The 57671-nt window shown below is 41.7% G+C and carries 54 protein-coding genes and 1 tRNA gene (2 of these 55 cut by a window edge); 4 read left to right on the top strand and 51 right to left on the bottom strand.

Annotation, left to right across the window (positions count from 1 at the left end):
- The 24 genes from C4S54_RS10935 to C4S54_RS10820 all read right to left on the bottom strand — a co-directional run.
- On the bottom strand, window positions 1–250 hold the start of the coding sequence (locus tag C4S54_RS10935; protein WP_160110751.1) for a DUF3048 domain-containing protein. Its footprint begins 926 nt before the window's first position; the window shows 250 of its 1176 coding nt (coding positions 1–250); the start codon lies at window positions 248–250; its stop codon lies beyond the left edge, outside the window.
- A 57-nt stretch (window positions 251–307) separates the two neighbouring features.
- Complete coding sequence (locus C4S54_RS10930; RefSeq protein ID WP_022772638.1) at window positions 308–571, bottom strand: HPr family phosphocarrier protein; 264 nt, start codon at window positions 569–571, stop codon at window positions 308–310.
- A 1-nt stretch (window position 572) separates the two neighbouring features.
- On the bottom strand, window positions 573–1922 hold the full coding sequence (gene glmM, locus C4S54_RS10925; RefSeq protein ID WP_103869556.1) for a phosphoglucosamine mutase: 1350 nt from the start codon (window positions 1920–1922) through the stop codon (window positions 573–575).
- Between the two features lie 13 nt (window positions 1923–1935).
- Window positions 1936–3213, bottom strand: coding sequence for a CdaR family protein (locus C4S54_RS10920; protein WP_103869555.1), 1278 nt, complete (start codon window positions 3211–3213; stop codon window positions 1936–1938).
- Window positions 3210–4076: a diadenylate cyclase CdaA gene (gene cdaA, locus C4S54_RS10915; protein WP_200821066.1), complete on the bottom strand. Its 867-nt coding sequence runs from the start codon at window positions 4074–4076 to the stop codon at window positions 3210–3212. Before cdaA ends, C4S54_RS10920 begins: the two co-directional genes overlap by 4 nt.
- A gap of 16 nt (window positions 4077–4092) precedes the next feature.
- A complete protein-coding gene (locus C4S54_RS10910; RefSeq protein ID WP_103869554.1) occupies window positions 4093–5034 on the bottom strand; it encodes a hypothetical protein in 942 nt (313 codons plus the stop codon).
- A gap of 4 nt (window positions 5035–5038) precedes the next feature.
- On the bottom strand, window positions 5039–5434 hold the full coding sequence (locus tag C4S54_RS10905) for a hypothetical protein (RefSeq protein ID WP_103869553.1): 396 nt from the start codon (window positions 5432–5434) through the stop codon (window positions 5039–5041).
- Between the two features lie 9 nt (window positions 5435–5443).
- On the bottom strand, window positions 5444–5851 hold the full coding sequence (locus tag C4S54_RS10900; RefSeq protein WP_103869552.1) for a flagellar protein: 408 nt from the start codon (window positions 5849–5851) through the stop codon (window positions 5444–5446).
- Between the two features lie 20 nt (window positions 5852–5871).
- On the bottom strand, window positions 5872–6591 hold the full coding sequence (locus tag C4S54_RS10895) for a ComF family protein (RefSeq protein ID WP_103869551.1): 720 nt from the start codon (window positions 6589–6591) through the stop codon (window positions 5872–5874).
- Window positions 6578–8836, bottom strand: a complete 2259-nt coding sequence (recD2, locus tag C4S54_RS10890; protein WP_103869550.1) for an SF1B family DNA helicase RecD2 — start codon at window positions 8834–8836, stop codon at window positions 6578–6580. Before recD2 ends, C4S54_RS10895 begins: the two co-directional genes overlap by 14 nt.
- A gap of 83 nt (window positions 8837–8919) precedes the next feature.
- Window positions 8920–9306, bottom strand: a complete 387-nt coding sequence (locus C4S54_RS10885; RefSeq protein ID WP_022775426.1) for a hypothetical protein — start codon at window positions 9304–9306, stop codon at window positions 8920–8922.
- 22 nt (window positions 9307–9328) lie between these two features.
- The gene (locus C4S54_RS10880; protein ID WP_103869549.1) at window positions 9329–10153 is read right to left on the bottom strand and encodes a flagellar hook-basal body protein; all 825 of its coding nucleotides are present in this window, start codon (window positions 10151–10153) and stop codon (window positions 9329–9331) included.
- 117 nt (window positions 10154–10270) lie between these two features.
- The gene (locus C4S54_RS10875; protein ID WP_103869548.1) at window positions 10271–11101 is read right to left on the bottom strand and encodes a flagellar hook-basal body protein; all 831 of its coding nucleotides are present in this window, start codon (window positions 11099–11101) and stop codon (window positions 10271–10273) included.
- A 62-nt stretch (window positions 11102–11163) separates the two neighbouring features.
- A complete protein-coding gene (locus C4S54_RS10870) occupies window positions 11164–12156 on the bottom strand; it encodes a rod shape-determining protein (RefSeq protein WP_022775430.1) in 993 nt (330 codons plus the stop codon).
- A 223-nt stretch (window positions 12157–12379) separates the two neighbouring features.
- The gene (gene uvrA / locus C4S54_RS10865) at window positions 12380–15256 is read right to left on the bottom strand and encodes an excinuclease ABC subunit UvrA (protein ID WP_103869598.1); all 2877 of its coding nucleotides are present in this window, start codon (window positions 15254–15256) and stop codon (window positions 12380–12382) included.
- A 47-nt stretch (window positions 15257–15303) separates the two neighbouring features.
- The gene (gene uvrB / locus C4S54_RS10860; RefSeq protein WP_103869547.1) at window positions 15304–17298 is read right to left on the bottom strand and encodes an excinuclease ABC subunit UvrB; all 1995 of its coding nucleotides are present in this window, start codon (window positions 17296–17298) and stop codon (window positions 15304–15306) included.
- 97 nt (window positions 17299–17395) lie between these two features.
- Complete coding sequence (locus C4S54_RS10855; RefSeq protein ID WP_103869546.1) at window positions 17396–17638, bottom strand: hypothetical protein; 243 nt, start codon at window positions 17636–17638, stop codon at window positions 17396–17398.
- Window positions 17635–18645, bottom strand: a complete 1011-nt coding sequence (locus C4S54_RS10850) for a serine/threonine protein kinase (RefSeq protein WP_103869545.1) — start codon at window positions 18643–18645, stop codon at window positions 17635–17637. Before C4S54_RS10850 ends, C4S54_RS10855 begins: the two co-directional genes overlap by 4 nt.
- Window positions 18646–18647: 2 nt before the next feature.
- A complete protein-coding gene (locus C4S54_RS10845; RefSeq protein WP_103869544.1) occupies window positions 18648–19430 on the bottom strand; it encodes a PP2C family protein-serine/threonine phosphatase in 783 nt (260 codons plus the stop codon).
- A 136-nt stretch (window positions 19431–19566) separates the two neighbouring features.
- Window positions 19567–20838: a S41 family peptidase gene (locus tag C4S54_RS10840; RefSeq protein ID WP_103869543.1), complete on the bottom strand. Its 1272-nt coding sequence runs from the start codon at window positions 20836–20838 to the stop codon at window positions 19567–19569.
- A 24-nt stretch (window positions 20839–20862) separates the two neighbouring features.
- Entirely contained in the window at window positions 20863–22086 is a 1224-nt protein-coding gene (locus tag C4S54_RS10835; protein ID WP_103869542.1) for a murein hydrolase activator EnvC family protein, read from the bottom strand.
- Between the two features lie 23 nt (window positions 22087–22109).
- On the bottom strand, window positions 22110–23006 hold the full coding sequence (gene ftsX / locus C4S54_RS10830) for a permease-like cell division protein FtsX (RefSeq protein WP_103869541.1): 897 nt from the start codon (window positions 23004–23006) through the stop codon (window positions 22110–22112).
- Window positions 22996–23736: a cell division ATP-binding protein FtsE gene (gene ftsE, locus C4S54_RS10825; RefSeq protein ID WP_022775443.1), complete on the bottom strand. Its 741-nt coding sequence runs from the start codon at window positions 23734–23736 to the stop codon at window positions 22996–22998. The genes ftsX and ftsE overlap by 11 nt, the downstream gene beginning before the upstream one ends.
- Before the next feature lie 49 nt (window positions 23737–23785).
- Complete coding sequence (locus tag C4S54_RS10820; protein WP_103869540.1) at window positions 23786–24868, bottom strand: PucR family transcriptional regulator; 1083 nt, start codon at window positions 24866–24868, stop codon at window positions 23786–23788.
- 253 nt (window positions 24869–25121) lie between these two features.
- Between C4S54_RS10820 and C4S54_RS10815 the strand changes: the two genes are divergently transcribed.
- Window positions 25122–25310, top strand: a complete 189-nt coding sequence (locus C4S54_RS10815) for a YjfB family protein (RefSeq protein ID WP_022775446.1) — start codon at window positions 25122–25124, stop codon at window positions 25308–25310.
- 73 nt (window positions 25311–25383) lie between these two features.
- Here C4S54_RS10815 and C4S54_RS10810 read toward each other — a convergent pair whose 3' ends face one another.
- From C4S54_RS10810 to mtaB, 13 genes are all read right to left on the bottom strand, one after another.
- Entirely contained in the window at window positions 25384–26301 is a 918-nt protein-coding gene (locus tag C4S54_RS10810) for a CPBP family intramembrane glutamic endopeptidase (RefSeq protein WP_103869539.1), read from the bottom strand.
- A gap of 12 nt (window positions 26302–26313) precedes the next feature.
- Entirely contained in the window at window positions 26314–27147 is an 834-nt protein-coding gene (locus tag C4S54_RS10805; RefSeq protein WP_103869538.1) for a CvfB family protein, read from the bottom strand.
- Between the two features lie 23 nt (window positions 27148–27170).
- Window positions 27171–27899, bottom strand: a complete 729-nt coding sequence (locus C4S54_RS10800; protein ID WP_103869537.1) for an acyl-[acyl-carrier-protein] thioesterase — start codon at window positions 27897–27899, stop codon at window positions 27171–27173.
- A 76-nt stretch (window positions 27900–27975) separates the two neighbouring features.
- A tRNA-Gln gene (locus C4S54_RS10795) sits at window positions 27976–28048 on the bottom strand.
- A gap of 163 nt (window positions 28049–28211) precedes the next feature.
- On the bottom strand, window positions 28212–30323 hold the full coding sequence (locus C4S54_RS10790) for a glutamine synthetase III family protein (protein ID WP_103869536.1): 2112 nt from the start codon (window positions 30321–30323) through the stop codon (window positions 28212–28214).
- A gap of 129 nt (window positions 30324–30452) precedes the next feature.
- The gene (locus C4S54_RS10785) at window positions 30453–31679 is read right to left on the bottom strand and encodes a peptidase U32 family protein (RefSeq protein WP_103869535.1); all 1227 of its coding nucleotides are present in this window, start codon (window positions 31677–31679) and stop codon (window positions 30453–30455) included.
- A 45-nt stretch (window positions 31680–31724) separates the two neighbouring features.
- Complete coding sequence (locus C4S54_RS10780; RefSeq protein ID WP_022775454.1) at window positions 31725–32366, bottom strand: O-methyltransferase; 642 nt, start codon at window positions 32364–32366, stop codon at window positions 31725–31727.
- Window positions 32359–32823, bottom strand: coding sequence for an endolytic transglycosylase MltG (locus C4S54_RS10775; protein ID WP_160110750.1), 465 nt, complete (start codon window positions 32821–32823; stop codon window positions 32359–32361). Before C4S54_RS10775 ends, C4S54_RS10780 begins: the two co-directional genes overlap by 8 nt.
- A 25-nt stretch (window positions 32824–32848) precedes the next feature.
- Complete coding sequence (locus C4S54_RS10770) at window positions 32849–34480, bottom strand: ribonuclease J (protein WP_051142995.1); 1632 nt, start codon at window positions 34478–34480, stop codon at window positions 32849–32851.
- Window positions 34481–34587: 107 nt separating this feature from the next.
- Window positions 34588–34851, bottom strand: a complete 264-nt coding sequence (locus C4S54_RS10765) for a DUF1292 domain-containing protein (RefSeq protein WP_022775458.1) — start codon at window positions 34849–34851, stop codon at window positions 34588–34590.
- Between the two features lie 2 nt (window positions 34852–34853).
- Entirely contained in the window at window positions 34854–35285 is a 432-nt protein-coding gene (gene ruvX / locus C4S54_RS10760) for a Holliday junction resolvase RuvX (protein WP_022775460.1), read from the bottom strand.
- A gap of 19 nt (window positions 35286–35304) precedes the next feature.
- Window positions 35305–35580, bottom strand: coding sequence for an IreB family regulatory phosphoprotein (locus C4S54_RS10755; RefSeq protein WP_022775461.1), 276 nt, complete (start codon window positions 35578–35580; stop codon window positions 35305–35307).
- Between the two features lie 102 nt (window positions 35581–35682).
- On the bottom strand, window positions 35683–37035 hold the full coding sequence (gene mtaB / locus C4S54_RS10750; protein WP_103869533.1) for a tRNA (N(6)-L-threonylcarbamoyladenosine(37)-C(2))-methylthiotransferase MtaB: 1353 nt from the start codon (window positions 37033–37035) through the stop codon (window positions 35683–35685).
- A gap of 92 nt (window positions 37036–37127) precedes the next feature.
- Between mtaB and C4S54_RS10745 the strand changes: the two genes are divergently transcribed.
- On the top strand, window positions 37128–37358 hold the full coding sequence (locus C4S54_RS10745) for an HPr family phosphocarrier protein (protein ID WP_022775464.1): 231 nt from the start codon (window positions 37128–37130) through the stop codon (window positions 37356–37358).
- 161 nt (window positions 37359–37519) lie between these two features.
- On the opposite strand, the gene thiI is transcribed toward C4S54_RS10745, so the two are convergent.
- The 10 genes from thiI to C4S54_RS10695 form a co-directional block, all read right to left on the bottom strand.
- Entirely contained in the window at window positions 37520–38722 is a 1203-nt protein-coding gene (thiI, locus tag C4S54_RS10740; protein ID WP_103869532.1) for a tRNA uracil 4-sulfurtransferase ThiI, read from the bottom strand.
- A 15-nt stretch (window positions 38723–38737) separates the two neighbouring features.
- Window positions 38738–39895: a cysteine desulfurase family protein gene (locus tag C4S54_RS10735; RefSeq protein WP_103869531.1), complete on the bottom strand. Its 1158-nt coding sequence runs from the start codon at window positions 39893–39895 to the stop codon at window positions 38738–38740.
- Window positions 39896–39910: 15 nt separating this feature from the next.
- A complete protein-coding gene (locus C4S54_RS10730; RefSeq protein ID WP_103869530.1) occupies window positions 39911–40663 on the bottom strand; it encodes an RsmE family RNA methyltransferase in 753 nt (250 codons plus the stop codon).
- Window positions 40663–41700, bottom strand: a complete 1038-nt coding sequence (prmA, locus tag C4S54_RS10725) for a 50S ribosomal protein L11 methyltransferase (RefSeq protein WP_103869529.1) — start codon at window positions 41698–41700, stop codon at window positions 40663–40665. The genes C4S54_RS10730 and prmA overlap by 1 nt, the downstream gene beginning before the upstream one ends.
- Window positions 41701–41802: 102 nt before the next feature.
- Window positions 41803–42984, bottom strand: a complete 1182-nt coding sequence (gene dnaJ, locus C4S54_RS10720) for a molecular chaperone DnaJ (RefSeq protein ID WP_103869528.1) — start codon at window positions 42982–42984, stop codon at window positions 41803–41805.
- A gap of 87 nt (window positions 42985–43071) precedes the next feature.
- On the bottom strand, window positions 43072–44955 hold the full coding sequence (dnaK, locus tag C4S54_RS10715; protein WP_103869527.1) for a molecular chaperone DnaK: 1884 nt from the start codon (window positions 44953–44955) through the stop codon (window positions 43072–43074).
- 79 nt (window positions 44956–45034) lie between these two features.
- Complete coding sequence (grpE, locus tag C4S54_RS10710; RefSeq protein WP_103869597.1) at window positions 45035–45598, bottom strand: nucleotide exchange factor GrpE; 564 nt, start codon at window positions 45596–45598, stop codon at window positions 45035–45037.
- Between the two features lie 93 nt (window positions 45599–45691).
- Entirely contained in the window at window positions 45692–46723 is a 1032-nt protein-coding gene (gene hrcA / locus C4S54_RS10705) for a heat-inducible transcriptional repressor HrcA (RefSeq protein WP_103869526.1), read from the bottom strand.
- Between the two features lie 198 nt (window positions 46724–46921).
- A complete protein-coding gene (locus C4S54_RS16115; protein WP_200821065.1) occupies window positions 46922–47458 on the bottom strand; it encodes a DUF6465 family protein in 537 nt (178 codons plus the stop codon).
- A 137-nt stretch (window positions 47459–47595) separates the two neighbouring features.
- On the bottom strand, window positions 47596–48786 hold the full coding sequence (locus tag C4S54_RS10695) for a pyridoxal phosphate-dependent aminotransferase (protein ID WP_103869525.1): 1191 nt from the start codon (window positions 48784–48786) through the stop codon (window positions 47596–47598).
- 149 nt (window positions 48787–48935) lie between these two features.
- Here C4S54_RS10695 and C4S54_RS10690 point away from each other — a divergent pair, with 149 nt between their 5' ends.
- Window positions 48936–50669, top strand: a complete 1734-nt coding sequence (locus C4S54_RS10690) for an ABC transporter ATP-binding protein (protein WP_103869524.1) — start codon at window positions 48936–48938, stop codon at window positions 50667–50669.
- A 328-nt stretch (window positions 50670–50997) separates the two neighbouring features.
- A complete protein-coding gene (locus tag C4S54_RS10685; RefSeq protein WP_103869523.1) occupies window positions 50998–51951 on the top strand; it encodes a hypothetical protein in 954 nt (317 codons plus the stop codon).
- A gap of 151 nt (window positions 51952–52102) precedes the next feature.
- On the opposite strand, the gene mfd is transcribed toward C4S54_RS10685, so the two are convergent.
- From mfd to glgD, 4 genes are all read right to left on the bottom strand, one after another.
- Window positions 52103–55669 (bottom strand): transcription-repair coupling factor, encoded by a 3567-nt coding sequence (gene mfd, locus C4S54_RS10680; protein ID WP_103869522.1) that lies wholly within the window; start codon window positions 55667–55669, stop codon window positions 52103–52105.
- Window positions 55670–56293, bottom strand: coding sequence for an aminoacyl-tRNA hydrolase (gene pth / locus C4S54_RS10675; protein ID WP_330405654.1), 624 nt, complete (start codon window positions 56291–56293; stop codon window positions 55670–55672).
- A 119-nt stretch (window positions 56294–56412) separates the two neighbouring features.
- Window positions 56413–56700: a septation regulator SpoVG gene (spoVG, locus tag C4S54_RS10670; protein WP_022775219.1), complete on the bottom strand. Its 288-nt coding sequence runs from the start codon at window positions 56698–56700 to the stop codon at window positions 56413–56415.
- Between the two features lie 42 nt (window positions 56701–56742).
- Window positions 56743–57671 carry the 3' portion of a glucose-1-phosphate adenylyltransferase subunit GlgD gene (gene glgD / locus C4S54_RS10665; protein ID WP_022775221.1) on the bottom strand. It continues 190 nt past the right edge of the window, so only the last 929 of its 1119 coding nucleotides appear in the window; the start codon falls outside the window, past its right edge; its stop codon occupies window positions 56743–56745.

The raw sequence follows: 57671 nt of genomic DNA, 5'->3' as shown, positions 1-57671 counted from the left end.
GTCTGTTTGTGTTAACTGCTTCATCAACCCACTCGTTTGTGAAATAACTTCTAACCATTCCTTCTGCAGGTGGAACGTCCTCGTCAACTGTCTCTTCAACAGTTGCCTCTGCAACTGCTTCCTCTGGCTTAGTTACATCTTCTAACTTTTCAACACTAAGTCCAGATACTGACTCATCCCCAGCAGAGCCGCATCCAAATAACATAGCTGCAGTTAAGCCTGCGGCTATAATTGCTTTTGCTTTTCTCATATCCTGTTCAATTTCCTCTCTATTTTTTAACATGTGATAGTTTATCACAAAAATATTCTATTCGCCAAGACCGGTTTCGATAGCCTTAACAAGGGCTTCCATAGCCTCTTCTTCATCCGGACCATCGCATTTAAAAGTCAGCTCATCGCCACACTTTATGCAAGCGCCAAGAACACTAAGTACACTCTTGGCATTGGCAGTATTATCGCCATAGCTAAAAGTGATGTGAGATTTATAGTTCATTGCCACCTTACATAGATTACCTGCAGGTCGCAAATGTAATCCAGTAGGGTTTGTAATAACCACCTTCTGACTTACCATATTATAGCATAACCTCCTCGATCAACTTCGCAAGTTTCCTTGCTTCCTCCTCAATCTTAGCCTGATCCTTACCCTCTATCATTACTCTTACAAGTGGCTCTGTACCTGATGGTCTGATAAGAACTCTTCCATCTCCTGCAAACTGTTTCTCAAGTTCTTCAATAGCTCCTGCAATTTCAGGATACTCCATATATGAATCCTTCTTGTGTGTAGGAACATGTGCATTTACAAGAGCCTGAGGCATAACCTCCATAACTTTAGCAAGCTCTGATAAAGGTTTTTTGGTGTTAACCATAACCTCTAACAGATGGAGAGCTGAAAGAAGTCCGTCTCCTGTTGTGTTATCGTCAAGGAAAATAATGTGTCCTGACTGCTCACCACCAAGATTTGCTCCAATCTCTTTCATGTGCTCAAGAACATATCTGTCGCCAACTTTTGTCTTGTCGATCTGGATTCCTTCTCTCTCTCCCATTTTGAAGAAACCAAGATTACTCATAACAGTTGCAACGATTGTATTTTTGGCAAGCTTGCCATTGTCCTTCATATATTTTCCGATGATAGCCATGATCTCATCGCCGTCTACCATCTTACCATTTTCATCTACTGCAAGGAATCTGTCTGCATCACCGTCAAAAGCAAGGCCGATGTTTGCCTTCTCAGTAACAACTCTTCCCATAAGCTCTTCCATATGAGTAGATCCGCAACCTGCATTGATATTTGTTCCATCAGGATTGTTGTGGATAACTATTACTTCTGCGCCGAGCTGTCTGATAGCCTCTACTGATGTGTAGAAAGATGCACCTTCTGCACAGTCCATAACAACTTTCATTCCCTGAAGGTTGATATCTACAGCGTTGAGGTTGTGGTTGATATACTCTTCTCTTGCATCTGTACGGTTCTTGATCTTACCAATTCCGGCACCTGTAGGCATCTTTACGCCTTCCATGTTGTTCTTGATAAGAGCTTCTATTTCGTCTTCCATTGCATCAGGAAGCTTATAACCATTTCCGTCAAAAAACTTGATTCCGTTAAACTCCATTGGGTTGTGAGAAGCAGAGATAACAACACCTGCATCTACTCTGTATTTCTTTGTAAGATAAGCCACACCAGGAGTTGGGATAACACCAACATTAACTACATCAGCACCTACTGAACAAGCACCGGCCATAAGGGCACTTGCAAGCATGTCTCCTGAAAGTCTTGTATCGCAGCCAACCATGATAGTAGGCTTGTGGTTAACTTCTTTTGATAAAACATATGCTCCTGCCTGACCAAGCTGCATAGCTAAAAGTGGAGTAAGTTCATCGTTAGCCACTCCTCTGACTCCGTCTGTTCCAAATAATCTTCCCATTTCTAAAACCTCGTTATTCTTTCTTTTCTATTTTCACATAAACGCTCACAGTATTGGTGGTCTTTACACCGTCCGGAAGGTTCCAGTCAACATCGACGCTGTAGGTTCCGTCTGCAAGCTCCCCATTGTCACTATCCTGTATAAAGCTGTTAATATCTACTGTTCCTGTCAAAGAAGACGCAGATACGCTCTTGATCGTAGACACAAGTCCTGTAAGTGTCAGTGAGACAGTATCGTACTCGCTATCTTCAATTTCAGCACTATAACCGTCAACTTCACCGGCTATAGAGATATTTTTAAGATCTACATCAAAGGTCTCTTCAGTGATACCTTCAATGTGAACAACAACTGCAGCAGTACCGTTATAGTCAGCATCTCCAAATATAACTCCGCTTGGAAGATAATCCTCAACATCGATCGTGCATGCGAGGTTTCCTGTAAGTCCTGTTACATCAAGCTGTTCATCATCAATAACAATCTCTTTTACAGAAGCGATCGTGCTGTTCTTGCCAGCAATAAGCACCTGATCAGGATTGGTATCAATCTTGCCTGTAAGAGCATAGCCACTTGCCGGCTCGCCCTTTATCGTAAACTTAAGCGGAACGTACTTGGTTCCGTAAATAGTTACGTTAACATTGACTGTTTTGGCATTCATGGAGATCTGTGATGTATCTACCTGATTGCCTTCAGCATCATAAAGAACTATATCTGCATTGGTGATAATGTCGGATGTAAATCCAGTCACATCCACATCAACCTCTGCGGTCTGAACAGTCTGTACTATTGATTCAGGTCCGTTGATCCTTATCATGTTCTGACCTGTTGAAACATCTCCTATTACATATCCGTCAGAAAGACTTCCGGACGTAGTAGCTGTAATTGCAAGAGACTTAGAAGCCTTGCGCTCTACACTGAGCTTGACCACATCATTACTTGTAGATATATTCTCAATCTTGTCACTATATTTGTTGGTAGTGACATTTATGCTGACCGTATTAAGACTTGAAAGGTCCTGAATATCGGCTGTTGCTACGATATTGTTCTGGCTGAGCGAATCGATTATTGACCTTGGTGCATAGATCGTCACAGCACTGATGGTATCTGTGTTATCAAGCACTGTGTAAACCTGGCCCTGATCCGTAATAAGGTTGGTATTCTTAAGCGTTACCGGAATATTAGTATATCTGACCGATGTTACAGGGTCATTTATATTGGTAACCAAAAACCAGACGATTATAGCAAATATTAGTGAAGCGAGTTTAAGCCCCCAATTAGACGTAAGTTTTTTCATTTTTTCGCCTTTGCCTTTCTGGCAAGGTGCTTGATCGGTGCCTCTTCAGTGTGTTTATCCTGAAGTATTCTCAGGCGTTCCCTTAATCTGTCGCTGTCAACAGCTCTCTCAAGTTCGCCTTCATAAGCGATACTGATCTTTCCTGTTTCCTCAGAGACAATGATCGTAAGAGAATCTGTTGCCTCAGAAACACCTACACCGGCACGATGTCTTGTTCCAAGTTCCTTACCTATCCCCATGTTGTCAGAAAGTGGCAAATAACATGTGGCAGCTGTTACCCTGTCACCCTTTATCACAACTGCTCCGTCATGAAGTGGAGTGTTGTGCTCAAAAATATTGATAAGAAGCTGACTTGTTACTATTCCGTCAACCTCAATTCCTGTGCGTTCAAACTCAGTTAAAGGATGGTTGTTCTCGATAACTATCAGAGCACCCGTTCTGACTTTAGCCATTTCCACGCAGGCTCTGACTATTTCATTCAGGGTTCTGTCTGAGAATCTTCCCTGTGTCTTTGGGTCACCAAGTGATAACACATTGGAAAAGAAATTTTTCCTGCCCAGCTCTTCCAAAGCCTTACGAAGTTCCGGCTGCAGGATAACAACCATCGCAATAATAGCTATACTGAAAACTCTTTCCACGATCCACAAAATGGTGGACATATTAAAAAGAGCTGCAACCAAAATAAACACAACAATGACTATGACACCCTTTAAAAGTGACCATAGCCTTGTATTTTTTGCCCACACCAAAATATGATATACCAGAAACGCGATAATAAAAATCTCCAGTATATCTGAGAATCTCACAGTTGGCATGTGCAAACTTGTTCTGTTGAAATCAAATAAAAAATCTATTTGTTCCATGGTGTTCCTTTATAGATCATCTGCGCTGTTCTCTGGCGCGGTTTATTTTCTTAACTCTTCTCTCAGGTGTTGAAACTGTAACCTTAGGTACAGCCTTTACATAGTAGTAATATTCATCATCCTCGAACTGCACTTTCTCTGTTCTGCTATAGTCAAGGCTAAATGAAAAGAACTCAACTACCAGCATAAGTAGTGCAGATACAACAGTTCCGATTATCACTCCTGCCAAAGCAATATCTGTATCGAAGATAAGATTACCAACAAGAATACAGATAATAAGTGATATGGCACCTGCTGAAATAGCGATCTTCCAAGAGTTATCAACAGAAGATCTGCGGATCAAATATACAATAACAATTGTAATCGCAAATGCAACTATCATAACCATCATTGACTTGTTTCCAACAATTCCTGACACTATAGACTGGAATTCATTGGCTGCTTCCTCAACACCATCACTTCCAAAAGCTGTGGCATTTGAAGAAAAATATGAAATAAGGAATGCTACTACTACTCCAAATCCAACTGATACCATTGAAGCAGGTGTGCCCAAAAGTCCCATTGCAAGAGGCATCACATAAGGAAGTCCTATAAAATAAAACAATGGAGTAAGTACAACTGCCAAAGTATCTTTTGGTGAAAATCTAAAATACAACAAAAACATAAGGACAAAGATTATCGCTGTGACCAGCGCACATTCAGGAGCCAGCGCAAAGAGATGTCCCACAATGAATGCTGCTGAAATAACAATGATAAAGTTCGCAGGTAAAATAGCGCACAAAAGTGATGCCATCAGAACAATCGCCATATTGTTCAGAGAGCTCATATATCCAAGCTTATTGTTGATAACTGCAATTGAAATAAGTGAAAGTAAGAACTTCCAGACATATGTAAGATATGTTTCGTTCTTGATATAAAATCTTTTGATATACTGCTTTAATTCCAATAATGATGTCATAATATCACTTTTCCTTCTCGTACATTCTAGCTAGCTTTTTAAGATCCCCATAATACTGTCTCATATTCTTACGCATCTTGGAATAACGATAGGAATAAATAATATATGAAACAAGAGAATACACGCCAACAAGCAGGAGGTAGTATATAAGGTACCTCCTGCCAATAGCCAATAAATTATCTGTATTGTAAAGATTAGATAAAACATTTTCGAAATCGTAAAGAGCATAAGCCCCAACACAAATAGCAAAGACAACTGTTGCGCTGATCACTGACTTAAGTATATTAAAGCCAATGTAATCACTCCTGAAATAGGAATTGATTGCTCCGTTCTTTTTGCCTTCACGATCCATAAATGCAGCCATTTTGGTCATCAAAATGACTTTGTCTTCATTTAACATTTTTGCTCCTTATGTATCCAGGAAGCGCATTCCAGCCTTCTTATCTTGTTTAACCGGCTGCTGGATAGCTGGCTTAGGCTTAGCAAATGTATCGTTAAGGTTATTTGCCATGCTTGCCTTACATTTAGCACAAAATCTTCCTGTTAAAATACGATCACCGCACTTCTCGCAAGTCATCTTAAGCGGTGAACCTTCAGAGAACATCAGTCTTTCCTCACGGATCCACTGCTGAATCTGTTTGGTGGTAACTTCATTATCTTCAGCAATCTGTTTTAAATCTGCAGTAGGATTTTCCTGTATGTATGTCTTAACCTTCTGAAAATCCTCTTCGATTGCCTTTTTGCAAGGCTCACAGATTGGCTGTCCACCAATGTAGTTAAACATTTTTCCGCATCTTGAACAATTCCGTAAGTTCATAAATCTGACCTCCATTTATCTTAAGTAGTTTGCCCGATAGCCAGCGTAAGAAAATATATTTCCTTAACTCCTGCCATCTGAAACTCATGGGCGATCTCATCAATGGTACTTCCAGTTGTATAGATGTCATCGATAATGAGTATACACTTAAATTTTACATCATTTCTTATTATATTAAAAGCCTTTTTCAAATTATTGCGGCGCCCGCGAAGGTCCAGTTCCTTCATGGGTCTGGTGGCTCTGGTCCTGACTATCACATCGTCATACATAGGGATGCCTGTCAGCTTCGAAAGCTTGGAAGCGTATTCTGCTGCCTGATTGTATCCTCTCAAATACTGCTTATCCTTATGCATGGGAACAGGTATTATTGCATCAATACCAAGCCTGTTTAGCTTTTTCCCAAGCTTTCTTGCAGTTTCTTTTGCATAAAAATCAGCGTACTCCCTGCGTCCCATGTACTTAAATCTGTATATGGATCCGGAGATACTCCTATAACTAAAAACCGAAAATCCCCGGTTGAATCTATGTCTGATAGCCATACAGTCTGCGCAATATTCGGACTGGTCAGTTAGCTTTAAAGGTTTTCCACATTTCGCGCAGACATGACTTCCTATATATCTTATTTTCTTTTTACATTCCTCATGAACGAGGTCTTTAGACTCTTTATATCTAAGGACATTGTCGCAGACAGGACAACGCCTTGGATAAATGAGATTCAGAACATTTTCAATTACCTGCATCAAATACTTCTCTAATTCTATCTTTAAGTCCGGTATATCTTTTCAGCTGCTGCTCATTGGCAGTCATGTTAAGGACTGTCTGGCTGCTGCCCAAAATGCACACGGTATTCTTGGCTCTTGTGACCGCCGTATAAAGAAGGTTCCTGTTAAGCAGCATCCTTGGTCCACCTAAAAGGGGCATAATAACGGCAGGATACTCACTTCCCTGAGACTTGTGGATAGTGATCGCGTAGGAAAGCTCAAGTTCATCCAGTTCGGAAAAAGGATATCTGACTCTCCTGTGCTCATCAAATTCCACCACTACGTCCTGGGAATATTCGTTTATCTCTCTGACAATCCCCATATCGCCGTTAAACACGCCAAGCCCAGAATCCACCGGAATGTTATGCTTTCCAACAACTTCCCACTGAGCCTGGTAGTTGTTCTTTATCTGCATGACCTTGTCGCCTTCTCTCAAAGTAAGCTCCCCATAGACATGCTCTTTTTTGGACTTATCCGGAGGGTTGAGATACTCCTGCAGGATCAGATTGAGCTGGATTGCACCAAGGGGGCCCTTTTTCATAGGTGTCAGAACCTGTATATCATAAGGCTGTGCTCCCACATATCCCGGAAGCTTGTCCCTTATGAGCTGGATCATGTGCTTGTATATTACATTCGCGTCATTTCTTTCCAGGAAAAAGAAATCCTTACTCTTATTATCAAGCACCGGCTTCTGGCCATTGTGGATCCTGTGAGCGTTCATAACGATATCGCTCTCCTCAGCCTGCCTGAATATCTTTTGCAGATATATGGTTGGAAATCTTCCGCTGGATATAAGATCCGCAAGAACCTGTCCCGGTCCTACACTTGGGAGCTGGGAACTGTCTCCCACAAGGATCAGATGCACGCCTGGCACAAGTGCCTTCAATAAGGCGTAAAAGAGATGAATATCCACCATAGACATCTCGTCTATAATGATGGCATCTGCCTCAAGAGGGTTGTCTCTGTTCCTTTCAAACCTTACTGCTCCTGACTTGGTGTCGTCATCGCCAACCTGGCCTGATACCTCCAGAAGTCTGTGAATAGTTCTGGCCTCGTACCCGGTTGCCTCTGTCATTCTCTTGGCCGCTCTTCCTGTGGGCGCAGCAAGAAGGATATCAAGGCCTTCGCTAGCATAATATTCAATTATTGTATTGATGGTAGTGGTCTTACCTGTACCGGGACCACCTGTTATTATGACAATTCCGTTTGAGATACTCTTCAGCACAGCCTCTCTTTGAAGGTCATCAAGTTGAAGGTTCTTTCTTTTCTCTATATCAAGGATTCTCTGCCTGTATCTCTCTTCATCGGCAGGGGATACATTCTCTGCAATATTGAGGTCAGACAGCATCACAGCTGATCCCTGCTCTTCGTAATAGAAATTTGCAGAGAAAATATTGTCATTATTTTTTGCTATGAGTTTTTTGTCCATCATCAGATTCTGAATCTGAGTCCTTATGCTATCAGAATCGATCATCTGGTCCGGGGTCTGCACAAGCAGCTCTTCAGTCTTGGAAACAAGCTCTTCCATGGGAAGGTAGGTATTTCCATCAAGCGAACTCTGAAGCAAAGTAAAAAGAATGCCGCTTCTGATGCGGTACTCAGAATCCACGCGAATTCCGACTTTGGCAGCGATCTCATCAGCAGTCTTAAAGCCGATTCCACTTATATCGTCAGCAAGCTGATAAGGATTCTCCTGAATGATCCCGTAAACTCTGGTTCCATAGTTATTGAATATCTTAACCGCCATATTGTTGCTGATACCATATTTCTGTAAAAAGATCATGGCATCTCGCATTTCTCTTTTTTCTGCCATCTGCATGGCAATATCTATGGCTTTCTTTTCACTTATTCCCTTTATTTCAGCCAGTCTTTCAGGCTCATCCTCAATGATCCTGAAGGTATCTGCGCCAAATTTTTTAACAATTCGTGCAGCCAGTGCCTCTCCAATTCCACGTATAGCGCCTGAACCAAGATACCTCTGCATTGACACCGCATCATCAGGCACTGTTATCTTGTATGAGCTCACCTTTAGCTGCTGGCCGTATACAGGATGATTAACGTAGGTTCCCTCGATCTCGAGAGTATCTCCCACATCTGCATCCTTAAAGGTTCCGGTGCAGGTGACCTCCTCTTCGTTCACAATAAGGTTCACTACGCCGTAACCATTTTCCTCGTTCTTATATATAAAATGATCTATGTATCCCTTAACTATTTCTTTTTCCATAGAAAGTAGTATACCATAATTAAAAGCGTGTAATTCTTAAGATTTCTTAAGAATTACACGCTTTTAGACACATTTTTATACTTTTATGTGGAAGGAGCTTCGGGGATGTCATAGTTGCGCTTTAGATTTTCATAGAGCATCTGTGCAAAGCCATTGCTCTGAGTATCCACGGATGTTGAGCATATTTCCTGAAGAGTCTGATCCTTGAAAAAGTCCACCAAAGTTGATGTGGCATTGTCCTCAGTTTCAGGTTTAAGAGCATCTACAGACTTCTGCATTTCTTTGAACATCTGCTCAAGGAAATAGGCCTCAAAACTTTTGCAGGCTTCCATAAGCTCATCATCAGTAGAAGTTTTGGAGGTATTTTGAAGCTTATTCTGAAGTGCTATTGTGCTGGCATTCTTACTTTCCTGCATGGCATAATCTGTAAGCGCCGTTGCATTTAATCCTTTAATATCAAGTCCCGCCATAGTCTCCCCTTATCTCACCTTATTATCTCTTAAGTGAATTTGCCGTCTGCATCATCTCATCAGTTGTCTGGATCGCAGTTGAGTTCATTTCGTATGCACGCTGGGCAACGATAAGATTTACCATTTCTGTAGCTACATTTACGTTTGATCCTTCAAGATATCCCTGAACGATCTCACTTTTCTTTATATTGTCCGCGTCATTTTCAAGAATAGGCTCGCCGCTGGCTGCTGTTTGTATCCAGGCTGCGCTTCCTACCCTTTCAAGGCCTTCTCTGTTTGAGAACTGCCACAATCCAATTTGAAGCCCCATATCTGTAGGAACTCCCTGATCATCTGGGTAATATATCTTGCCATCGCTGCTTATGGTGATCCTACTTGCAATGGCTCCGTCAAGAGTAATTGCTGCGCCGTCGATATCAAGAACAGGGTTTCCTTCTGCTGTTGTAAGCTCAAGAGTAGTTCCGCCTGACTCCTGAAGCGCCCACACAAAGTTACCGTTTCTCGTATAATTTATAGTCTCGCCGTCTGCTGCCATATATCCAAAGAAACCATCGCCACTTATTGCAAGTGCCGCCGGATTGTCACTACTTTGAAATGAACCCTGGGAAAAGAACTGATTAATTGTTGAAGTACGCACACCAAGTCCCACTTGTGAATTGGTAGGTTTTGGATTGCCGTTTGAAGTGGTTGTAACAGTCTGTAATTCCTGGTACAAAAGAGATTTAAATTGCGCTCCCTGAGCCTTATAGCCAACTGTATTAACGTTCGCAAGATTGTTAGATATGGTATCTACGTTTGTCTGCTGAGCGTTCATTCCAGTTGCTGCTGACCATAGACTTCTTACCATAAGCCACCTCCGATCTAGATAAATGCATACATCACCGTCATCCGTGACTGGTAATATCATCTTCTATACTCTTATCGGCTCATTCTCAAAAAATATTTATAAAGAAAATATTAATTTTTAGGACAGACGTCCAAGCTGGTTAGCTGCAATATCAAGAGTGCCGTCAATAGTGGTTATCATTCGCTGATTAGTATCATAGTTCCTCTGAACAGCGATCATGTTGACCATTTCATCCACTACAGATACATTGGACTGCTCCAAAAAGCCGGCGTATATCGATGCTGTAGATGTAACCTGCGTTGCATCATCTGTAGGAATGTACATATTTTCGCCGTAATGCTCCAATGTATTGTAGGTAATTCTTCCATCAGGATAGGTTACCTTTTCAAAATCAAATCTTCCTACTGTGGCAACAACTTCACCATCCTGAATAATCTCGCCCAATGTATTTATCTCCACAGGAAGTGCCGGATCAATCTCAATATGTCCTCCATCCTGTGACAAAACAAAGTCTCCGTCCTGGGTTACCAGGACTCCTTCATTTGTAAGCGTAAAGTTTCCGTCTCTTGTGTACATGATATCGGTCTGACCTGCTATTTCTCTTTCGATGTTTACAGCTTTGTTGGTATACTCGATTCCAAAAAAGCCATAGCCGCCAAGAGCCAGATCAAAGGTGTTGCCTGTCTCTTTCATAGGTCCTTCCGACCAGTCCACGTACCCTTCGCCGATCTTTACACCGGGATTAATAATGCCCAGTCCACGGGCAGTGAACGGGGCATCAGTGTAGTCTTTAATTTTGAGCGCAAGCTGATCAGAAAAAGCCTGTGCAGTAGCGCCTTCTTTTTTATAACCGTTTGTATTGGCATTAGCAAGATTGTTGGTGAGCACGTCCATTCTGTGCTGCTCGTTGATCATTCCTGTGTAAGCAGTGTAAAGACCTTTTACCATACAATATTCCTCATGCCATCCTGGCTTTACAACTGTTCAGTCCATGAACAGTGGATTGGACCTTAGTCCTGACGATAACCTGCAAGGAACTCTACATATCTTCCTGTTCCGATAGCAACTGCAGTCATAGGATCCTCAGCTGTCATAGTGTTGATACCAGTCTTAGAATAGATGAGATCTTCAAGTCCGCGAAGAAGTGCTCCGCCACCTGTAAGGACAATTCCTCTGTCTGCAATATCTGCAGCAAGTTCAGGAGGAGTATTCTCCAGAACACTATGAATAGCCTCAATGATCTGTGATGTAGGTTCACGAAGAGCCTCTTCTGTTTCCTCAGAAGATACTCTTACAGTCTTAGGAAGACCTGTTACGAGGTTTCTTCCTCTTACATCAAGATAGTCGTTCTCAGCTCTTGGATATGCTGAACCGATCTTGATCTTGATATCTTCAGCTGTTCTGTCACCGATAAGAAGATTGTGTTTCTTTCTCATGTAGCGAACAAGTGCTTCATCGAAGTCATCTCCGGCAACCTTAACAGATGTGCTTACAACTGTTCCGCCAAGTGAGATAACTGCTATATCTGATGTTCCACCGCCTATATCAACGATCATGTTTCCACATGGTTTTGTGATGTCGATACCAGCTCCGATAGCTGCAGCGATAGGCTCTTCAATAGTCTTAACATCTCTTGCTCCGCAAAGTCTTGTTGCATCCTCTACGGCCTTTTTCTCAACTTCTGTAGCTCCACTTGGAACACAAACTGCGATGAATGGTTTTCTGTGGATCCTACGTCCAATAGCCTTCTTGATGAAATATCTCATCATCTGCTCAGTGATCTTGTAGTTAGAGATAACTCCCTGACGAAGAGGACGAACAGCTACGATGTTACCAGGAGTACGACCAAGCATAAGTCTTGCATCCTCACCAATAGCCTTGATCTCCTCTGTATCTCTGTCATAAGCTACAACTGAAGGCTCTTTCAAAACAACGCCCTTTCCTCTGATATAAACAAGGACTGACGCTGTACCTAAATCAATTCCAATATCTGCATACTGCATATTACAATGCCCCTTTCAAAAACAACCAGCATATATCTAAGCGCATAAAAGCGGATAATACTTTAGCCTATAATATCATTACGATTATAAACCAAATAAAAAATATTGAAAAGGGGCTATCCATCTTTTATATATATCGGATATCCCCTTCCAAATCTTTACCCAAATCTCAAGCAAAATATTAACGCCGCCACTAGGAGCTCACGCTTAGGGGCACCTATGCCTATTTAAGCATTTTTTTGATATATGCTCCGGTGTAGGATTTCTTGCACTTGGCGACTTCTTCCGGAGTTCCTTTGGCAACGACTGTTCCGCCTTTTGAGCCGCCTTCAGGTCCCATGTCGATGATGTAATCGCCGGTCTTGATAACGTCAAGGTTGTGCTCGATGACTACAACTGTATTTCCCTGCTCAACAAGTTCATGCATAATTTTTACGAGCTTTTGAACATCTGCGAAGTGAAGACCGGTTGTTGGCTCATCCAGGATGTAAACTGTCTTGCCTGTTCCGACTTTACTGAGCTCTGTGGCAAGCTTTATTCTCTGTGCTTCACCACCTGAAAGCTCGGTACTTGGCTGGCCAAGCTTTACATATCCAAGTCCTACATCGTAGAGAGTCTGGATCTTTCTCTTTATGGTCTTTACATTTTCAAAGAATACAAGGGCCTCTTCTACTGTCATGTTAAGGACATCATAGATGCTCTTGCCTTTGTACTTAACTTCAAGAGTCTCGTGATTGTATCTCTTTCCACCGCAGACTTCACAAGGTACATAAACATCAGGGAGGAAGTGCATCTCGATCTTGATGATTCCGTCACCGCCACAGGCTTCGCAGCGTCCGCCCTTGACATTGAAGGAGAATCTGCCCTTCTGATAGCCCCTTGCCTTAGCATCAGGAGTTCCGGCAAAAAGATCTCTGATCATATCAAATACACCTGTGTAGGTTGCAGGGTTAGACCTTGGAGTTCTGCCGATAGGAGACTGGTCAATAGCAATGACCTTATCCACCTGCTCAAGGCCCTCAATGCCTTTATGCTTGCCCGGAATGACTCTTGCTCTGTTTAAGTCTCTTGCCAGATGTTTGTACAGTATCTCATTGACAAAAGAGCTCTTACCCGAACCTGATACACCTGTAACTATGGTAAGTACCCCAAGTGGTACGTCGATATCGATGTTCCTTAAGTTGTTCTCCTGGGCTCCCAAAACCTTAAGCCATCCCTTTGGCTCTCTTCTGGTCTTGGGAACTTCTATCTTAAGTTTTCCTGACAGGTACTGTCCTGTAATGGACTCCTTGACCTGCATGATTTCTTCTGCAGTTCCGCAGGCAACTATTTTTCCACCTTTTGAGCCGGCTCCAGGTCCTACATCCACAATATAGTCCGCAGCTCTCATGGTATCTTCATCATGCTCTACAACAATAAGCGTATTACCAAGGTCTCGCAGGTTCTTAAGTGTATTAAGAAGCTTGTCATTATCCCTCTGGTGAAGTCCGATACTTGGCTCATCAAGGATATAGCAAACTCCGCAAAGTCCTGATCCAATCTGTGTTGCAAGCCTTATACGCTGTGCCTCACCGCCGGAAAGTGTTCCTGTTGCCCTGGACAGAGAGAGATAGTCAAGTCCTACATCCACAAGGAATCCTACTCTTGCCCTGATCTCTTTAAGGAGCTGTGCTCCGACCATTTCCTGATAGCTGGAAAGCTTAAGCTGCTCAAGGTATTTCTGCAGGTCATCTATGGACATTGAAGTTATCTCATAGATATTTTTATCATCGATCGTTACTGCAAGAGACTCTTTTTTAAGTCTCTGTCCACCGCAGAGCTGACATGGAGTGATCCTCATATACTCCTCATACTCAGCCTTTGCTGATTCTGAGAAAGTCTCTCTATATCTCTGCTCAACGTTCTTTATAAGGCCGTCAAAAAGAATAGGATAATCTCCCTCTCCTCTTGATCCCTTGTAATGGACATTTACAGTTTTATCTGCTCCGTAAACCAGCATATGTCTTACTTTCTCAGGAAGATCCTGGAAAGGAGTATCCATGCTGAACTTATAAGCCTTTGCAAGAGCCTTTAGTGTAGCATTGGAGAAGCTGCCCTCTTTATTGGATGACTGCCATCCCATTACAACAATACATCCATCATTCAGGGAAAGAGATTTATCAGGGATCATAAGATCCTCGTCAAACTCCATCTTGTAGCCAAGTCCTGCGCAATCAGGACAGGCGCCAAATGGGTTGTTGAAAGAAAAGCTTCTGGGCTCGATCTCAGATATGCTGATTCCACAGTCAGGACATGCAAAGTTCTGGCTAAAGCTCAGTTCCTCTCCATCTATAACATCTACAAGCAGAAGTCCTTCAGCAAGCGACAAAGCATTCTCAACAGAATCTGTAAGTCGTCTTCTGAGGTTCTCATTGTCATCTCTTACTACGATTCTGTCCACAATGATCTCAATGTTATGCTTGATATTTTTATCAAGCTTTATCTCTTCTTCTGCAATCTCGTACTGGCTTCCGTCAATCCTTGCACGGACATAACCTGCACGAACTGCTCTCTCCAAGGTCTTGGCATGCTCACCCTTTTTACCTCTTACAACAGGAGCAAGGATTTGAAGCTTAGTGCCATCTCCAAGAGCCATGATCTGATTGCAGATCTCATCAACAGTCTGCCTTCTGATCTCACGTCCGCAGTTAGGGCAGTGAGGGATACCAATTCTTGCGTAAAGCATTCTGAAATGGTCATAGATCTCTGTAACTGTTCCAACAGTTGACCTGGGGTTTTTATTGGTTGATTTTTGGTCAATGGAAATAGTGGGAGAAAGACCTTCTATTCTCTCAACGTTGGGCTTATCCATCTGACCAAGGAACATTCTGGCATAGGATGATAAGGACTCCATATACCTGCGCTGTCCCTCTGCAAAAATAGTGTCAAAAGCAAGAGAAGACTTACCTGAACCTGAAAGGCCTGTGAACACTGTAAGAGTATCTCTTGGAATCTTGACATTAACATGTTTAAGATTGTGTTCTGCTGCCCCTCTCACTCTGATGTAATCATGAATATCAGTGGGAAGGATTCTCTTGGTTGTAGTATTCTTTTTTGTCATTCTGTTTTCAGACATATATACATCTCCACTAAAACAAATCTCACCAGTTATTTACCTTCGGTAAGATCATTAAGAACTTTCTTAAGTTCTATCATCTTGTCACGCAGCATAGCGGCATTCTCGAAATCCAGCTCTGCAGCAGCTTTTTTCATCTTCTTCTGAACCTGTCCAATGAGCTTTTCCAGTTCTTCCTGGTTCATTGACTCCGGCTCTTTTTCAAACTTAACTTCTTCCTTGGCAATAGCCTTAGTAACAGCAATAAGGTCTCTGACTGCCTTCTTGATGGTCTGAGGGGTTATGCCGTGCTCCTCATTGTATTTCTCCTGGATGGCACGCCTTCTCCTGGTCTCTTCTATAGCCTTCTTCATGGAATCTGTCATGTTATCAGCATACATGATAACGTGGCCTTCCGAATTTCTGGCCGCTCTTCCTATAGTCTGAATAAGAGAAGTCTCAGATCTAAGGAAGCCCTCTTTATCAGCATCGATGATGGCCACAAGAGAAATCTCCGGGATATCAAGTCCCTCTCTTAAGAGGTTGATACCTACAAGAACATCAAAAACATCAAGTCTCATATCTCTGATGATCTCTGCTCTTTCAAGGGTATCGATATCAGAATGGAGGTATTTTACCCTGATGCCTGCCTCAGCAAGATATTCTGTAAGGTCCTCTGCCATGCGCTTTGTAAGGGTTGTAACAAGAACCTTATTCTTTTTATCTATTTCTTTTCTGATCTCAGAAATAAGATCATCTATCTGTCCCTCAACAGGTCTTACTGAGATCTCAGGATCAAGAAGCCCTGTGGGCCTTATTACCTGCTCTGTGCGGAGAAGTTCATGTTCCTCTTCATATTTACCCGGTGTTGCTGAACAGAAAAGCATCTGGTCAATATGAGATTCAAACTCTTCAAAGTTAAGAGGCCTGTTATCAAGTGCAGATGGCAGTCTAAAGCCGTAGTCCACAAGGGTCAGTTTCCTGCTCCTATCGCCGTGATACATGGCTCCAACCTGCGGAATAGTCATATGGGACTCATCCACTATTATCAGAAAATCTCTGTCAAAGAAGTCAAGGAGTGTAAGGGGCGGCTCTCCCGGTGCCATGAAGTTGAGATGCCTTGAATAGTTCTCAATTCCGGAACAGAAGCCTGTTTCTCTCATCATCTCAACGTCAAAGTTGGTACGTTCTGAGATTCTCTGGGCTTCAATGAGCCTGTCCTCTCCCTTGAAAAACTTCACCTGCTCCTCAAGCTCTTTTTCTATGTTGTCGCAGGCCTTATTGATCTTCTCCTGAGGTACAACATAGTGGGAAGCCGGGTATATCATCACATGGGTGAGCTCGCTTCTAACCTTGGCAGTCACAGGTTCAACCTCTGTGATCCTGTCTATCTCATCTCCAAAGAATTCAACTCTTATAAGATAGTCATCGGCATTCGCCGGGAATATCTCAACCGTATCTCCTCTGACTCTGAAATTACACCTTCCAAGTTCCATGTCATTTCTGGTGTACTGAATAGCCACCAGGTCTTTTATAATATCGTCTCTATCCTTCTGCATTCCGGGTCGGAGAGATATAGACATACCCTTGAACTCTTCAGGGCTACCCAGGCCATAGATACAGGACACGCTGGCAACTACTATTACATCCTTGCGCTCTGCAAGGGAAGCTGTTGCTGAGAGTCTTAGCTTATCTATCTCATCATTGATGGCCGAGTCCTTGGCTATATAAGTGTCTGTCTGTGGAACATACGCCTCCGGCTGATAATAATCATAGTAAGAAACAAAGTACTCTACTGCATTCTCAGGAAAGAATTCCTTCATCTCGCCATAGAGCTGGCCTGCCAGAGTCTTGTTGTGACTGATAATAAGAGTTGGCTTATTTAAAGCCACAATAACATTAGCCATGGTAAAAGTCTTACCAGAGCCTGTTACTCCAAGAAGTGTCTCGAACTGGTTGCCTTGTTTAAAGCCATCCACTAAAGCCTTAATAGCCTGTGGCTGATCACCTGTGGGCTCGTAGGGAGCCACTAACTTAAAATCGCCCATATATTTTCTCCAAAACAATTAAAGCGATACATCTGCTACTTCATGTATTGGAAGTATAGCACAAGCAACCAGCTAATGCAAACATTTGTTCTTTAGCTTAGAGATTAAAGGAATCGTAGGTATATACCATGTCCTGCTCGATTACAAAATCGTCCATTGTATTCCTTGAAAAGTCACCGCTGACCTCCAAAAGGTTGGTGGTACACATTGCCGCCGTGGCCTCTCCCTCGATCTCATGACCTGTATTCCTCTCACCAAGTCCTGTCAGTATTCCGCCTACTCCCAGGATAACGACCAGTGCACCAAGCACCACAAAAAATGTATATAAAAAAATGATCATATGTCCTCCTCTTTTATCAAAGCATCCGCAAGATCAGCTATTCTCTGCCTTGCAATTGACAATCTGTATCTGATTGCCGGGATCCTAACTTCCATATCATCTTTGATCACCTGAACAACTCTTTCTTCATGCATGGCCCCAAAGGTGATCACTGCCGATGTTAAAAGAGCTGCCACAACAATTAAAGCTACTTTTAAAAGCCTTATGGCAATTATTTTTCCGGGTACCATCTTTATGCCTTTTTCTACTTCCTTTAAGCTTTTAAAACGGTTATCCCTGTCAGCCTTTATGCATCTTTCTATAACAGCCAGCATCTGTGGAGATACGTTTTTCAAAGCACCGCTCCTTGCCATACTCAGCGCATCGGAGTCCTTGGCATTTATCCCTGTCAAAAGAGAAAGAATAGTCATTCCAAAGCAGTATATATCCGTCTGTTCATCACTCTGCCCAAGGCTTCCATACTGCTCAGGTGCCGCATAGCCTATGGTTCCAAGATTTACTGTATCATCTGTCTTTCTCTCCCTCTGATAGAATCTTGCTGCGCCAAAGTCAATAAGACATGCCTTTCCATCGCTGTTTACTATGATGTTTGCAGGCTTTAAATCTCTATAGACAATAGGAATATCGCTTTCATGGAGCGTCCTCAATATGGTCAAAAGATCTTTCGCGATCCCTATCACCTGTTTCTCCTTAAGTTTTCTTTTCTTCTTGAGAATTTCCAGAAGATTCTCTCCCGGCACATAAGTGACTGCAATATAGTCTCTTCCCAAGGCCACAAGGCAGGGAATTCTTCCTGTCTTTACAAGCTCTTTGTAATTTCTTTTATCAAATTCATGTAGGATCGCCGCTTCCCCGACAAAGGGTCCCGGCTCGCCGTTGTCCACAGAAGCAGGGACTTTCTTTGCAAACTTTAAAGTCACAAGATTTCCGCTCCTTTTGTCCCTTGCAAGAAAGGCCTCGCTGTTTCCGCCCTGCCCAAGCTTTTTTAGTATCTTGAATCTCTCCATTTTTAATACTCCAGGCACATGGCGGCCACAGTGATATTGTCCTGCTCCTTGCGGTCTATTGCTGTCATGGTCAGTTTTTTACATTCCTCCAGCATATCCTCAGAAGTCACGCACATCTGAGGACACAGGGCTCTAAACAGTTCTTTTTCCGATATGGTCTTCCAAAGGCCATCACTGCAGGCGACAACTGTTGTGCTCATCCGTATGTCTCCCCTTATTATCTGAGGCTGCGGAACGCTCCCATGTCCAAGGCACTGCAAAAGAACATTTCTTTCCTGGCTGTTTTGAACTTCATTTTCCAGCATGACCCCGCTGTCAATCTTACTCTGGACAAGGCTCTGGTCATGGGTTATCTTTTGCACGTCTTTCCTGCTCACCAGATATATCCTCGAATCACCTACATTCATGAGCATGTATTTTCTTCCAATCTGCAAAAGAGCTGTCAAAGTGGTTCCAAGGCAGATTCCCCTGTGTTTGCCGTAGCGTCTTATATCCCTGTTTATGTCTGCAAGAAGCCTTCTCCAGGATATTTCAATAACGTCCCATATTTTATCTTCGTCTATTCCCAGCATCAAAGACAACTCTTCATGGAACCAGTTTTCAAGTGTTCTTATGGCTTTACAGCTGGCCACTTCTCCCTTTGAGAGTCCTCCCATGCCATCGCAGACAGCAACAAAAGATATTCTTCCCATTTTCCCTGCACTGGCTACCTTGATAAGAGACGAGTCCTGATTAACAGCGCGTTTCTTACCGGCATCAGTGTAAATGCACGCTTTTACTTTCATGATATTCCTTTCAAAAAACACAACAAACTAACTTTCTAATATTGGAAAAAGCGCTCGAATGAGCAATTAAACCAAAAAGAAAAACTGTGCTAAGACGTAGCACAGTTTTGCATAATACTATTATTTTCTTTTATTGTCAACCAGCTTTTTCTTCCAGGTCTTCGATAGCTTCTTTTAATACTTCTACAGCCTTATCAAGCTGATTGTCTGTCTTATCCTCTGCATAAGCATCAGCGTCAAACTCAATTTCTACATCAGGATCAATTCCAACTCCGTGGATATCGTTGCCATTTGGTGTGTAGTAATTGCTGACTGTAAGTTTAATGGCGGTGCCATCCTTGAGATCAAAAATTCTCTGAACAATTCCCTTGCCGTAGGTAGTTGTTCCAACAAGTGTTCCAATACCATAATCCTTGATCGCACCAGAAAGAATTTCTGAAGCGCTGGCTGAATACTTGTTAACAAGTACTACTACAGGAATATCGATCTCATGGGTTCCGTCGCAGGTATAATCTTCTCTGTTTCCATCTCTGTCAACGGTATAAACAATAGTTCCCTTAGGTAAAAGCTGCCTTGCTATGTCGCAGACTGCTGTGAGGCTTCCGCCAGGATTACTTCTAAGGTCAATAATAAGTCCCTTTATGTCATTTGCTCTAAGCTCTGCCATGCCTTCAGTAAACTGATCAGGAGTAACTTCATCAAACTCTGTGATCTGAAGGTATCCAACGCCGTCATCCATAACCTTGGTTTTTACTGTAGGAACTGAAACCTGAGCACGCATAACATCAACTTCTATCTCTTCAAGGTCAGATCCTCTAAGGATTGTCAGGTGAACCGTAGTGCCCTCTTCACCTTTAATCAGAGATACCACTTCACTCAGTTCAAGTCCCTGTGTGCTCTGCTTATCTACTTCATAGATAATATCATCCGTCTGGAGCCCTGCTTCCTCAGCAGGTGTTCCCTCTATAACTCCTGAAATACGTGGCAGTGATGTTGTCTGATCCATGCTCACATAAGCGCCTATGCCATAGTAGATACCTGCCGTATCATTCATAAGCTCTGTGAGTTCATCCTCTGTGTAGTAGACAGAATAAGGGTCGTCAAGAGAATCCATAAGACCTTTATAAAGCCCGTTTGCTTTCGCTTCACTTGAAACATCGGTTTTATAAAAGTTAGAATCAATAACAGACTCTATTTTATTTATCTTGGTCAGTGTCTCATCACTAAGGACTGAGTCTCCACTGGCTGTATTCTGCGCGACTGGTGCATTAAAGGTAAATAAATATGCCATACATGCAGCTGCGCTTATAAACAGTGCAACAAAGCATCCAACTAATATACCGCTGATAAATCTTCTGTTTAATTTTCCTCGATACTGCTGTTCATCGAACTCTGTCTGATAATCCATCTTTCTCCTATCCCCGGGAGACTTTTATTTCAGGTAATTCCAAGGACTGACGTAAGCTCCATTTAATCGAACACCAAAATGCAAATGATTACCTGTTGATCTTCCGGTGGATCCTACTGCTGCAATTTTGGTTCCCGCAGTAACATCCGTACCTTTCGAGACATACAACTTCGAACAATGCATATAAATGGTATATAGGCCGCCACCATGGTTTATCATGATGTAATTACCCATGGAGGAATTGTAATCAGCAGCTACCACTGTTCCGTTGTAAGCAGCAAGTATTGCTGATCCTGCCGGTGCAGCAAGGTCTATACCGTTGTGCATTTTTTCTACCCCAAGAGTCGGGTGCATTCTCATACCAAAATCATCAGAAATTCTGGTATAGCTTGGACATGGCCATGTAAATACACCACCGTCATACATATATCTGCTGTAAAGAGCTGCTTTATCTGCAGCAACTTCTTTTTCCAGAGCTGCAATTGTTGCGTTCTCAGCCTTGATCTCGGCCTCATATTCTGCAATCGCCGCTTCTTTATTGGAAATATCAGCCTTAACTGCGGAAAGCTCACTGCTTTTTGTGGAAAGAAGGGACTGGAGATTTGCTTCCTCCTGCTCTTTTTCCTCCATCGCAAGATCAAGTGTAGCCTTTTCTTCTTCAAGGGCCTGTTTTGTGACAGTAATAAGCTGAGTTGTAGCGATATACTCGTTTAATTTTTTCCTGTCATAGGATGAGAGCATCTCAATATACTCGGCCTTGTTGAGCATATCTCCAAAGCTTCCGGATTCAACCAAAAGCTCCATGTACATAGTGTCGCCACGCTCGTACATGAACTTGATACGCTTTTTCATGGCTTCATACTGTTCCTGCTGAATCCTCTCAGCTTCCTCAAGCTCTCTCGTGGTCTCTTCTATCTCAGCTTCCTTCTCAGTGATCTGGTCAGTAAGCGCATCAATCTTGGTCTGAATATCAGTTAGTGATGCATCAAGCTCAGTAATATAGGCATTAAGATCGGATTTGCTCTTTTCCAGCTCTTTTTTTATCTTCTCAAGATTGGTCTTGGCTGTACTAAGTGAATCACGCTCTTTTTTGGCCTCACTGATCTGATTTTCCTTGGCCTTGATACTCTCCTCAGTTACTTCTGCATACGAAGATATGCAGCTACCTGCAAATATAGCAATTGCTGTAGCTGCACATATTAACCCTTTAACTATTCTGTTTTTGTAAGCTTTATTCAATAAACTCAATGTAAAAGGATGTCCTTCTTGTATTATACATGTAGGTGTTTTCTAACAGTTGTGAAACTACCAAAGAAGCCAATACCAATTCCGATGGCCAGTGCGATTGGTACAAGCTTGTTGTATACCACCTGCACAGGAAGGAAGTTAAGCAATGTTGAAAGCATAGTAAATCTTGATGCTATGTATGTGATAGCATTGGTGTAAACAAAATATATAATAACAAGTGGAATTATTGAACCAATGATTCCGATGATGATACCTTCTACCACGAATGGTGCTCTTACGAAGAAGTCTGTTGCACCAATGTACTTCATGATATTGATCTCATCTTTTCTAACTGCGATACCCATGGTAACTGTATTGCTGATAAGGAATATTGATACCAAAAGCAGAATGATGATAATACCTGCTGAAATATATGCGATCAGCACATTCAAGCCACTTAAGGTATTGGCTGTAACTTCAGAGCGGTTAACCTCTCTTACCACGTCGATAGACTCGATATAAGTTACAAGCGCTCCCTGCAAAGATACATCATTAAGGTATATCTGAAGGTTTGCTGAATCTGCCAGAGGATTCTCTGTAAATCCGTCTGCGTATTCGCCAAGGTAGTCCTCTTTAAACTCTTCCCAGGCATCATCTGCAGATACATAAACAATTTCCCTAACTTCAGGTCTCTTTTCAAGATCAGTCTTTACTGCAAGGATCTGCTCCTCTGTTGTTCCCTCGTTAAAGAAAACAGTTACAGAAACGCCTTCCTCGGCTGTCTTTACTACATTTTCAAAGTTAGTGATTATAGAATAAAAAAGTCCGAACAAAAACAGGCAGGCACTGATGGTCGCAATAGAAGCAAGCGTATACCACTTGTTTCTGCCTAAATTTTTAAAACCCTGTCCGATGGTGTAAAAGAAACTACTAATCCTCATCGATGTACATACCCTCTTCCTCGTCTTCTATAATGACGCCTTTTTTCATGGTTATAACTCGCTTTTTCATGGCGTTGACGATTTCTCTGTTATGTGTGACCACGATAACTGTTGTGCCATTTTCATTGATCTGTTCCATGAGTTTCATGATTTCCCATGAATTGTTAGGATCAAGGTTTCCGGTAGGCTCATCTGCCAAAAGAATTGTGGGCTTATTAACAAGAGCTCTTGCAAGCGCAACTCTCTGCTGCTCACCACCTGACAGCTGATTTATTTTATTTTTGTATTTTCCTGCAAGGTTAACAGTTGCAAGAATTGATGGAACATTTCTTTTGATCTCTCTTGTAGGTGTCTGAACAATTCTCTGAGCAAAAGCAACGTTCTCGTATACATTTCTGTCTTTTAAAAGTCTGAAATCCTGGAATACAATGCCAAGATTACGTCTGAACTTAGGAATCTTGCTGTGCTTAATCTTTCTCAAATTATAGCCAAGAACTGTTATCTCACCGTCTGTTGGTACCAGCTCTCTTAAAAGGAGCTTGATAAGTGTAGACTTACCTGAACCGCTGTCTCCAACGATGAAAACAAACTCTCCCTTTTTGATGTGAAGTGTGACGCCATTTAAAGCAGGTGCGCCTGTGGAATATGACTTGGTAACATTCTCAAGGGTTATTACCTCATCATCGGGTATCTGCCTGGTGCCCCTTTTTCTTCTATATCCTTTTTCCATAAATATCTCCTGAAACAAAACTTTTTAGATCAAAAATTCACATCTAGGATCAAGTGAACTTTTCCATGTACTTCATGTATCTTACAACCATAAGTGCAATTTTAAAAGTGATAGCATCGTCAAAAACTCGCAAATCTAACCCTGTGCTCTTCTGAAGCTTATCAAGCCTGTACACAAGAGTATTTCTGTGGATAAAGAGCTGTCTTGATGTCTCGGAAACATTGAGGCTGTTCTCAAAGAATTTATCAATTGTTGTAAGTGTCTCCTGATCGAAATCGTCAGGGTTCTTGCCACCAAAGATCTCCTTAATGAACATCTTGCAAAGAGGAATAGGAAGCTGATATATAAGTCTTCCGATACCAAGCTCGCTGTAGCAGATAACCTTTCTCTCATCAAAGAATATCTTGCCTACATCAAGTGCCATCTTGGCTTCCTTATAGGATCTGCTGACTTCCTTGATCTCGCCTACTACTGTACCGTAAGCAATCCTTACGCCTGAAAGACCCTCTTTTTCAAGACCTGCCTGCATCTCTTCTGCTGCCTTTGCAATCTCTCCGGGCTTATTGATATCTGTAACATCCTTAACGATGATGATATTGTCCTCATCAACCTCTGTTACAAAGTCAGTACCTGTACCAAAGTGAGTCCTTGCGATCTCAAGGGCATTATTGTCCCTGCCATTGATCGATTCGATGATCATGGCAACTCTCTTGGCATCAGTCTGGATATGAAGCTTTTTGGCTCTGCTATAAATATCAACCAGAAGAAGGTTATCAAGAAGAAGGTTCTTGATAAAGTTATCCTTGTCGAATCTTTCCTTGTAAGCTACAAGAAGTGTCTGAATCTGATATGCGATCATCTTGCCAAGCATATAGATATTCTCACCGCTTCCTGTGCAGATAAGAATATACTCAAGACTCTGCTCATCGTATATTTTAAAGAACTGATATCCCTGGATTTCCTGAGAATCAGCCGGAGACTCCACAAAATCCCTTGCTGCAGATGAAACATTAACAACATCACTGCTTGTGGAAGCTACCTCCTTGCCATCAATATCAAGCACAAAAAGATCTACATGTGCTATGTTTTTTAGTCCATCAATGGTATTCTGAAGAATTTGATTAGAAATCATTTCACACTCTTTCTGAAGAGCTTTTCTGCTCTACTGAATTATATACATTAGCATTTTAATATAAATGTACAAAAAAATCCACCGATTAATAGTCCTTTTTTGTATATTTTTTTATTTTCATAGTCAAAACTTACAAAAACGCCCCAGGGTTTTTGGTATTAACAATTTACGTTAAAGTGCCGATACAAACGATAGGATAAAGTATGTTGCGCCTTCGGAGTACTTTCGGAGCGCAGTCGCACAGGAGGTGCCTATGGATATTCCTGCTTTATCGATGGCTCTTTCTCAGAACAAGATTCTGACCGATGTGGGAGTCGCCATGCTTTCAAAAAGCCTTGATGTCATGGAGGACACAGGCAGCTCTTTGGTTGCAGGCATTGATGCTGTATCAGAGTTGTCAGTTAATCCTGATATTGGCGGAAACATCGACATCCGCATCTGACAGCGAGCTATCAAAAAAACGCCCTTGGCTATTCAGACAGCCAAGGGTGTTTCATTTTCTTTTACCTTATTGATTACAGAAAAGCCGCAACAAATATCATCCACGCCACTGCTATTACCATAGCAATGATAAGCGGTATGGTTATAAGTTTATAGCCCTGTCTTGGATACATGTGTATGCTATCCACAAAATCTTTTCTGTTTTCCATATCAGCGATCTTATAGACAACGCACAGAGCTATGGCAGTGAATATTACAGCCAGAACAAAGTAAATGCCTATCATCAGGTAAGTGCTCTCATTACCAAAACCGTAATCCGCAAGCACTTCGTCCGCCTCACTCACCACGTCAGGTACGGCATACATGTAGATAACTTCAATGGAATTAAACAGGGCATGGGCAAAAAATGACGACCAAATGCTGCCTGTTGCCTCAACAAGAAGGCAGAACATTATTCCCATTACAGTCCCGTATGCAAACTGGTTAAAATTCAAGTGCATCATTCCAAAAAGAATAGATGACAGAACGATTGAACCAATTATGCGGCCCGTTCTCTGATAGCTCTGAAGAATATAGCCTCTGAAGACAAACTCTTCCACAAAGGGGCCCGCAATGCCGATTGACAAAAGCATTGTCCACATTGGCATGGCAAGGACTTCATCGCTGATAGAGCTCACCATGTTTTCCACAAAAAGCATCGATACTGAATTTACAAAAGACACCAGTGGAAACAGTGTAATAACATAAATCGCTATCATAAACAGTGTGGATATCTTTATTTTCTTAAAAGGTATTGCCTCTGTTATCTTTTCGCCGCTGTAGAGAATAGCTGCAAGGGCAGGTATCAGCACCACCAGCTCTGAAAGAGCATTATTGGTAAATATTGAAAGGCTGCTTCCTGTAAGTATGATCCAATAGCTCATAAGCAGTGTAAATGCCAGTGTCGCCAGTATCATATACAGAAAAGACCTGTTGGCTCTCTTATAATTCACGTCCTTATCTCCTTACCTGATAACTATTGAATCTTCCTTTATAGTTATTTTCTCTTCCTTCAAAAGACGTCCTACAGCTCTTTTGAACTCGTTCTTACTCATGTTTGTCTTTTCGCGGATAAGTTCAGGTGAAGCCTTGTCAGTAAAAGGAATTCTTCCGCCTGCTGCCTCTATCATGGCATAAATCTTCTCTGCATCTGTATCCATCTGAAGATATGCCTTTTCTCTAAGGCTTAAGTTAAGCCTTCCGTCTTCCTTTACGGATGTAACTCTTGCTGATACGCTGTCTCCGATCTTCACATTTCCATAGAGCTCTTTTTTAGGGATCAGAGCTGAATATATGTCATCAACAGCTACAAAAGCTCCAAAGTTATCGCTGAGCTCGTATACAGTGCCCTGAACCTTGTCATCCTTGCCGTATGGGCTCTCATTCAGAAGATATCTGTAAACATTCATGGTTACGCAGAGTCTTGAGCTCTTATCGATATAAAGAGCGCAGAGCACATCGTCGCCTTTTTTAACCTTGGTTGTCTGTTCCTTAAATGGTAAAAGAACATCCTTTTCAAGGCCCCAGTCCATAAATGCTCCGATCCTGCCTGTATCTTTTACCTTAAGCCTCCTGACATCGCCAAGCATTATCTTGGGCTCATTGGTAGTTGCTATTGGTCTGTCATCAGAATCCTTGTAGATGAATACCTCGATCTCAGAACCGATATCTGTTCCTGCAGGTACCTGTTTTCCGGGCAAAAGAACTTTCTCTTCGCTTCCCATTTCTTCTGCAAGATAAACTCCAAAGTCTACCTTCTTGATAACTACAAGTGTCTGTTTTTCTCCTAATCTGATCATGTGTCCTCCGTCCTATCGTACGATTACTTAACAATTAGTTCCACTACACATACTGCCTGGCCGTCTGTATTATTCAGACTAACAGTATATATACTATTATCACTGGTTTTATTTTCTATGACAACAGGTTTTAAAATATCACCCAGATGGGCCTGCCTTTTGTATTCAGCCCTCATGGAAGTGATCTTCCCTGCTTTGTCCTTAACAAGGTCCATGGCCATCCTTACATACTGGCCATTATTTACATGGTTATTTGTATCGAGGTTGTGCCTTCTTACAACAATATCCTCACAGGAGTGGATCTGGCCCGTTTCAGGCATTTTGATCTTCCTGTCGCCATAGTTCATCTCGAGCTTTTCACCAAGTGGATATGCATCAACTATCACCGGTGTCACCCTTGCAGGAATGCTCTTTTCAAAGTTAAAAAGAGTCCATACAGAGTTTGCTACAGCAAGCCTCTCACCATCCCTTGTATCCATAAAGAAATTTCTAAGACCAAGGGCACCCTTAAGCTCATAGGGAAGCGTTCCTATAACAACTTCTTCACAGAGCTTTGGATATCTTTTTATCTCGATCTGCCAGGAGTTAAGAACCCATGCAAGGTTAAGGCTCATAAGGTATTCCATTGTAGCCGGCCCATCCTGAGTCTGAAATGTCGAACAATCCTGAAAATAATCAATAAGAGATTCCAGTGTAAGAATTCCTTCACTATCAACTTCACTGTATCTGATCCTGGAATTAAAGGTATACATGGGACACCTCCGCAAAAACAAAATCTGATGATACAAAAAAAGCGAGATTGTTGCCAATCTCGCTTCACTATGTAAACTGGGCTAGTAGGATTCGAACCTACGTAATGACGGAGTCAGAGTCCGTTGCCTTACCGCTTGGCGATAGCCCATCGACAAGAAATGATTATACGTGAGGTTCCATAAAAAAGCAAGTACTTTTTTAAAAAAATTTTAAATTTTTTCTTGGAACCTCACAATCACTTATTTTATCTAGGTTTCACGAGACCTAAATCATTTTCTCACGCAGCGCTGACTACTTTATAGCAGCCTAAATCATCCCTCAAAAAGGAGATCTGCGTATGTTGGGAATGGCCAGTCGTTTTTATCAACAAGCATTTCAAGGGCATCAGCAGGTGCTCTGAGTGCATCCATGATAGGTCTGACCTCATCCTTATAGAAGAATGCAAGTTCTCTCTGATCTGAAATTGCAGCAGCTTTTCCTTCATAGATCTTGAGCTTATCAAGGGCTTTCTTCATCTTTGAAAGATTGTCCTGGATCTCTTTGAGCTCATCCATCTGCGGCTTTGCATCTACTCCTGCATTTTTGATCTCATTGACATCTCTGGCAAGTCTTCCTGCGTACTTCATAACTGCAGGAATGATCTGCTTTGAAGCCATATCGATCATTGTAAGGGCCTCAATGTTGATTGTCTTTGCATAAGTCTCGAAGATGATCTCTTTTCTTGACTCAAGCTCTGTCTTTGTATAAACACCGAACTTCTCAAAGAGCTCAATAGCTTTCTTTGTAGTAAGTGTATCAGCAGCTTCAATAGTAGAGGCAATGTTAGGAAGTCCTCTTCTCTTAGCTTCTTTTACCCATGCATCTGAGTATCCGTCGCCATTGAAGATAATGCGCTGATGCTCTGTAAGGTACTCTTTAATGATGTCATGAACTTCTGTGTCGAAATTCTTAGCTTTTTCAAGTCTGTCTGCTGCTTCACAGAAAGCTTCAGCAACAATTGTATTAAGTGTAGTATTTGAGCTGGCCATTGAATCTGATGAGCCAACCATTCTGAACTCGAATTTATTTCCTGTAAATGCAAATGGTGATGTACGGTTTCTGTCTGTGGCATCTTTCTCAAACTGAGGAAGTGTGGAAACACCTGTCTTAAGCTTTCCACCACGCTTACTGGACTTAGCTTCACCAGTCTCGATAAGCTGTCTTACAACGTCCTCAAGCTGCTCACCAAGGAATACTGAAATAATAGCCGGAGGAGCCTCGTTGGCACCAAGTCTGTGGTCGTTACCAACGTCTGATGCACTCTGTCTCAAAAGATCAGAATGTTTATCAACAGCTTTAAGTACGCAGGCTAAAACAAAGAGGAACTGAATGTTTTTATTTGGTGTATCGCCCGGATCAAGAAGGTTAATTCCATCATCAGTGCAAAGTGACCAGTTGTCGTGTTTACCTGATCCATTTACTCCTGCAAATGGCTTCTCGTGCAAAAGACATCTCATATGGTGATGCTCTGCTACACGCTTCATTGTCTCCATGATGATCTGATTGTGGTCTACTGCGATATTGGCAGTCTCATAGATAGGTGCAAGTTCATGCTGGCCAGGTGCAACCTCGTTGTGCTGTGTCTTATCAGGCACGCCGAGTTTCCAGAGTTCTTCGTTGAGGTCCTTCATGTACTCACCGACTCTTTCTCTGATAACACCAAAGTAATGGTCTTCCATTTCCTGTCCCTTTGGTGGCTGAGCTCCAAAGAGGGTTCTTCCTGTAAAGATAAGGTCTTCACGTTTCATTGACTTATCCCAGTCAACAAGGAAGTATTCCTGTTCCGGTCCTACTGAAACATTGACCTTAGTAGCTGTATCATTTCCGAATAACTTTACGATTCTGAGGGCCTGCTTGTTAATAGCCTCCATTGATCTAAGAAGTGGAGTCTTTTTATCAAGCGCCTCACCTGTATATGAGCAGAATGCAGTAGGTATGCAAAGAGTAACGCCTGCACCTGACTCCTTTAAGAATGCTGGAGAAGTGATATCCCATGTTGTATATCCTCTTGCCTCGAATGTAGCACGAAGACCGCCAGATGGGAATGAAGAAGCGTCAGGCTCTCCTTTTATAAGTTCCTTTCCGGAGAATGATGTGATCATCCTTCCATCCTTGTCAGCGCTTCCCACAAAAGAATCATGCTTTTCAGCAGTTATTCCTGTAAGAGGCTGGAACCAGTGTGTATAGTGAGTTGCGCCATTTTCCATAGCCCACTCTTTCATGGCATTTGCAACAACATCAGCAGATTCCTTGGAAAGCTCACCGCCGTGTTCTGTCACACTAACAACTTCCTTGTAAACATTCTTTGGAAGTCTCTCTCTCATTTTGGCGAGAGTAAAGACGTTCTGACCAAAGATTTCTTCAACATTTACCCTATCACTCATCAATGCATCCCCTTTGGTTAAATTTTTCTGCCCTATATCTTACAACATGCTTTCCTTTTTTGCTACAAAAAAATATACTTTCCTGCGAGTGGCATTAAATCCATAGGTGCCATTCGCAGGAAAGTATAATTAGTTGTTAGCAATTCTTAGAATATCGTACTTGGATGGAATTTCAGAAAGTTCAAGGTCGATGATCTGCTGAGGGTGTGGACATGAGTCGACACTTTCTCCGTCCTCTGTGTACATAGCCTTTACAGTGGCTTTCACATCAGTTCCATCTGGTTTCATTATCTCGATCTCATCACCGACAGAGAACTTGTTTCTCTGCTCGATGCGGGCAAGTCCCTTATCATTAACGTCGTTAACGATTCCAAGATAGATGTACTCGTTAACATAAGTGTTGCTGTCGTAAATCTGAGCTTCATCACTTGGTTTTCCAAAATAGAAGCCTGTGGTGAACTGCCTGTAAGTACATCTTGAGATCTGATCAAGATACCATGGCATGTTCGCTCTGTATTTTTCCTCTGACTCAAAATAGTCATCAATGGCTTTTCTATAGGTTCTGGCAACAGTAGCAACATAGAGGGCTGTCTTCATACGGCCTTCGATCTTGCAGCTGTCAACTCTGGCGTCAACCAGCTCAGGAATATGCTCTATCATGCACAGATCTTTTGAGTTAAAGATATATGTTCCTCGTTCATTTTCATAGACTGGAAGGTACTCTCCGGGTCTTTTTTCCTCGACAACAGCGTATTTCCATCTGCATGGATGAGTGCATGCACCCTTGTTGGCATCTCTTCCTGTGAAATAATTAGACAAAAGACATCTGCCTGAATAGGAAATACACATAGCGCCGTGGATAAAGCACTCCATCTCCAGATCTTCAGGGATCTTGTCTGTTATCTCTTTTATCTCTCTAAGTGAAAGCTCTCTTGCGGCAACTACTCTCTTTGCTCCAAGATCATGCCAGAAATTATATGTTTCATAGTTTGTGTTATTTGCCTGTGTAGATACATGGATATCTATTTCAGGGCAGATCTTTCTGGCCTTCATGAAAATTCCGGGATCTGCGATGATAAGGGCATCAGGTCCTATTTCTTTTAACTCGTGAAGGTACTTGTCCACACCGTCAAGGTCATAGTTGTGCGCAAGGATATTAACCGTTACATGAACCTTTACACCATGGGCATGGGCAAATTCAATTCCCTCTTTCATCTCTTCAGGGCTGAAGTTTTTAGCTTTAGCTCTAAGACCAAATGCATCTCCACCGATATATACAGCATCTGCGCCAAACATAACGGCTGTTTTTAATACTTCAAGACTACTTGCCGGAATAAGCAGTTCTGGTTTCTTCATAATTCTTTCTCCTAAACTAACTTGGGTTTACAGTTGGCTCTTTATTTAGAGTTTTACAGATAGTGTCATTCCATCTCCAACTGTAAGTATAACTGTGTTCAACATATCATTGTGTTTTAGTTCATAAAGGTACTCACGCATTCGTGCATGAATGGTTCTGTCCCTTCTGGTAACCGCAAATCTGGACTCTATCACATCTCCGTCCTGAAGGCAGTTGTCTGACACCAATAGGCCTCCTTTATTAAGGATCCTCAGGCAGTCAGGTAAAAAGTTTATATACTGGCCTTTTGCCGCGTCCATAAAAATAAAATCATACCCTGGTTGGAGAGCTTTTAATATTTCTGTCGCATCACCTTCCAAAAGTGTGATTTTATTATCTCTGTCGTACTTTATAAAGTTTTCTCTGGCAACAGGTATTCTCTTTTCGTATTTCTCAATTGTTGTTATCTTCGTCTCAGGGCTACTGTACTCAGCCATCAAAAGAGCTGAGAAACCGGTAGCAGCTCCCACTTCCAAAATATTTAAGGGCTTTGACTGAACCATTAAAAATTTCAGAAGGGCCTGGGTATCTTTTCGAATGATAGGTACATCCTGCTGCTTGGCAATTATTTCAAGTTCATCAAGATAGGGCTCATTTCCCCTATCCAAAGAATTGATAAATGCTTTTATCCTGTCCTGTTCAACCACCGTTTACATCCTCTGAATTCTCTTCTGTTGCCTCTGAAGTCTCTTCCTCAGATGTCTCTCCAGATGTTTCTTCTGTTGAAGTTTCACCGCTCTTTTCTCCGCCGGACATTACAGCCAGCATCTCTTCGGGAGTCATTGTAGTGCTAAGTTCATAGGTACCTGCTTTTTCCATACCATGATACTCAGAAAACATTTCCTGAAGTCTGAAAAGTGTCTTATCTGTTATAAGTCCTACTCCAAAAAGCTTTTCACCTATTTCTTTTGCTGTATCCCCATCTTTAATGGTAACTGAAACAGTTCTTCCTGTTCCGGATGAAACTGCTGTCTGGTTAAAAATGTGATATCCGTAGTCATATGCAACCTTTGCATATTTTACAATGAGCATTGCAACAAATATTATGAAAACAACTTTCACAACAGTGTCAAGCAGCCCTAAAAACATCTTTTTAGCATTCATAAAAAGCATTCCCCTTTAAAAGGCATCAGTCATTTGTAGACATGATAATTGGCATTATCATAGGTCTTCTCTTTGTCTTCTTCCAAATATAATCACTTAAAACATCTTTGACAATATTTTTAAGTTTATTCCAATCATAAATGCCTTTATCAAGTGCACTTATAAGCTCGTCATATACAAGGTCTGTAGCATCATCAATGAGCTTATCTGACTCTCTGACATAAACAAAACCTCTTGATACAATGCTTGGGCCTGATGTGAGCTGACCGCTTTCCTGATCGATTCCAAATACAACGATGACAATACCGTCTTCTGCAAGATGCTGTCTGTCTCTAAGAACTACGTTTCCAACGTCTCCAACACCGAGTCCGTCAACAAGAATAGCTCCAACAGGAACTTTTCCTTTTACCTTGGCACTGCTTTCATCAAGTTCAAGCACATCTCCGGAAGTTAAGATAAATACGTTTTCCTTTGGAATTCCAAGATCCTTGGCAATGTTGCTCTGAGCAATGAGATGTCTGTACTCACCATGAACAGGAATAGCATATTTAGGCTTAACAAGTGTATAAATAAGCTTAATGTCTTCCTGGCAGGCGTGTCCTGAAACATGAACATCCTGGAAGATAACATCTGCGCCCTTCATCTGAAGTTCGTTGATAATGTTGGTAACTGCCTTCTCATTACCTGGAATCGGGTGAGATGAGAAAATAACAGTATCGCCCTTGCCGATTGTTATCTTGCGGTGCTGGTTGCTGGCCATTCTGCTAAGAGCAGCCATACTTTCACCCTGGCTACCTGTAGTAATGATAACAGTTTTGTTTTCAGGATAGTTTTTAAGCTGATCGATCTCAATAAGAGTATTCTCAGGAATTTTGATGCATTCAAGTTTCTGGGCAATATCAATTATGCTGACCATGCTTCGGCCTTCAACCACAACTTTTCTGCCGCATTTGTGGGCAGTATTTATGATCTGCTGAACTCTGTCAACATTGGAAGCAAAAGTAGCTACTATAATTCTGGAATTCTCATGCTCCTCAAAAAGAGAATCAAGAGCTCTTCCTACAGTTTTTTCTGATGCGGTAAAGCCAGGTCTTTCAGCGTTTGTTGAATCGCACATAAGTGCCAAAACGCCTTTTTTACCAATCTCTGCAAATCTCTGAAGATCGATAGGATCTCCAAATACAGGTGTATAGTCAACTTTGAAGTCACCTGTATGAACCACGGTTCCAGCAGGTGAATAGATTGCAAGAGCAGCTGCGTCAACGATAGAATGGTTAGTTCTTATAAATTCAACTCTGAACTGCCCAAGATTTATTGACTGTCCAAATTTAACAACTTTTCTTCTGGTCTTTTTAAGGAGACCGTGTTCCTCAAGCTTATGCTCAATGATGCCCATTGTAAGGCGTGTTGCATAGATTGGAACGTTAAGCTCATGCAAAACATAAGGAAGCGCACCAATGTGGTCCTCATGTCCGTGAGTTATTACAAATCCTTTTACCTTGTCGATATTTTCCTGCAAATATGTAATATCAGGTATTACAAGGTCGATTCCGAGCATGTCATCATCAGGAAAAGACAAACCGCAATCCACTACAATAATACTGTCTTCATACCTGAAGGCAGTGATGTTCATTCCAATCTGCTCGAGACCACCCATAGGGATGATCTGCAGCTTGGACGCATTTTCAATTTTCTTTTTACTCAAATTAAATCCTCCATTTATATTGGCGGACAAATAGAACCTGCTATCAACTATGCTCCCCGTTAGATATCAAGATCTATTCCATCCTCAGAAAGCAGCTTACGAAAAACACCTGCAACTGCATCCAGTTCCAGATCGTCGTCCACGATTACATAAACCGCTTCTTCATCTTTAATATCGGAGTCGTCGCGTAAAATAAGCGCCTCTCCGTCACCATCTTCTTCATCTGTCACAAGCAGGTAGGTCTTTCCACCAAGGCTTGTCTGTTCAAGGCAGTAGAACTCTACTGCTTCTTCCCCATCGGGACTAAAAATTATTTTTTCCAATATTATTCACCATTTGTTTTGCTGTTATCCAGATAATCCTGAAGGATTACCTGAGCTGCTATCATATCTACGTACTCTTTGCGCTCACGGCCTCTTATACCGGCTTCATCCATTATCTCATCAGCCTCAACAGTCGTAAGTCTCTCATCCCACATAATAACAGGGATTCCGCATCTTCTCTCTATTTTGTCTTTGAATTCAAGACATAACTCAGAGCGCACAGAGGGAGTCTGATCCATGTTAACCGGAAGTCCAAGGACTATTTTCTCCACCTTAAACTCCTCAATAAGCTCCTCAATGCGCGCTAGCGTTCTTCTTAATTTGTTTTCTTCTTTTCTACGGATAATCTCCTTGGCACCTGCAGTCAATAAAAGCTCATCGCTGAGCGCTACGCCAACAGTCTTGGAACCGTAGTCAAGACCCATAATTCGCATATGTTACTTCCAATAAAAATTATTTGCTTGCCCAGTTATTACTCTTGATATACTCAGTAAGCATCTCTTCAACAAGCTCATCACGCTCAACCTTCATGATGAGACTTCTTGCCCCCTTATGGCTGGTAATGTAGGTAGGATCACCAGACATAATGTATCCTACAATCTGGTTAACCGGATTGTATCCCTTTTCGAGGAGAGCATCATAAACAACAGAAAGAACTTTCTTAACCCCTGTTTCAGGCTCAACTTCTACTTTAAAAAATTGGGTGTTTCCTAAATCCTGATCTGCCATAAACTTTCTCCGTTCCTGGAATAATAGGATATTCCTCATATTTGCAAAGGTCTTAAAAGAATAATAAGACACTTATACAGTATTAATATTACACTAACAAAATCAAATAAGCAATGTATCCGCATTTATAAAGGCTGAAGGAGAAACTGTAGTTATCTCCCCTGAATGTGCTCCATACTTGTCTATCTGATTTTCCGGAACCGCAACGCGCACATATCTGTCAGTATGACCTATCATGTAACGCTTTCCCTTTATCTCTTCTTCATCTTCCCAAAGAACACGAAGTTTTTCTCCGATAAAGAGGTTACGATAACATTCTGCCTGCTTTCTTGTCAAGTGAAGAAGGACTTCGCTTCTTGCAGTCTTTTCTTTGTCAGTGAGCTGCTCCTTCATTCCTGCAGCTACTGTGCCTTTTCTCGGAGAGTATTTAAATACATGCATTTCATAGAAGTCTATATCTGTCACAAACTTCCTGCACTCTTCAAACTCTTCCTCAGTTTCGCCAGGGAATCCAACTATAACATCAGTTGTAATTGCCGGTCTATCAAATACTTCCCTGAGTATCCTTACGCTTTCTTTAAAGTCTGCAGCAGTATAGTGCCTGTTCATGCGCTTAAGCACTGAATCACAGCCACTCTGAAGCGAGAGATGGAAATGTGGGCAGAGCTTAGGAATAGCTGCAAGTCTCTTGGCATTTTCTTCTGTGATGATCCTTGGCTCAAGGGAGCTTAAACGGATTCTTTCTATGCCTGCAATATCAGCGATCTGCTCTACAAGATCAATAAGCTGAGGCTGGCCAAAATCCACGCCGTATGAACTGGTGTGGATACCTGTAAGAACCACCTCCTTACAGCCTGCTGCCACAAGGCCCTTGATCTCAGCAAGAATATCCTTCACCTCACGACTTCTTACTCTTCCTCTCGCATATGGGATCACACAATATGAGCAAAACTGATTACATCCATCCTGAATCTTAATATAAGCTCTTGTATGCTCAGGCATCTGTGTAAGAGTCATGTCTTCATATTCATTAGTATGATTAATATCAATGACAGAATGACCGTTTAATGTCTTGTCATCTATATCATTCCTGGCTTCAAAGAATTCGTTAAGAATCTCAACAATCTCTGATTTTTTGTTGTTTCCAACTGCCAGGTCGATGCACTCATCTTTTTTTACGCCATCAATTCCTGTCTCAACATAGCAGCCGACAGCAACAACAGTAGCCTCAGGATTTTCTTTTTTGGCTCTGTGAAGCATCTGCCTTGACTTTCTGTCTGCAATATTAGTAACCGTGCAGGTGTTGATGATATAGACATCTGCCTTCTCATCAAAAGGCACGATCTCAGCGCCATTTTCCTTGAGTTTCTGGCTCATCACATCCATTTCATAGCTATTTACTTTACATCCAAGATTGTGAAGTGCAATCTTTAATCCGTTAACGTTATTTTGCATATTACAATTTCTTTCTAATTTTGTTTTTGTCAAGTCATTGACTTTTGCCGTTACTGCGTTTACTATAAAGAAAAGAAGGAGGTATTTGCGCAATGAAGACCGTAAAAATTTCTTTAAATTCTATCGATAAGGTAAAATCTTTCGTAAACGATATTACGAAGTTTGATTATGACTTCGACCTCGTTTCAGGAAGATACGTTATCGATGCAAAGTCTATTATGGGTATTTTCTCACTCGATCTTTCAAAGCCTATCGATCTTAATATCCATGCAGAAGACGGCGCAGATGAGGTTCTCGAAGTATTGAAGCCTTACATGATCTAATCTTTATAGATTAGATCTATTTAAAAAGTTTATTCAAGACCATCTTAAACTTCGGTTTAAGATGGTCTTTTTGCTGTGAGAATTTAGCGAGGTATTTTCGAGCTTAATTCGAACGCGTTCTGTCGAAGCGAAGCGGAGAACAGAACTTCCTTGAACAAAGATCACTTACTTACCACAATAACTTCATCAGTCTCAAGGGCTACTTTTACAAGTTCATCTATCTTTTCATTCAAAAGCTCTTCATGTCTTCTGATGATATCAGCTCTTGGCTTTGTTACAGGGTGCTTGGCAACAAAGATAGTGCAGCAGTCCTCATAAGGAAGGATAGAAGTCTCATATGCATCAATCTTATAGGAGATATCCACAATGTCCTGTTTATCAAAAGCGATAAGTGGTCTGTAAACAGGGATATCTGTTACAACTTCACCTGTGCAGATAAGGCTCTGCATTGTCTGTGAAGCTACCTGGCCAATACTCTCACCTGTGATAAGTCCCATACATCCAGACTCTCCTGCAAGCATATCTGCTATTCTCATCATATATCTACGCATGATGATAGTGAGTTCTTCGTGAGGGCACTTCTCATAAATGTACATCTGAATATCTGTAAAGTTGATAACATGAAGCTTAACCTTGCCTGTGTACTTGGCAATAACTCCTGCAAGATCAACAACCTTCTGCTTAGCCTTCTCACTTGTATATGGAGGCGCATTGAAATAAACTGCCTCTATTTCAACACCTCTTTTAGCAACCATGTAGCCTGCAACCGGTGAATCAATTCCTCCGGACAAAAGAAGCATTGCTTTACCTGCAGTTCCAATAGGCATTCCACCAGGTCCCGGTATTACCTCTGAGTAAATGTTGAGTTTTTCTCTGAGCTCTACATTTATAAGAATCTCAGGATCATGAACATCTACCTTCATCTCCTCATAGGCATCAAGAATTCTGGCTCCAAGTTCTGCAGCCATAGCCATTGAATCCATAGGATAGCTCTTATCAACTCTTCTAACCTTTACCTTGAAGGTCTTGTTTTTGTCAGGGTAAACTCCGTCAATGAAGTCTATAACTGCCTTAGCAACGCCATCAACATCAGGAAGATGATTCTCGCTGTCTCTTGCAATAGATACAGCAGGGCAGATTCCTGTAATACCAAAAACAGTCTTTAAGCTGTCAACTGTTTCATTGAAGTCAAAATCCTGAGCGTCAATGTACATTCTTCCTGCAACACGGGTAACATTAAATTTACCGTCGCATTTTGAAAGAACTCTTCTTATCTGTTTAACTAAAGCTTCCTCGAAAACGTATCTGTTCTTACCTTTAACACCAATTTCCGCGTACTTGATCACAAAAGCATGATACTGCATAAATACCTCTTTCTTTTAATGCCTGTAAAACTTTCTCATGTTAGAAACCTGAGAACAAAGTGTATCCAAAAAATAATCCATTTCTTCTTTGGTAGTCATAAATGACATACTAATACGAATTGTTGATTCAAGCAAATCTTTTTCAAGACCTATTGCCTGGAGCGTATCTGACACATGTGGATTGTTAGATGTGCAGGCGCTTCCCGCAGATACATAAATATTTTTGCTGCTGAGCATGTTAAGCACTGTCTCTGCTGCAAGTCCCTTTATAGAAACACTGATAATGTGTGGTGCACCTTCACTTACTTTTTGTCCGTTGATCTTAATATCAGGAATGCGCTCAAGAAGTGAATCAACAGTGTACTGCTTCAGATCATAGAGCTTCTTTATCTTTGCATCAAAATCCTCGTAACATTTCTTAGCTGCAAGAGCAAGGCCTGCAATTCCCGGAACATTCTCAGTTCCCGATCTCATTCCCTTTTGCTGTCCGCCTCCATAGCATATAGGAACAATCTTTGTTCCTTTCTTTACGTATAAAAAGCCGACTCCCTTTGGTCCATGGATCTTGTGTCCGCTTACAGACAAAAGATCTATGTTCATAGTTCTAGGTCTGATAAGAACTTTACCATAAGCCTGAACCGCATCCACGTGGAAGTATGTGTCCTTATTGACGCTCTTTATGAGCTCTCCGGCTTTCTGGATCGGCATAAGTGTTCCAATCTCGTTGTTAACAAACATGATTGAAACAAGTATTGTCTCTTTTCTGATGGCATTTTTCAGCTCATCAAGATCAATAGTTCCTGTCTCGTCTACTGAAAGATATGTTATTTCAAAGCCTTCTTTTTCAAGAAAAGCCATTGTCTCAAGTATGGCAGGATGCTCAATCTTGGTTGTAATGATGTGATTACCACGCCATTTATTGGCTCTTGCCACGCCTATAAGAGCCAGGTTATCAGACTCTGTTCCACCGGAAGTAAAAACTATTTCCTGCGGATCAACCTTAAGACTTGCGGCAATTGTCTCTCTTGCCTGTGAAAGTCTCTCACCGGAAACCATTCCCATGTGATGAACACTGGATGGATTTCCATATTCTTCTTTCATTATCTTTGCAACCAGATCTGCCACCTCATCGTAAGCTCTTGTGGTTGCGGAATTATCTAAATATGCTTCCATTTTATTTATGTCCTATTATCCTTCAAGATGATACATTAACCAGGATATGATAGTAAATCCTGCTGTTTCTGTTCTGAGAATTCTTTTTCCCAAAGTAATTGGCTTTATATCGCTCGCCCTGCAAAGCTCGATCTCTTCCTCAGAAAAGCCGCCTTCAGGCCCGATAAATACAGCAACGCTCTCTCCCGGTTTTATTCCTTCTATGAGCTTTTTAGTCTCGTCCATATGCTCAGCATTCTCGTATGGAATAAGCTTAACATCCATATCTTTTGCGTACTGAACTGCCTCTTTCATGGTCATTGGCATGTGAACATTTGGAATGATGGCTCTTTTGCTCTGTTTAGCAGCTGCTTCCGCTATAGCCTGCCATCTCTTTATCTTGGACTGAGATTTCTTTTCATCAAGCTTTACTACGCATCTCTTTGTGGCCATGGGAACGATCTCAAAAGCGCCAAGTTCAACAGCTTTCTGAATTATGAGCTCCATCTTATCGACTTTTGGAAGTCCCTGAAAAAGATATATCTTTGAAGGAAGTTCCTGTGAACCCTCTTCTATAAAGCACAGTTTTCCAATAACGCTGCTGTCGCTAATACTCTCAATTTCGTAAAAAATCTCTTTTCCGTCCTCATCACCTCGAATGCTGACAGAAAACTGCTCGCCAACCTTCATTCTGAGAACATTAGCTATATGGTTAAAATCACTTCCGGTGATCTCAACGTTTTTATAATCAGGAGTAATCTGATTACTCTCCACAAAAAAATGATACATCAGTTTTTCCTCGAAGTAATTGAAACCCAGTCTCCCTGATGATGGATCTCAAGTATCTCAAGTCCCGCATCAAGATGTGCCTTCTTTACCTCTTCTTCCTTGGTATTGATAATACCTGAAGTAATATATATTCCGCCCTTCTTTAACTGGCCAAGTATTACAGGAGTAAGGGGAACAAGCACATTGGCTAAAATGTTTGCAACAACTATATCGTATTTATCATATCCAACAGCATCCTGAACTGACTTGTCATCAATGATATTTCCGATCATCATCTCGAACTTGTCTTCAGCGATGCCATTATTTTCCATATTCTCTTTAACTGCCGGAACTGCACACTTATCAAGGTCTGTGCCAACGGCATGTTTTGCTCCGAACATAAGGGCAAGGATGGACAATACTCCGCTTCCTGTTCCTACATCTAAAAGTTCTGTATCTTTAGTAACATACTTTCTGAGCATGCGGATGCACAGCTGAGTTGTCTCGTGCATACCGGTACCAAAAGCTGTGCCAGGATCTATATGAAGCACCATGCTAGCCTTCTCATCGTCTTCTGTAGTCTCTTTTTCCCAGGAAGGAATAACTAAAACGTCATCAATATAGAATTTATGGAAATACTGCTTCCAGTTATTGATCCAGTCAATATCCTCTGTAACTGATATGGAAATTGTTCCATCTCCAATATCAGAGAAAGTTCTAAGTTCATCGAGCTGCTCCTTGATCTGGCTCTCGATCTCTTCAGGTGTCTTCTTAACTTTGACGTATTCACCGTTTTCATCCTGAAGTTCAACAGTGAGCATATTGTCATCATCTATTTCCAAAAAGAAATTAAGATAAGCTGCACCTGCTTCGATTCCGTTATCTTTCTCATCAGGTTCAAGTTCAGGAGCATCAATAAACATCTGCTCCTTATCTGCAGCTGAAAGTGGAGCATTATCTTCTATCTGTGCCCCTTCAAGTCCAATATCCTCTAAGTAGCTTATAATTATATCTTCTGATTCTTCATTAGTACGAACCCTAAAGCGCATCCACTTCATAGAAAAACCTCCACAAAAATTCAAAATACAGTAAAAAACGTGAAGCAGATTTTTACTTCCGCTTCACGCGTATAATAACACAAAATATTTAAAATGCCAAAATTACTTAAAGAAACCTTTTTTCTTCTTGCCACCTGAGCCGTCACCACTTGGGTCTTTATCTCCTGCTCCCATCATACGTTCAGCAGCAGTTAAAGAATCTCCGGTCTTCTCATCGAATTTCTTAAGAAGATCCTTAGCTTCCTTTGAAAGCTTCTCAGGAACCTGAACAACCAGTGTTACATAGTGGTCGCCTCTTGTATCTCTGTCCCTAAGTGAAGGAACACCCTTTGAACGAAGTCTTACTCTTGTATCAGTCTGTGTTCCGGGCTTAACATCGTAAGCAACCTTTCCATCAACTGTATCAATAAGAACTGTTCCACCAAGAGCTGCAACAGCAAATGAAACAGGAACCATAGAATAGATATCATATCCTTCTCTCTGGAAAATAGGATGATCAGATACGATAACCTCTACTAAAAGATCTCCTCTAGGTCCGCCATTAACGCCTGGCTCACCTTTCTCACGTATTCTTACACTCTGACCATTGTCGATACCTGCAGGTATTGTGACTTTGATCTTCTTTCTGCTGGCAATATATCCTGTTCCATGGCAGTCTGTACACTTATCCTTGATAACTTTACCTGTTCCGCCACATTCAGGACAAGTCTGAACGTTACGAACAGTTCCAAAGAATGACTGCTGTGTATATACTATCTGGCCTTTACCGCCGCACTTGGAACATGTCTGAGCTGATGTTCCGGGCTTAGCACCTGTTCCATGACAGGTTGGACAGGAATCTTTAATTGTAAGTTCAAGCTCTTTCTCACATCCAAATACTGCCTCAAGGAATGTGATCCTTACACTTGCTCTTAAGTTAGCACCCTTTGAAGGGCCTGTTCTTGCTCCCTGACGTGACCTTCCGCCGCCAAAGAAATCGCCAAATATATCACCGAATATATCACCAAAGTCAGCACCGTTAAAGTCGAAGCCACCGTATCCACCGGCACCTCCGTCAAACGCAGCATGTCCAAACTGATCGTACTGACGCTTCTTTTCAGGGTCACTAAGAACAGCATATGCTTCAGATGCCTCTTTGAATTTTTCAGCTGCCGCAGCATCACCAGGATTCATATCAGGGTGATACTTCTTGGCAAGTACTCTGTATGCTTTTTTTATTTCCTCCTCAGAGGCGTTCTTACTAACTCCAAGGACTTCATAATAGTCGCGCTTTTGCTCTGCCATATATATTCCTCAAATCTATTTGGTATTCATGGTCATAGGCTGCAATGTGCAAGCACAGCAGCCTAAGACTATGTATCCCTATATCAATTAAACTTCTCTGTAATCTCCATCAACTACGTTGTCATCTGCTGATGAAGCGTTATTTGAAGCACCACTCATATCAGGGCCTGCACCAGCTCCCATGTTAGGACCTGCGCCTGCTGCTCCCTGTGCATTCTCATACATCTTAGCAAAGAGTGCCTGAGCATCGTTCATAAGCTTTTCTTTCTGGCTCTTAAGAGAATCAATCTCGCTGTCAGAAAGTTCCTTATCCTTTGTCTGCTCAAGTGTTTCCTTGAGAGCCTTGATATCGTCTTCTACAAGCTGCTTCTGAGAAGCGTCGATCTTGTCGCCAACATCCTGAAGAGCTTTCTCTGTCTGGAATACGAATGAATCAGCATCGTTACGAGCATCGATTCCTTCTTTACGCTTCTTATCCTGAGCTTCATATTCCTGAGCTTCCTTAACAGCCTTATCGATATCTTCATCAGACATGTTAGAACCAGCTGTGATTGTGATATGCTGCTCTTTACCTGTTCCAAGGTCCTTAGCAGATACGTTAACGATACCGTTAGCGTCGATATCAAATGTAACTTCGATCTGTGGAACACCTCTCATTGCTGGTGGGATTCCATCAAGTCTGAACTGTCCAAGTGACTTGTTGTCCTTAGCGAACTGTCTCTCACCCTGAAGAACGTTGATATCTACTGCTGTCTGGTTATCTGCAGCTGTTGAGAATACCTGGCTCTTCTTTGTAGGGATTGTTGTGTTACGCTCGATAAGTCTTGTAGCAACACCACCCATTGTCTCGATAGAAAGTGAAAGTGGAGTAACATCAAGAAGAAGGATGTCACCAGCGCCTGCATCTCCTGCAAGCTTACCACCCTGGATAGAAGCACCGATTGCTACGCACTCATCAGGGTTAAGGTTCTTACTAGGCTCCTGGCCTGTAAGCTGTTTAACTTTCTCTACTACGCAAGGAACACGAGTTGATCCACCAACAAGAAGTACCTTTCCGATATCTGCGTTAGTAAGACCTGCATCCTTCATAGCGTTCTGAACAGGGATAGCTGTTCTCTCAACAAGGTCGTGGATAAGTTCTTCGAATTTAGCTCTTGTAAGATCTACATCGAAGTGCTTAGGGCCATCAGCGCCTGCTGAAATGAAAGGAAGGTTGATGTTTGTTGTTGTTGAAGAAGAAAGTTCCTTCTTTGCCTTCTCTGCAGCTTCCTTAAGTCTCTGCATAGCCATCTTATCGCCTGAAAGGTCTACGCCTTCTTTATTCTTGAAATCCTGGATCATCCAGTTGATGATTGCCTGGTCGAAGTCATCACCACCGAGGTGAGTATCACCGTTTGTTGAAAGAACTTCGATGACACCATCACCGATCTCAATGATAGATACATCGAATGTACCACCACCAAGGTCATAAACCATAATCTTCTGCTCTTTTTCATTGTCAAGACCATAAGCAAGAGCTGCTGCTGTAGGCTCGTTGATGATTCTCTTTACTTCAAGACCTGCTATCTTACCAGCATCCTTTGTTGCCTGACGCTGAGCATCATTGAAATATGCAGGAACTGTGATTACTGCTTCTGTAACTTTTTCGCCGAGATACTGTTCTGCATCAGCTTTCAGCTTCTGAAGGATCATAGCTGAAATCTGCTGTGGTGAGTACTTTTTGCCGTCAATTGTACGACCATTGTCTGTACCCATGTCTCTCTTAATTGATGAAATTGTGTTGTCAGCGTTTGTTACAGCCTGACGCTTTGCAGGTTCACCAACAATTCTCTCACCATTCTTTGTAAATGCAACGATTGAAGGAGTTGTTCTAGCACCTTCTGCATTTGCTATAACAGTTGGCTTTCCGCCTTCCATAACTGCTACGCAGCTATTAGTTGTACCAAGATCGATACCGATAATCTTACTCATTTCTTTGTCCTCCATAATTTAAATTCGATCATGTGCACGCTCAAAAACTTTGCTGTGCATTTGTAATCATCTATATATCTTATTTGCTAACACCAACCATGCTGTGTCTGAGCACGGTGTCGTGGAACTTATATCCCTTTTGAAGTTCCTGTGCTACAATACCTGATTCATACTCTTCACTTTCAACCTGCATTACAGCGTTGTGGAGATTTGGATCAAATTCCTTTCCCACGGCTTCAATAGGGGTTACTCCAAGATCCTCAAGCTGCTTTATAAGCTGCTTATAAATCTTGTTCATACCATCTGCGAAGGCTCCGTCTTTTTCGTCTTCCGGAACTGCTGCAAGTCCTCGCTCGAAATTATCTACGATAGGGAGAAGCTTTTCTAATACACTGCCCTGTCCCTGTTCAAACATCTGAGCTTTTTCTCTGTCAGTTCTTTTTCTGAAATTATCAAACTCAGCAACCTGTCTTATAAGTCTGTCATTGAGTTCATCAAGCTTCTCTTTTAAAGGATCTTTCTTCTCTTTTTTGGAAGGCTCTTTTTCTTCAGATTTTTCAGCTTCTTCCTTTACTTCTTCTGAAGCTGATTCCTTATTTTCAGCAGCCTCTTTTTCTTTGGCTTCTTTTTCAAGGTCTTCCATGATATTTTCAAGAACTTCTTTTTCCTGTTCGCTTACCTGCTTCTTTTTATTGCTCAATTCATTGCCTCCTAACACTTGTCTATATTAACTGCGCTAACCCTTTTTATACAGATCATCAAGCGCATGTCTCATATTCTTTAATGTTGAAATAACTTTATCGTAATCCATTCTCTTGGGACCTATGATACCGACAGTTCCCTTCATTCCATCGCCAAGCTCATAGGTTGCTGTTACAACACTGCAATCCTTCATAGCCTGAACCGGTGTCTCATTACCGATATATACCTGAATCCCCGTCTCTTCAGAATCGGAGGAAAGTGTATCCTCTACGATACTTGAAAGATCCTTGGTATCCTCAAAGGTACTGATAAGCTCACTGGCCTTGGTGGAATCTGTAAGTTCAGGGTACTTGAAGATGTTCATGGTACCACTTGTATATATCTGAAGGTCCTCATCAGCTGTGATAGATTCAGCAGCCGCATCAATAACGTTGCCTATTATCTCGCTGTGGATTCCAGCTTCCTGCTTAACTGCAGCTATAAGGCCAAGATTTATATCCTCTACAGCAAGTCCGTCAAGCCTTGTGTTCATAAGGATGTTCAGCTTAAGCATTGTTGCATCGTCTAAAACTTCCTCAACCGAAATGATCTTGTTTTTGATGACATTTCCTTCTATAACTATTGTCGCCAGAAGATGTCCTTCATCAACCTTACTTATCTGTATGAACTTAAGTTTATTTTTCCTGATCTGCGGAGCAGATATCATTGTTGCATAATTGGTATCTACCGCCAGTGTCTTGGCAACCTGCTTAAGCAGATTCTCAAGCTTCTCCTCTTTATCGAGGAGCATTTCCTTCATGTTCTCAACTTCCTGTTCCTTATCACGGAGCATCTCATCAACATATACTCGATAACCCTGATCAGAAGGAATACGGCCTGCTGATGTATGAGGCTGTAATATAAGTCCCATCTCCTCAAGGTCAGCCATCTCATTTCTGATTGTTGCAGAGCTAAGATTAAGATCCGTGTACTTGGAAATAGTACGGCTACCGACTGGTTCTCCAGTTTCAAGGTAGTTCTTAACTATTGCATGAAGTATTTTTCTTTTTCTCTCATCTAATTCCATATTGCCCTTCCTATGTATTCACCGGTTAAATTCATCGGAATGGTTTTGATGTTAGCACTCACTCGATTCGAGTGCTAATATCTTCTGTAACTTAAAATATCACTATGAGAGTGTAATGTCAACAACGCTTTTTATAAAATAAGTATTAAGAAAAAAACGCTCCCTACTTTCGTAGAGAGCGTTATATATGCGTTTGGATTATAAGCCGATTCTTCCCTGAACCTTATCATTTACTACATAATAAGCAGCGTCTTCATCAGGCTTTACATAAATGCTGAGTTTCTTGATCTCATCAACATTTCCACCCATTTCATACTGGAAGTTATTCTTGGAGTTCTGAATAAGATCTTCGTATGGAATATGCTTGTATGAATACTGAAGCTCAATGCTAACCTTGATTTCTTCTGCCTTTGCTGGAGCAGCTTTCTTAGTAGCAGCTTTCTTTACAGGAGCAGCCTTCTTTGCAGTTGTAGCTTTCTTTGCTACAGGCTTCTTCTCAGCCTTTGCTTCTGCTTTCTTAGGCTCAGCTTTCTTTGCAGGAGCAGCTTTCTTTGCAGCTGGCTTTTTAGCAGCGGCCTTCTTTGCAGCAGGCTTCTTTGCAGCTTCTTTCTTAGCTTCTTCCTTGATGATAGCTTCAGTAAGTTCTTTAACTTCAGATTTTTTTACTTCTGTTACAGGAGCTTTTGTTGCTGTCGCTGGCTTAACAGAAGAAGTTGTCTTCTTTACTTCAGGCATTTTTGTCCCCTCCTCAAAATCACACTTGATTTATGTAACTCTTTAAAACAGTGAAGTCATTTACGAAATAGAGTTTACTCTGTTTAAACCGCATTGTCAACGCATTTATGAAATAAAAATTATCACCTTTGCCCATATTATGCGGAGTAATTGTCTTTGACAAACTCGCGAAGGCGTACCATGGCTCTTTCAACCTTCTCTGTATCAATACAGTAAGCCATTCTGAAGAATCCCGGAGCCCCGAAGCCGTCAGCAGGCACAAATATCAAATCGTAGTCCTTGGCCTTTTTGCAAAAGCTGATGGAATCTTCTTCCAAGGCCTTTGGCATGATATAAAATGTTCCGTCAGGCTTAACTACTGTAAATCCAAGTTCTTTAAGGGTCTTGTAGATTATGTTCATATTGGTCTCGTACACAGAAAGATCTGCTGTAAGTGAGCAAACCTTAGCAACTGCTTGCTGTATTATGGAAGGAGGACAGTTGTGGCCTGTGCCTCTTGATATCTGTCCGCACATTGGAACGATATACTCTGCGCCCTCGCAGGCAGGATTTACAGCAACATAGCCGATTCTTTCTCCCGGAAGAGAAAGAGATTTTGAAAATGAATAGCAGCTAAGTGTGTTGTCATAGAACTTTGAAACATAAGGAGTATCAGCGCCTTCAAAAACTATCTCTCTGTATGGTTCATCAGAAATAAGGAAGATAGTGTGTCCGTACTGAGCTGATTTCTTCTTTAATATATCTGCAAGTCTGGTCAAGGTTGCAGTACCGTAAGCAACACCTGAAGGGTTGTTTGGAGTATTGATAAGAACTGCCATAACTTTATCGCCAAGCATTTCCTCAAACTTGTCAAAGTTGATCTGGAATGTGTCTGTATCTGCAGGAACAACTTTAAGCTCTACACCTGCGCCCTTAATATATGGAAAATACTCAGGAAAAAATGGAGCAAATGTGATCATCTCATCCCCGGGCTCAGTGACAGCTCTCACCGCATGAGCTATTGCGCCTGCAGCTCCGGTAGTAGGGAAAATATGCTCCGGACCATAATTCATTCCAAAGCGCTTATTTAAAGACTCCGCTATCTTTTCCTTATAAAGAGGGTTTCCAAGACTTGGAGTATATCCGTGGAGAGTCATTGTATCCTCATTCTGCAAAAGACGTATCATTTCCTCTGTAAACTCTTTTGGAACTTCTACACTTGGATTTCCCAGGCTGAAATCAAAAACATTCTCATATCCGATCTCTTTTCCCCTGGCTGTTGCATATTCTGAAAGCTCTCTGATAACAGATTTAGCCCCAAGCATTTCTTTATACTGCCGATTGATCATATCTGCCTCCTGACAAAATCATTTTAAACTGACTCACATTATACCACATAGTTTTAACCATTTACAGCGCTAAAGTTTACTATTCAATGCTTGATAATAAATAGCGCACAATGTAAAATTATTCATAACATTATTTTGAGGAGCATATTATGAAGCTTATAAAAAAGTTTATCCCCTACTACAAACCATATATTGGCGTTTTTATATTTGATCTTGTATGCGCGTCGATACTTTCTGTGATAGATCTGGCTTTTCCTCAGTTTTTGAGGATTTTAAGAAGCACTCTTTTCCTTGAAGAGCCAAAAGTCATCTTGACCCGTCTGGGTCTTGTGGCGCTGGGCCTTGTCATCATGTACATAGTAAGATCACTTTGCAAATACTATGTTACTTATCAGGGTCACATGATGGGTGCCAGGATGGAATCAGGAATGAGGCATGATCTGTTTGAAAGATTTGAAGCATTTTCTTTTTCCTACTATGACACTCACAACACAGGCGAAATGATGAGTAAACTCGTGTCCGACTTATTCGATATTTCCGAGCTTGCCCACCACGGCCCGGAGAACATCTTTATTTCAGTGGTAAAAATAGTCGGCTCTTTCATTCTTCTTATGAGAATAAATGTACCTATGACTCTGTGCCTTGTGGCCGTTGTATTATGCATGGCTGTTTTCTCAGTTAGTCAGAACCGTAAAATGCGTGCGACCTTCTCCGATAACAGAAGGAAAATTGCAGGTATCAACTCATCTCTCCAGGACACATTAGGTGGAATAAGAGTCGTTAAATCTTTTACCGGTGAGGAAATTGAGGAAAAGAAATTTGATGAATCCAACATCGCATTCCTTGACTCCAAGCAGGCAAATTACCGCCAGATGGCCAAATTCCACTCCGGAAACAATCTGTTCGAAGGTCTTATGTTCGTGACAGTGCTTGTGGCAGGCGGCTTCTTTATAGCCAAGGGCCAGCTTACCGGCGAAGACCTTGCTATCTACGCTCTTTACATTAATATTTTCATCAATCCGGTAAATGTTCTTGTTGAATTTACAGAACAGCTCCAGAAGGGTCTTGCAGGCTTTGAAAGATTCCGCGAGGTTATGGATACTATGCCTGAGATCGTGGACAAAGAAAACGCCAGGGAGCTCAAGGACGTCCAGGGCGTTATCGATTATAAGAACGTAAGCTTTTCATATGAAGAAGATGAAGCAGTGTTAAAAGATATAAACTTACATGTGGAAGCTGGAAAATCAGTTGCCATAGTTGGGCCTTCAGGCGGCGGAAAGACAACGCTTTGCTCCCTTCTTCCAAGATTCTACGATGTCACAGAAGGCTCTGTCCTTATTGATGGTACTGACATTAGAGATGTGACTCAGAAGTCTCTTCGCTCCTACATCGGAATCGTTCAGCAGGATGTATATCTTTTTAATGGGACGGTAAAAGAAAATATCGCATACGGTAAGCAGGATGCCACAATGGAAGAAATTGTGGAGGCTGCAAAAAATGCTGATCTCTTAGATTTTATTGAAAGCCTTCCAAACGGCTTTGATACTGAGGTTGGAGAAAGAGGCGCAAGGCTATCCGGAGGTCAGAAACAGCGTATCGCCATTGCAAGAGTGTTCCTTAAGAACCCGCCAATCCTGATCCTTGATGAGGCAACCAGCGCTCTCGACAACGAAAGCGAAAGATACATTCAGGAAAGTCTTGATAAACTCTCTGTTGGAAGAACCACCATTACAATTGCCCACAGGCTTTCAACAATCCTTGGCGCCGACGAGATCATCGTCCTGGACGAAGACGGCATCAAAGAGCGGGGCACTCACAAAGAGCTCATCAAAAAAGGCGGTCTCTACGAAAAGTACTACCGCATGCAACTCGGAAAAGTCTGAATCAACACTTTCTTGCGAGTGGCATAAAATCCAGAAGTGCCCATACCTTCGGATAGATCTCGGAGTATTCGCAAAGAGACAGTAAATTCACAATAATTCGCCTCATTTCCTTTCATGCTTATTCAAAACAGGAAATGAGGCTCTTATTATTTATTAACTGTCTCTATTGCTCATACTAAATCGCTCTATCCGAAGGTATGGGCACTTTTGGATTTATGGTTTACTACACATATAAAAAATAGTAATCCAATAGCAATAAGTGATTGGCGAAGAATTATGGGAAATAGTAGAGTTGAATGGTAAGTACTTTGTTGTGAGGTGTATTGATATGGGGAATGTTCGTTTTCACTTGCCGGGGCTGAGGTACAATTATCCGCTGAATATGTTTTGGATAAGTATGATGAAGCAGTACCCGCATTATTTTAGAGAAGGTGTTGAGATTGCATCATTTTTTGGCTCTTTTCCATTTTCACTATGGAACGGAGGAAGGCTGATAGCTGATGATCAGTGCGACATAGCTTTTGTCCAGAATGTAATAAAAAGCATAAATGCAAATCACATACCTGTTCGTTTTACATTTACTAATCCACTTATTACTGAGGAAGATTTAAGGGATCCATTCTGTAATTTCTGCATGGAAGCAGGAAACAATGGCATGAATGAAGTGCTGGTTTTCTCTCCGCTTCTTGAGGAGTTCATAAGGGCAAAATATCCTTCATATAAGATTGATTCTACAACCTGCAAAGAGATAAAAGACTTAGACAGCCTGAATGCAGAACTTGATAAAGACTATAAATACGTGGTTCTTGACTACAACATGAACAACAAGTGGGATCTGATAGAGCAGATTCACCACAAAGAGAAACTTGAAGTGCTTGTAAATGCCCTTTGTGTTCCCGATTGCAAGAGAAGAGGCGACCACTACAAGAACATTGCTCTAAACCAGGAAATAGTAAAAGCAAACCGTCTTCTTCCGAAGGATAAACAAAAGCCGCTGATTCCCTGGAAATGTGAGTATGGTGACAAAAACTGTATCTACACTATCCAAGATTATTCAACATACGTTTCCCCTGAGCTTATCTGGGAAAAATATGTACCTATGGGAATCAACAATTTTAAGATCGAGGGCAGAACCGCTAATCTCTTCTCTCTAATCGAGACGTACTGTCACTACATGATTAAGCCCGAGTACATCGGAGAGGCAAGGCTCCTTCTTATGAGAAATCTCGAAGCTTCCAAGATAATCCAGGTCAACAGACCAAGACCTGCTGCATTTAAATAAAAAAGAATCAATTCTTTACAGTTCTTTTCTACACTGTATATTAACTAGAGGATACTTGCCAACCAAATTGGTTGGACAAGTATCCTCTTTATTTGTATATACGTAAGTAATGACTCCGTACGCCACCATCTATACTTCAAAAATGAAAGTATTATTCCCTGACGAGTGCTCTCATCTTTTCCACAATCTCCTCGGTATCTTCGAGGAGTTTTTGTCCGGCCTTGGTTGGATTGCCATCTTTTTGGTATTTGTAGACAAATACCGGAATTCCTGCGCTGTGGAAAGCCATATTTCCTTTGTAGGAAGCTATGAAGCCCGGTATCTTACCGGCATCGATCTTGGCGTTTGGATTGATCTTAAACTCTATGGTTCCGTTTCCACCTTTGATTTCCGGAATGTAGAGTGAATGAGCCTTGGAGCGCAAAAGAGATATCCTAAGAAGATTATCTGCTGCCTGAGGCACTTCTCCAAATCTGTCAATGAGCTCATCTCTCATATCATCGCATTCCTGCTGGTTTTCCAGTGTTGCTATTCGCTTGTATATTTCGAGCTTCTGCTCCTCATTTAAGATGTATTCATTAGGAATGAATGCGTCCACATCAAGGTCTATGCTGGTGTTGATAGCATTAAGAAGCTCATCGTCGGTGCTGTCGCCTTTCTTGATCCTGACTGCTTCTCCAAGCATCTTGCAATACAGGTTATATCCTACTGCCTGCATGTGGCCTGACTGCTTTCTTCCAAGAAGGCTTCCAGCTCCTCTGATCTCAAGGTCACGCATGGCAATCTTGAATCCACTTCCAAGATCAGTGAACTCTCTGATGGCAGAAAGTCGCTTTTCAGCTACTTCTTTTAGCATCTTATCTCTCTTATACATAAGGAACGCATAAGCTGTCCTGTTGGAACGTCCAACTCTTCCCCTGAGCTGATAGAGCTGCGAAAGTCCCATCTTATCAGAGTCGTGGATTATCATTGTATTAACATTAGAGATATCAAGTCCCGTCTCAATGATAGTTGTTGAAACAAGCACATCGATGGTTCCATCAATGAAGTCGTACATGATCCTTTCAAGTTCAGACTCTTTCATCTGTCCATGGGCAAAAGCAACATTGGCCTCCGGTACAAGCTTTTGTATCTGAGCCGCCATATCAGCAATGGTATTTACTCTGTTGTAAACATAGTAAACCTGACCATTCCTGGAAAGTTCACGGACAATGGCCTCTCTTACAAGCTCGTCATTGTACTCCATAACATAGGTCTGAATTGGCATTCTGTCATTTGGAGCTTCCTCAAGGACGCTCATCTCTCTGATACCCACAAGTGACATATGAAGGGTACGAGGAATAGGTGTCGCTGACAAAGTTAGAACATCAATATTCTCTTTTAGTGTCTTTAGCTTTTCTTTGTGGGTAACTCCAAAACGCTGCTCCTCATCCACAATAAGCAGTCCCAAATCCTTGTACTTCACATCTTTTGACAAAAGTCTGTGGGTTCCAATGACAATATCCACAAGTCCCTTTTGCAGGTCCTGAACGGTTTTCTTTTGCTCTGCTGCAGTCCTGAATCTGGACATAAGGTCCACTCTTACAGGGAAATCACGCATTCTTTCTGAAAATGTATTGTAATGCTGCTGGGCGAGAATAGTAGTAGGAACAAGAACTGCAACCTGTTTGCCATCCTGAACCGCCTTAAAGGCCGCCCTTATGGCGATCTCTGTTTTTCCAAAGCCAACATCTCCACAGACCAGTCTGTCCATGGTCTTGGTGGACTCCATATCCCTCTTTGTATCCTCTATGGCTGTGAGCTGGTCATCTGTCTCCTGATAAGGGAAAGCATCCTCAAACTCCTGCTGCCACACAGTGTCTTTTCCAAACTGATATCCAACGGCCTGCTGGCGCTTTGCATAAAGCTCCACAAGGTCCTGAGCCACTTCCTCAACTGCTGCCTTGACCTTCGCCTTAGTGTGGCTCCAGTCGCCGCTTCCAAGCTTATTGAGCTTGGGCTTATGGGTGTGCTCGCTGTCGTCGCCGCCGGAAGCATATTTCTGTATAACAGAAAGACCTGTCGCAAGAATGTAGAGATTTCCACCATCTCCATATTCAACTTTAATGTAATCCTTTACCACATGGTCGGTCTCAATCTTCTCAATACCTCTGTAGATACCAAGTCCGTGATCTTCATGAACCACGTAATCACCGATCTTAAGATCCGCAAAGTCAGATATCTTCTCACCCTTATAGGTGCTCTTTTTCTTTTTTCTCTTCTTTGTATGCTCGGTAAAAATGTCTGACTCAGCAATTACTGCAAACTTAATATCAGGGTACTCAAAGCCCTTTAGTATCCTGCCGTAGTAAGTCATGATCTCGCCGGGCTTTAGTACTCTTCCTGGGTCTTCGCTATAAAATGCGCTGACAAGATTATCCCTCAGATCATCAACAATTCTTTTTGCCCTGGTTCTGGAACCCGAGAGAATAAGCACTCTGTAGCCCTGCTTCACGTAAGACTTCAGGTCTTTTACCAGAGACTCAAAGCTGTTATTGTAGGGCGCTACACTCCTTGCCTTTATATCCCAGCTCTTTTCCGGTGAAAAGATATTCTGGCTCTTAGGGATAGGTAACGAAGAAATGATAACTCTTCTGCCGTTCGCCATTCTGCTGACGCAGTTATCAGTCCCATACAAAAGATCCATCTGTCCCGGAAGAACATATCCCTTCTCAGCTCTGTGAGTCATGCTTTCTCTGAACTCAGCCTCAACTGCCATGGCGTGCTCTGCCACTCTTCCGGGCTCATCGATAAAGATACAGCTCTTTCCCTTGGGGAACATTTCCTGAATGGTTACCGTATCCTCATAAAAATATCTTATATAACTCTCAAGGTTAACTGATGTCTTTAGCTCAAAGAGCTGCTCCCTGAGTTCCTCAGTCTGAGTCTTAAGCTGATGTGCCTCTTTGGTCTTAAACTCTGAGCGCAGTACCTCGACACATCTGTCAGTTTCTTCCTGGATCCTTTCCATTCCTTCCTGAAGCTTATCTTCATCAAGGATAATCTCAGATGCAGGATAAATCTCAATTGATTCAAGCTTCTCAAGTGATCTCTGAGAAAGAATGTCAAAGCTTCTGATAGACTGTATCTCGTCCCCCCACAGCTCAATTCTGTAAGGGTTATCCTCAGTCAGGTCAAAGACATCCACAATATCACCACGAACAGAAAATTCACCCGGGCCCTCAACCTGATAGTTTCTGATATAGCCCATGGCTACCAGCTTTTTGGTGATCTCTGTCTCATCAACAGGCTTATGTCTGTCGATTGAAAGGATGTTTTCCTTTATGATCTCCGGCTTTATCTGAGGCGCCATAAGAGCAGAGAAGGTGGTGACCACTGTTACAGGTCTTCCCTCAATAAGCCTTCTCATGCATCTTATTCTCTGTCTTACAATCTCATTACTGTGAACATCAGCCTGGTAAAAGATAAGGTCTTTTGCCGGATACACAGTGACATTCTTGTCGTAAAACTTGTAGTCCTCATAGATCTCTTTTGCCCGAAGGTCAGAATAAGTCACAATGATCTTGTACTTAAAATCAGCCCCAAGACTGTCGATGAAATGGAGCTTTTGAGAGTCTACGCAACCTGTAACTTCTGCGCAGGCAAAAGGCTTCTCAAGGTACTTATTAATTTCTTCAAATTCAGTTAACTCATGTAAAGGAGTTGTGATCGCTCTCATTTATTTTTTACCATTAAACTTGTTCATGGCGCTGTCAACGCCATTTTCCATTATTTCAACAACTGCAGATGCTGCTAAATCTATTCCTTCTTTTATAGAGACCTGGTCCTCGCCCTCAAAGTGGCCAAGTACCCAGTCAACCATATCGTATTCTTTAGGTTTTTTACCCACTCCCACGCGAACACGGTTAAATTCACTGTGTCCAAGCTGGGCGATTATGTTCTTAAGTCCGTTATGTCCGCCGGCGCTGCCCTTTGGTCTTACTCTTATGTTTCCTGCATCCAGCTCCACGTCATCGGATATGACTATAAGTTCTTCTTTTGTATCCACCTTAAAATAATCGCAGATTGGTCTGATGGCTTCACCGCTAAGATTCATATAGGTAAGAGGCTTTACGAGAATAACTCTCTCGTTACCAATTCTTCCTTTTCCAAAAGCTGCCTTGAACTTAGTCTCAGTAAGCTCTATTCCATATTTATCTGAAAGGGCATCTATTGTTGCAAAGCCCACGTTATGTCTTGTTCCAAAGTATTTCTTTTCAGGGTTTCCAAGTCCCGCTATTACAAACATTCTTCCTGTTTCCTCTTCTTTTTTACCAAATAATCTCTTAAAAATCCCCAACACGCTTATTTTCCCCTTTTATACACCGAAATAAATGGGGCTTAGTACATAATGTACCTTAAGCCCCATTTAATTGTTTCCACTATACCATTATTCTGTTAATTTAAGCAAGTAGATATGGATTATTCTGTAACTTCTCCATCTGCCGTTTCTTCTACTGCTGCCTTGTCGTAAGCATCGAGAATTGTATCCTGTAAGATCTTACGTGTATCAGAATTGATTGGATGAGCGATATCACGATACTCGCCGTCAGTTGACTTCTTGCTTGGCATCGCGATGAACAGTCCTCTTTCACCTTCAATTACCTTTATATCATGAACTACAAATTCATTGTCAAAAGTAACTGATACTACTGCACGCATTTTTCCCTGCTTTGTGACTTTTCTAACTCTTACGTCTGTGATTTTCATCATGTACCCCCTCTCGGTCATAACAGTTAATAATGTAAAAAATTACAACACGTATCTCTCATTATTCTCAACTACAATCTTTATGCCGTTTTCCTCTTTGTAGTAAGAATTTGCCTGAATTGTTCCATGACTTTCAACGATGCAGTTCTCAATATGAGAATTGTCGCCGATGTAAACGTCATTGAGAATGATCGAGTTCTTGATGTAACAGTTGTTTCCGACAAATGCCCCCTTAAAAATAACGGAATCTTCTATTGCACCATTGATGATACATCCACTGGATATCAGGCTGTTTTTAACGTTAACTCCCACGTTGTATTTTGCAGGTGGAAGATCAACTACCTTTGTGTAGATACCAGGATACTCACGGAAGAAGTACTGTCTGACTTCCGGTTTGAGGAAATCCATGTTTGTTCTGTAATAATCCTCTACAGAAGCGATGTTGTTCCAATACTCTTTTATCTTGTATCCATAGATTCGTTTCATATCCTTGTATCTTACAAGAATATCTCTAACGAAATCGTATCTCTCTTCCTCTTCAGCTCTTTCAATAAGTTCGATGAGCTGGCGTCTTCTTATTACATAGATACCACATGAAATGGTATTGGACCTTGATACTACAGGTTTTTCCTCGAACTCTTCGATTCGGCTCTCCTCGTTCATTCTGATGGTTCCGAATCTCTCAGTATCAATGTCAGCCGGCATGTCCTTACATACTACTGTAATATCTGCCTGTTTCTGAATGTGGTATTCAAGAAGCTTTGCATAATCCATCTTATAAACGCAGTCACCGGAAGTGATGATAACGTATGGCTCGTGGCAGCTCCTTAAGAAGTCAAGGTTCTGTGCGATCGCATCAGCTGTTCCTCTGTACCAGAGGTTTCCTGATGCCTTAACAGCAGGAGTAAATACATAAAGACCTCCCTGCTTACGTCCGAAATCCCACCACTTTGAAGAACTTAAGTGTGAAT

It is taken from the genome of Butyrivibrio sp. Su6 (genome assembly GCF_900108105.1).
GTDB lineage: Bacteria > Bacillota > Clostridia > Lachnospirales > Lachnospiraceae > Butyrivibrio.
The sequence above is the reverse complement of the archived record's forward strand: the minus strand, read 5'-3'. Positions and strand labels throughout refer to the sequence as shown.

Excerpts from the sequence above, each read along its gene's own strand:
- C4S54_RS10775 (WP_160110750.1), bottom strand. The coding sequence starts at position 32,823 with ATGAATGCTAAAAAGATGTTTTTAGGGCTGCTTGACACTGTTGTGAAA.
- C4S54_RS10840 (WP_103869543.1), bottom strand. The coding sequence starts at position 20,838 with ATGGATTATCAGACAGAGTTCGATGAACAGCAGTATCGAGGAAAATTA.
- C4S54_RS10870 (WP_022775430.1), bottom strand. The coding sequence starts at position 12,156 with ATGCAGTATGCAGATATTGGAATTGATTTAGGTACAGCGTCAGTCCTT.
- C4S54_RS10880 (WP_103869549.1), bottom strand. The coding sequence starts at position 10,153 with ATGGTAAGAAGTCTATGGTCAGCAGCAACTGGAATGAACGCTCAGCAG.
- C4S54_RS10900 (WP_103869552.1), bottom strand. The coding sequence starts at position 5,851 with ATGAACTTACGGAATTGTTCAAGATGCGGAAAAATGTTTAACTACATT.
- cdaA (WP_200821066.1), bottom strand. The coding sequence starts at position 4,076 with ATGGAACAAATAGATTTTTTATTTGATTTCAACAGAACAAGTTTGCAC.
- C4S54_RS10800 (WP_103869537.1), bottom strand. The coding sequence starts at position 27,899 with ATGTATACCTTTAATTCCAGGATCAGATACAGTGAAGTTGATAGTGAA.
- C4S54_RS10845 (WP_103869544.1), bottom strand. The coding sequence starts at position 19,430 with ATGAAAGTAAAAGCGTGCATTTACACTGATGCCGGTAAGAAACGCGCT.
- C4S54_RS10790 (WP_103869536.1), bottom strand. The coding sequence starts at position 30,323 with ATGAGTGATAGGGTAAATGTTGAAGAAATCTTTGGTCAGAACGTCTTT.
- hrcA (WP_103869526.1), bottom strand. The coding sequence starts at position 46,723 with ATGGAATTAGATGAGAGAAAAAGAAAAATACTTCATGCAATAGTTAAG.
- uvrB (WP_103869547.1), bottom strand. The coding sequence starts at position 17,298 with ATGGGCGATTTTAAGTTAGTGGCTCCCTACGAGCCCACAGGTGATCAG.
- uvrA (WP_103869598.1), bottom strand. The coding sequence starts at position 15,256 with ATGACAAAAAAGAATACTACAACCAAGAGAATCCTTCCCACTGATATT.
- C4S54_RS10920 (WP_103869555.1), bottom strand. The coding sequence starts at position 3,213 with ATGAAAAAACTTACGTCTAATTGGGGGCTTAAACTCGCTTCACTAATA.
- spoVG (WP_022775219.1), bottom strand. The coding sequence starts at position 56,700 with ATGAAAATCACAGACGTAAGAGTTAGAAAAGTCACAAAGCAGGGAAAA.
- C4S54_RS10730 (WP_103869530.1), bottom strand. The coding sequence starts at position 40,663 with ATGTATCATTTTTTTGTGGAGAGTAATCAGATTACTCCTGATTATAAA.
- C4S54_RS10905 (WP_103869553.1), bottom strand. The coding sequence starts at position 5,434 with ATGTTAAATGAAGACAAAGTCATTTTGATGACCAAAATGGCTGCATTT.
- ftsX (WP_103869541.1), bottom strand. The coding sequence starts at position 23,006 with ATGAGGATTAGTAGTTTCTTTTACACCATCGGACAGGGTTTTAAAAAT.
- C4S54_RS10735 (WP_103869531.1), bottom strand. The coding sequence starts at position 39,895 with ATGGAAGCATATTTAGATAATTCCGCAACCACAAGAGCTTACGATGAG.
- C4S54_RS10805 (WP_103869538.1), bottom strand. The coding sequence starts at position 27,147 with ATGATCAGATTAGGAGAAAAACAGACACTTGTAGTTATCAAGAAGGTA.
- ftsE (WP_022775443.1), bottom strand. The coding sequence starts at position 23,736 with ATGGAAAAAGGATATAGAAGAAAAAGGGGCACCAGGCAGATACCCGAT.
- C4S54_RS10885 (WP_022775426.1), bottom strand. The coding sequence starts at position 9,306 with ATGGCGGGACTTGATATTAAAGGATTAAATGCAACGGCGCTTACAGAT.
- C4S54_RS10850 (WP_103869545.1), bottom strand. The coding sequence starts at position 18,645 with ATGGAGAGATTCAAGATACTAAAAAAGCTTGGGCAGGGCGGAAACAGC.
- C4S54_RS10815 (WP_022775446.1), top strand. The coding sequence starts at position 25,122 with ATGGATATTCCTGCTTTATCGATGGCTCTTTCTCAGAACAAGATTCTG.
- C4S54_RS10910 (WP_103869554.1), bottom strand. The coding sequence starts at position 5,034 with ATGACATCATTATTGGAATTAAAGCAGTATATCAAAAGATTTTATATC.
- C4S54_RS10685 (WP_103869523.1), top strand. The coding sequence starts at position 50,998 with ATGGGGAATGTTCGTTTTCACTTGCCGGGGCTGAGGTACAATTATCCG.
- C4S54_RS10695 (WP_103869525.1), bottom strand. The coding sequence starts at position 48,786 with ATGATCAATCGGCAGTATAAAGAAATGCTTGGGGCTAAATCTGTTATC.
- dnaJ (WP_103869528.1), bottom strand. The coding sequence starts at position 42,984 with ATGGCAGAGCAAAAGCGCGACTATTATGAAGTCCTTGGAGTTAGTAAG.
- C4S54_RS10820 (WP_103869540.1), bottom strand. The coding sequence starts at position 24,868 with ATGATTTCTAATCAAATTCTTCAGAATACCATTGATGGACTAAAAAAC.
- recD2 (WP_103869550.1), bottom strand. The coding sequence starts at position 8,836 with ATGGAAAAAGAAATAGTTAAGGGATACATAGATCATTTTATATATAAG.
- C4S54_RS10895 (WP_103869551.1), bottom strand. The coding sequence starts at position 6,591 with ATGCAGGTAATTGAAAATGTTCTGAATCTCATTTATCCAAGGCGTTGT.
- C4S54_RS10770 (WP_051142995.1), bottom strand. The coding sequence starts at position 34,480 with ATGGGTGGTCTCGAGCAGATTGGAATGAACATCACTGCCTTCAGGTAT.
- mfd (WP_103869522.1), bottom strand. The coding sequence starts at position 55,669 with ATGAGAGCGATCACAACTCCTTTACATGAGTTAACTGAATTTGAAGAA.
- grpE (WP_103869597.1), bottom strand. The coding sequence starts at position 45,598 with ATGGAAGACCTTGAAAAAGAAGCCAAAGAAAAAGAGGCTGCTGAAAAT.
- dnaK (WP_103869527.1), bottom strand. The coding sequence starts at position 44,955 with ATGAGTAAGATTATCGGTATCGATCTTGGTACAACTAATAGCTGCGTA.
- thiI (WP_103869532.1), bottom strand. The coding sequence starts at position 38,722 with ATGCAGTATCATGCTTTTGTGATCAAGTACGCGGAAATTGGTGTTAAA.
- C4S54_RS10785 (WP_103869535.1), bottom strand. The coding sequence starts at position 31,679 with ATGAAGAAACCAGAACTGCTTATTCCGGCAAGTAGTCTTGAAGTATTA.
- glmM (WP_103869556.1), bottom strand. The coding sequence starts at position 1,922 with ATGGGAAGATTATTTGGAACAGACGGAGTCAGAGGAGTGGCTAACGAT.
- ruvX (WP_022775460.1), bottom strand. The coding sequence starts at position 35,285 with ATGCGAATTATGGGTCTTGACTACGGTTCCAAGACTGTTGGCGTAGCG.
- C4S54_RS10875 (WP_103869548.1), bottom strand. The coding sequence starts at position 11,101 with ATGGTAAAAGGTCTTTACACTGCTTACACAGGAATGATCAACGAGCAG.
- C4S54_RS10745 (WP_022775464.1), top strand. The coding sequence starts at position 37,128 with ATGAAGACCGTAAAAATTTCTTTAAATTCTATCGATAAGGTAAAATCT.
- C4S54_RS10930 (WP_022772638.1), bottom strand. The coding sequence starts at position 571 with ATGGTAAGTCAGAAGGTGGTTATTACAAACCCTACTGGATTACATTTG.
- mtaB (WP_103869533.1), bottom strand. The coding sequence starts at position 37,035 with ATGCAAAATAACGTTAACGGATTAAAGATTGCACTTCACAATCTTGGA.
- C4S54_RS10690 (WP_103869524.1), top strand. The coding sequence starts at position 48,936 with ATGAAGCTTATAAAAAAGTTTATCCCCTACTACAAACCATATATTGGC.
- C4S54_RS10755 (WP_022775461.1), bottom strand. The coding sequence starts at position 35,580 with ATGGCAGATCAGGATTTAGGAAACACCCAATTTTTTAAAGTAGAAGTT.
- C4S54_RS10855 (WP_103869546.1), bottom strand. The coding sequence starts at position 17,638 with ATGATCATTTTTTTATATACATTTTTTGTGGTGCTTGGTGCACTGGTC.
- C4S54_RS16115 (WP_200821065.1), bottom strand. The coding sequence starts at position 47,458 with ATGCCTGAAGTAAAGAAGACAACTTCTTCTGTTAAGCCAGCGACAGCA.
- prmA (WP_103869529.1), bottom strand. The coding sequence starts at position 41,700 with ATGAAGTGGATGCGCTTTAGGGTTCGTACTAATGAAGAATCAGAAGAT.